This window comes from Actinopolyspora alba, assembly GCF_900112765.1.
Taxonomy (GTDB): domain Bacteria; phylum Actinomycetota; class Actinomycetes; order Mycobacteriales; family Pseudonocardiaceae; genus Actinopolyspora; species Actinopolyspora alba.
In genome coordinates this window covers 229,798-287,468 of record NZ_FOMZ01000007.1, presented here as the reverse complement: position 1 = coordinate 287,468, position 57,671 = coordinate 229,798, and the positions used below count along the sequence as shown (strand labels likewise).

Sequence of the window (57,671 nt, the reverse complement as noted above, 5' to 3'; positions counted from 1 at the left end):
CTTGCTGATGCATCCCTGGGAGTTCCCCTCCCCGGTGCAGGTGGCCGCGGCCAGCCGGGTGAGGATGCCCTTCTTGACCTTCCCGCCAGGAAGGTTGTGATCGGCGAGCTGCATGCCCCCGCGGATCTCCACCATGCCCGCTCTGGCCTCGTCGGAGACGATGCGTTCGACGGCCGCCTGACCGGACATCCGGGAACGCATCAGGTAGAAGCCCGGCTGAATGCCCTTGATCTCACTGTTTCCCTCGGCGGCCTGGACGAAAGCAGCGGCCGAGGCCACCACGTCCCGTTCCGAGAGGGTGCCCGCGATGGCACTGGTTGTCTCACCGGGCCGGACCTCGATGACGACCTGGCCATTACCGGTCCCCTCGTAGTCCTCGTAGCTGCCGAGCCGCAGCAACTGCAGCACACCGTACCCGGCACCGCCGACGACGATCAGCAGTACCAGTATTCCGGAGACCGCCGTGACGATGCGTCGACGTCGTCGACGGTGCAGCCGCTCACGCTCCTCGGCACGGCCGCCACGTGGTGCGTCTCCAGCGTCATCGGTGAACAGACCGAGATCATCGTTCACGCCGGGGTCCTCTCATTCGCTCCGGCCGCGTGCGTCGAGCCAGGACTGCAGGATCTCGACCGCGGCGGCTTGATCCACCACGTCCCGTTGACGCCTACCACGAATCCCGCGATCGGACAGCACCTTGGTGGCCGTCACTGTGGTGAGTCGTTCGTCACTGAGCCGCACCGGGACATCGCCGGTCCTGGCATTGAGCGCGTCGGAATAGGAACGTGCCATGTCGGCCGCGGGACCGTGCCTGCCCGCCAGGGTGACCGGCAGGCCGACCACTATCTCGACGACCTCGTACTCGCGCACCAGCTCGGCCAGCTCGTCGAGATCGGACTTGCGGGACTTGTCCCGCTTGAGCGTGGTGAGCGGGCTGGCGAGGATGGGCGCCGGATCGCTGACCGCGACGCCCACCCGTGCCTGCCCCACGTCCACGCAGATGCGCCTGCCTGGGCCCGGGTCCTTCCGGTCTCGACCGGAACCGCCCCGGTTCGGCTCGGTTTCGGAGCGTTCGGGGTTCACGCCCGTGCCACCACCTGCTCCAGCTCCTTGCGCAACGCTTCGATCGCGGTGTCGATGCCCGAGGGATCGGATCCCCCGCCCTGGGCCATCTCGGCCTTTCCGCCGCCCCGGCCGCCGATGTGCGCGGCGAAGGAAGGCACCAACTCGCCCGCTGCCACACCCCGGTCCTGGGCGCCCGGACTGACCGCGACGACGAAACCGACCTTGCCGGTCTCCGGGTCGGTCGAGAACAGCGCCACGACCGAGGGGCGGGAGCCCAGTTTACCGCGAACCTCGCCGGACAGGGCCCGCAACGAGTTGCCGTCCACGCCGTCGGCGACCCGGACCGCCACGAAGCTGACACCGTCGATGTCGACGGCACCGCCCGCGAGTTCGCCCGCCGACTGCAGCACCTTGGCCACTCGCAGCTGCTTGAGTTCCTTCTCGGCATCCCGGAGCCGGGTGACCATGCTGTCGATGCGCTCGGGCAGGTCCTCGGTCTTGACCTTGAACCTGTCGGCGAGTTCGTTGACGAGCATGTGCTCCTTGTTGATGTAGCGCATCGCGTCCATGCCCACCAGGGCCTCGACGCGGTGCACCCCGGAACCGACCGAGGAGTCGTTGACCAGTTTGACCACACCGAGCTGCCCGATGCTGCCCACGTGGGTACCGCCGCACAGCTCCCTGGAGTAGTCGCCCATGTCGATCACGCGGACCCGGTCGCCGTACTTCTCACCGAACAGGGCGACGGCCCCGAGCTCCATGGCCCGGTCCATCGAGGTGGTGTAGGAGTTCACCTCGACATCCTGCTGCAGGTACTCGTTGACCTCCTCCTCGACACCACCGAGCACACCGGAGGAGACGGCCGAGGGGGCGGTGAAGTCGAACCGCATCCGGCCCGGGGAGTTCAACGAACCGGCCTGCGCGGCGCGCTTGCCGTAGGCGTTTCGCACGGCCGCGTGCACCAGGTGGGTGGCGGAGTGGGAACGGGCGATGGCGTGCCTGCGTTCCTCGTCGACACTGGCCTCCAGGCGGGTGTCGACCGCGACCTCACCGCCCAGCACCCTGGCGCGGTGCACGGACAGGCCGGGCACCGCCTGCTGCACGTCGGTGATCTCCAGCTCCACACCGGGACCGACCAGCCTGCCGGTGTCGGCGATCTGGCCACCGCCCTCGGCGTAGAACGGGGTGCGGTCCAGAACCAGTTCGACCCGGCTCCCCTCGCCGGCGACCGGCACCGGAGCACCGTCCCGCAACAGCCCGAGCACCCGGCTGGTGGACCGCAGATCGGTGTAGCCGATGAACTCGGTGGCACCGTGCTCGTCGAGCAGGGTGCGGTAGGTGGAGAGGTCGCCGTGCGCGGTCTTGCGCGAGCGCGCGTCCTCCTTGGCGCGCTGCCGCTGCTGCTCCATGAGCTCGCGGAAACCCTGCTCGTCGACCGAGAGCCCGCGCTCGGCGGCCATCTCCAGCGTCAGGTCGATCGGGAAGCCGTAGGTGTCGTGCAGCTGGAACGCCTTCGAGCCCGGCAGCTGCGCGGCCCCCTTCTCCCTGGTCTGCTCCACCGCCGTGTCGAAGATCTTGGAACCGGCCGACAGGGTGCCGAGGAAGGCTTCCTCCTCGTTCCGGATCACCGAGTCGATGCGGTCGAAATCACTGGCGAGTTCTGGGTAACCGGGCGACATCGCGTCCCGCACCACCTTGGTGAACTCTCCCAGCACGGGCTCGTGCACACCCAACAGCCGGGTGGAGCGCACGACGCGACGCAGCAGCCGCCGCAGCACGTAACCCCGGGTCTCGTTGCTGGGGGTGACCCCGTCGGAGACCAGCATCATGCCGGAACGCATGTGGTCGGCGATCACCCTGAACCGCACGTCGTCGGTGTGCTCATCGCCGTAGCGCTTGCCCGAGAACTCCTCGGCCTTGGCGATCACGGGACGCACCAGGTCGGTCTCGTAGACGTTCTCCACGCCCTGCAGCAGGCAGGCGACCCGCTCGACGCCCATACCGGTGTCGATGTTCTTGGTGGGAAGCTCACCCAGGACCGGATAACCGTCCTTGGGACTCCCCTCCCCCCTGATGTCCTGCATGAACACCAGGTTCCATATCTCGATGTAGCGGTCCTCGTCGACGACGGGGCCGCCTTCCCTGCCGTACTCGGGGCCACGGTCGTAGTAGATCTCCGAGCATGGGCCACCGGGGCCGGGAACGCCCATGTCCCAGTAGTTGTCGTGCGCGTCCCTGCGCTGGATCCGTTCCGGGGGCAACCCACTGATCCGCTGCCAGAGCTGCTCGGCCTCCGGATCGTGCTCGTAGACGGTCACCCAGATGCGGTCGGGGTCGAAGCCGAAACCACCGGAGTCCCGCGAATTGGTCACCAGGCTCCAGGCGTGCTCGATGGCCCCTTCCTTGAAGTAGTCCCCGAAGGAGAAGTTGCCCGCCATCTGGAAGAAGGTGTTGTGCCTGGTGGTCTTGCCGACCTCGTCGATGTCGGCGGTCCGCACGCACTTCTGGATGCTCGTGGCACGCGGGTAGGGAGCGGGCGCGTCACCGAGGAAATAGGGCTTGAACTGCACCATCCCCGCGTTGACGAACAGCAGGTTGGGATCGTCCAGGATCAGCGAGGCGCTGGGAACGACGGTGTGCCCCCGGCCACGGAAATGCTCGGTGAAACGGTTGTTTATCTCGTGGGTCTGCACGATGAAGTCCTTCTACGCGGATGCGGGCTACCGGCACGGAGCAGGCGGGACACCGGTCGGCGTGAGCGGAGACTCGCGACGAACGTCAGCGCCCCGCCCTGCGAGCTCGCCGTCCCTGCGAACCGGTCTCCTCCAGCGTCCCCGCCATCCGTGTCACCTGCCGGTTCCCATTGTCCGGCAGCGTAATGGTCCGCTGCTCACGGCCTCCGGTGACGATACCGGTGCGCTCGGCCACGTCCTCGTGGAGCTCGAGTTCGCGTTCGGTCATGCCCGCGCGCACGTCCGCTCCGAACGAGCCGACCGCCTCCGCCAGCTCCCGGACGGCATCGCCCAGCTGATCGGCCACACCCGCCGGGGTGGCCTTTCGCGCGGTCCGATTGACCTTGCGGCTCAACGCCACGCCCGCGGCGACACCGGCGCCGAGCCAGAACAGACGGCTCACTTACGACCCCCTTTGCGCCTGCGGGAATGCTTGCCCGCGGCCTGTTCGTCGCGCTTTCGGCGGGCGCGCAGGGCTTTGCTCACGCCGTAGGTGAAGGCGGCTGACTTCACCAGCGGACTTCCCAGTGTAGCTGTGAACAGCGAAGACAGTGCCGACACATTGCTGGAGACCGACTGGGCGTTGGCCGTGATGCCGTCGACACGTTCCAACTGCGTGTTCACGTGGTCCAACGTCGTGTTCGCACCGGTGAACAGCGGGTCGGAGTTCTCCTGCGCCTTGCGGATCGCGTTGGTCGCCTCGTCCAGGGTGCGGCCGAGTTTGACCAACGGGATCGCCAGCAGCACGACCAGCAGCACGAAAGCACCTGCTGCGATCAGCGCGGCGATCTCGGTGGGCGTCACGTGTCCTCCCGATTTCCAGCCGATTCGTGCGGCCACCGTGACGATGCCCTCGAAACGGCGGCGATGATCGCGGCCAGGCTATCGCGTCGCGGTCACCGACTCGTGTGCGGCTTTGACAGACGTGGCCGCGGCGCGGCACGGGTGGTCGGTGTGAAAGCGCGCGACCCGCACGATAGATTGCTCTTCCGGCCGGGTTGGGCTCCGCCGGACGAGCACGAGGGGACGCGTCGAATGCGCAAGCGGGCCGTATCGGCCGCACTGAGGGCAGGGGTCACCAGCCGCACGCCGCTACTGGTGACGCTGGTGTTCACGTTTCTGGTCAGCACGCTGGCCGGAGTCAGCGGCGGAATACAGACCGCGACGGCACGCGACGTTCTTCGCGCCGGCGGCACACAACGCATCGTGATCTCCTCGCTGGACAGCAAGGGCACGTTCGGAATCCTCAACAGTAAACGGATGAAGTTGATCCGCTCCGTTCCCGGCGTCGAGTACGCGATCCCGGAGCATCCTTCGGCGATCCGGACTCCGGTGGGCAGCGGCATGCCGCGACTCTCGCTGGCCACGCACTCCTGGGGAAGTTACGTTCCTCCTCCGATCACGGGAGGCTCGGTGGCCGAGGGTGTGCTCCCCGGTCAGGTGGTGCTTCCCGCCCGGACCCAGGGAGTTGACTTCACCAGTTACCTCGGGCGCACGCTGAGTTTCGGCTACAGCGACAAAACCCCGGCTCCCCCGGGTTCGGAGGCCGAGGTCGAAGAGGCCGCGGACGACTCGCGCCCAGCCCGTGCGGACTCGGCGGTCATCGAGCTCGAAGTGATCGCCACCTACGACCCCCGCTGGCACGCGGACGGACCGCAGACCGCCTACCTCGCGCCGGTGACCGCCGCACGGTTGGCCGCGGCGAACGAGGGCAAGACCGTTTCCCAGTTGCGACGCGGCAGCGACGCCGAACGGGTCGGCGTGGTGGTCGACGAGTCGCACGAGCCGAGGGCGGTGGCCTCCCGGCTACGCGAGATGGGGCTCGGCGCCTTCCGGCTGCCGCTGCGGGAGCGGAAAATGATCGCCACAGTGGACACTTGGCGCTACATCGCGCTCGGCGGGCTGCTGGGTGGTGCGGCGTTGTTCGGAGTGTTCACCGCCAGGCGGAACGGCTCCCGAGAACGGTTCGAGCGGACGACGACAGCAGCGGCCGTCGCGCTCGCCGGGGCCGTCCCCGCGACCGCGCTGGGAATCCCGGGGGCGCTGGTGTTGCGTGCTCCGATGGAGGAGTTCCTGGGCCTGCGGATCGACCACTGGATGCTGCTGCCGAGCCCGGTGTGGATGCTGCTCGGGATACTGCTTCCCGCGCTCGCCGCGGCCGCGGGGGTGGTGGGTGAACGAGCGAGCGGACGGTTCCGCCGCGGTTGACGCGGCGGGGGCGGAACCGTACCCGGCAGGCCCCGCGCTTCCGGTTTCCCGTCCGGTTTCCCGCCGCGACGACGCCGGAAGCGACCGGTCAACCGTTGACCGGTGAAACCGGGCCACTGCCGTCGAGCACACCGACCACGTTGCGGGCGGCCAACTCGGCCATCGCCGTACGCGTCTCGGCAGTGGCCGAGCCGAGGTGCGGCACCATCACCACGTTGTCCAGTTCGAGCAGTTCGGGCTCCACCGCCGGCTCGTTCTCGAACACGTCCAGTCCGGCTCCGCCGATGGTGCCGTCCCGGAGAGCGCGTGCCAGGGCACGTTCGTCGACCACGGCACCACGACTGGTGTTGAGCAGTACCGCCGAGGACTTCATGTCGGACAGGGCCGCACCGTCGATCAGGTGTCTGGTCGATTCGGTCAGCGGGCAGTGCAGCGACACCACGTCCGAGTCCCGCAGCAGGCGCGACAGCGGCAGAAAACTCGCGTCCAGCTCGCGCTCGACCTCGGACTCCACGCGATTCCGAGCGGTGTAGACGACCTCCATGCCGAAGGCACGTGCTCTGCGTGCCACGGCACGGCCGATCTGGCCCATCCCGACTATTCCCAGCGTCTTGCCCTGCAAACCGCTGCCCAGCATGAACGAGAAGTTCCACGCCCAGGGGATGCCAGAACGGATCAACCGCTCCCCCTCGGCGAGCCTGCGGGTGGCCATCAGCAACAGCCCGAACGTCAGATCCGCCGTGGCATCGGTGAGCACCCCGGGCGTGTTGGTCAGCAGCACCCCACGTCGGTCCAGTGCGGGCACATCGACGTTGTCGTAGCCCACCGCGACATTGGCGACCACGCGCAACGACGGCCCCGCCGCGTCGATGACCTCGCCGTCGATCCGGTCGTGCAGCATGGTGACCACCGCTTCGGCACCGTGCACGGCCTCGTGCAGCTCCGCCGGGGTCATCGCTCGGCTCTGGCTGCAGAGCCGCACATCACCCACCGACTCCAGCAGTCGCAGCGCCGACTCGGGAATCGAGCGGGTGACCAGGATCCGAGAACTCACTCATCCGTCCCTTCCGAACCCGGCCGTGACGAGGGCCGGGTCGTCGATTCGTGGCTTGTCCGGCCGAATCGGCACATTACCCGAGAACAGCTCCGAAACCGACGTTCCGGGACGATCGCGAACCGCGCCGGGACGGACCGGTGACTTCGCCCGGTACTACTGGCGATCCCCGCGAACGATGTTGCGCAGTTTCGGCAGCCGTTCCGCCAGTGTTCGTTCCTCACCGCGCCCGTTGGGCTCGTAGTAGTTCCTGCCGACCAATGAATCGGGCGGGTACTGCTGTTCGAGTACCCCTTCCGGGCGATCGTGCGGATAGCGGTACCCGATGGCGTTCCCCTGTCGCTCGGCACCCGCGTAGTGCCCGTCCCGCAGATGCGCGGGCACGGTTCCGGCCCCGCCCGCACGGACATCGGCCAGCGCGGCGTCGATGGCCGTGATCACGGCATTGGACTTGGGAGCGGTGGCCAGATGCACCGTGGTCTGTGCCAGCGCCAGCCTGCCCTCCGGCATTCCGATGAACTGCACCGCTTGGGCGGTCGCCACGGCGCTCTGCATCGCGGTGGGGTCGGCCATGCCGACATCCTCGCTGGCGTGCACCACGAGCCTGCGTGCGATGAAACGTGGGTCCTCGCCCGCCTCGATCATTCTGGCCAGGTAGTGCAGCGCGGCGTCCACGTCCGAACCACGGATGGATTTGATGAACGCGCTGGCGACATCGTAGTGCTGGTCACCGTCGCGGTCGTAGCGCACGGCCGCCTTGTCCACCGTCGCCTCGACGGTGGCGAGGTCGATGGCGCTGGAGCCGGTGGCAGCCGCCGCTTCGGAAGCGGCCTCCAGCGCCGTCAGCGCGCGGCGCGCGTCTCCCCCTGCCAGCGCCACCAGATGCCGCTCGGCCTCCTCCTCCAGACGGAATTCGCCGTCCAGCCCGCGCTGTTCGGTCACGGCGCGCAGCACCAGCTGCCGGACCTCCTGTTCACCGAGCGGTCGCAGTTGCAGCACCAGCGAACGCGAAAGCAACGGTGAGACCACGGAGAACGAGGGGTTCTCGGTGGTGGCGGCCACCAGCAGCACAGTCCGGTCCTCGACCGCGGACAGCAGCGCATCCTGTTGCGTCTTGGAGAAACGGTGCACCTCGTCGATGAACAGCACGGTGGCCTCACCCGAGTGCCCGAGCCTGCGCCGTGCCTCCTCGATCACCCCGCGCACCTCTTTGACACCCGCCGAGAGCGCGGACAGCGCCACGAAACGACGTCCGGTGGCCTGTGAGACCAGCCCGGCCAGTGTGGTCTTGCCGGTACCGGGTGGCCCGTGCAGCAGCACCGAGGCGGGGGCCGCCCCCTCCACGAGACGGCGCAGCGGCGCTCCGGAACCGAGGAGGTGATCCTGCCCGATGACTTCCTCGAGCGTCCGGGGACGCATCCGCACCGCCAGCGGCGCGTTCTCGGCGAGTCGCTGTTCGGCGCGGTCCTCGGCATCAGCACCGAACAGGCCGCCGTCCAGCAGACCGCTGTGGAACGAACCGTTGTCGAACAGGCCATCAGTCACGTTCCCGACGCTACCCGCGCCGGACGACACCGGTCGTGCGGGACGGCGCGGGATCTCGCCGCCTTCCAGCGGATCTCGCTGTGACCGGTTCCGCTGGTGGCTGGCCCGAGTCGTAGCTTGTCCGACTCGTGGCTGGTCCTCGCCGTGACAACACGGGCGAGGACCAGTGCGCATCGAGCTGTCAGCGCGCGCCCGGCATGGCCAGCTCCACGGCGCAGGAGTTCTTGCGCCGCTGCTCCGCCCAGTGCTCGATGCTCTGATGACAGGCTCGGTCCAGATGCCGCAGCGGCGTCATGTCGACATGAGCGCTACTGGTGTGCGGCAGTTGTTCCAGCCTGTCCTGCAGCTGCGGCAACCGCAGGAACGTGGCGTTGCCGTGCAACCGCACCCGGGCATGGTTCTCGTCGTGTTCGATCTCCACGGAAAGCCCGGAAACCTCCCAAGCAGTCTTGATCACCGCGGCCACGATACCGGTGAGCACACCGATCAGCAGGTCGGTGGCCAGGATCGTCCCAGCGGTCAGCAGCAGGATGAACGCCTCCGAACGCTGTTCCCGGATCAAGGTGGCGACCTGGCGTACCCCGAGCAGTTTCCATCCCGCGTGCACCAACAGCGCTCCGAGGGTGGCCAGCGGAATGAAGGAGAGCAGCTGGGGAAGCAGCATCACGAACAGCAGGAGCCAGCACCCGTGCAGCACACGGGAGAGTTTGGTCCGCGCTCCCGCGTGCACGTTGGCGGTACTGCGCACGATCACCGCGGTCATCGGCAGCGCGCCGAGCACTCCGCAAACCGCGTTCCCGGTACCCTGCGCCACCAGCTCAGCGTTGTAGCGGGTCTTGGGACCGTCGTGCATCCGGTCCACCGCCGCCGCGCTGAACAGGCTCTCCGCGGAAGCGATCAGCGCGAAGGTCAGAATCGATCCGAGCACCGCGAAGCTGGTAACCGCGCCGAAGTCACCGGGAGTGGTGACATTGATGGTTTCCAGCAGCGAACCGACCCCGATCGTCTCCAGCGGAAACCCGAGCGCGTAGGTGAGCGCCGACGCGACGGTGACTCCCACCAACGGTGCGGGAACGGTCCGGAAGCGTTGGGGCAACCGACCCCACAGCACCATGGTGAGCAGCGTCACCACCGCGATGGCGACCCCGGCCCGTCCCGTGGGGGTGGTGAACACGGCCCGGAGCAGTTCGGGCAGCCCGGCGAACTTGGCACCGGTGTGCGAGGGCTGGTCCAACCCTCCGATGGGATAGATCTGGCCGAGGATCAGTACGAGCCCGATCCCGGCCAGCAGTCCCTGCACCACTGAGGGCGAGATCGCGCGGAACCAGGTACCGATTCCGGTCATCCCCATCGCAATCTGCAGCAGACCCGCCCCGAGCACGACCACGCCCAGCACGGCGAGACCGTGATCGGCGATCGTGGACGCGACCAGCACGGTCAGGCCTGCCGCGGGTCCGCTGACCTGCATGGTGCTGCCCGGCATGCAGCCGACGACGATGCCGCCGACGATGCCGGTGACGATGCCCAGTTCGGCTGGCACGCCGGAGGCGACGGCGATGCCCACGCACAGTGGTAACGCCACCAGGAAGACCACGAGCGAAGCACCCAGGTCGAAGCCGAACACCGACTTGTTCCGGCGGATGTGTTCGCGTAGAGAGCCCGGCCGGGTGGGCCGGGGCGATTCGAGTTGTGTGGTCACGATTTACTCCGTGAGGGTCGACAGGCCCGTGTCCGCGATCGGACACACGTGGGCCCGCAGGGGTCGTCGGTCGAAATGTGTCGCTGGTACGAGTGGGAATCCGTTCCGGAAGTCCCGATCGGGTGTTCGGACCACTCGATCGGCTCGCCGTCCGTACCGCTGCTGGTTCCTCCGAACCACGCTCTCCCGGAGTGGAGAACGCTCGAAAGAACCGTGTCACGGACGGCTTCCCGGAATGGATTTCCAACGGACTCGCGTCGATGCGAGAAGAATTCGGCGAGGGTGCCCGCGAGCGTTGTGCCCTGTGGACTGGAAGGTTCTACAGCTCGGCCTGGTAGTCGAACCGAACGTGAACCCGACTCCAACCGTCGCTGCCGCGAAGACGAGGCGAGGGACCTCGCGAGCAGCGCAGGTCCCCGTCGAACCGAATCGGCTGACGAATCACCTGCGGTACACCTGAAGTCTCGCCTGGGAATGGGCTGATCTGCACTTCACAGTCGAGTCGACCGCATTGCGAATGTTTCTCGCGTCTTCTGCGGCGTCGAAGCGCTGTCTGACGGGGAGAGCCGTGCGGTTCCGTCTGCTGCACGACCGCTCGGTGCGCCGTCCGATCCTCCTGCCGAGTTCGGCCACGCTGGGGCGCTTGCGGAGTTTCTCGCTCTCGCAGGGAGCACTCTGCTCGGTTTTGTACTCCCCCGAGACGACCCTGCCGACGTGTGCCACGGCACCGGCGGCGTGCAGCGGGGAGAGCACGACGAGGACCACAGCGAACAGCAGGAACAACGCCGCCCGCAGCGCCGAATTCATCCCGGCTTTCACTGTCACCCCCGACACTGCTACCTCCGACTACCGACCGGACGTATCGGTCCGCCACCCGAAGCGGACATTTCCGATACTACCCGAGAAATGTGTACTCGGAGTAAACCGAAAGTAGCCCGAAAAGGTGGAAAAACGCGACAGGAGACAGCGGTCGCGACAAACACGAAAATTTGCTCAGGTCAGCGCGATGACAGAAAAATCAATACCACCTTCGGGTGTAAGTTATCACACAGCGCACAAGTAAGCGCGTCTCAGGGAATAGGAACATCCGAAAAGACCACATCTCCGGTGGCTTCCCGCTCGATGTGGACAACAGCACCCGGGAACGATTCTCCGGGGACGATTCCCCGAGAACGACGGCCGCACGAGGATCTCGTTACAGTCTTCCCGGAGCGGCGTGGTGACACGGGAAGTCGGGGACGAATTCCCCCGCCGGAAACGGACGAGGGGGAGAGCACGAGGTCATCGGTACGGCCGGCTCCCGTTCGGAACCGGCCCCGGACAAGAGTCCTCTCCCACCCGTGACGGACGAAAACGCGGCCGCTGGCCGCGTGAGTGGTCGCGCTCAGCGAAAGGCCGGGTACGGTCGCAGCTCCAGCGCTCCGGAACCGAATCGTTCCACCAGCGCCTGGACCATTCGTTCCGCGTAGGAGGCGACCTCCGGCATATCGTTGGCCTCGGCGTCCTTGCCCAAGCGCTGCCAGCGATCAGCGAGAGCGGTGCTTCGACGCGGCGAGGGCATGTGGGCGTCGATGGGACCGTCCAACTGCCCGTCCCGCGGTAGGAACCACCAGGTCGACACCCAGACCCAGAGCAGCTGCGCGTCCAGCAGGCGGGGCATCAGCACGGCGTCGTCGTCCAGGTCCGACCACACCTCGACGATCTCCGAACGCCAGGTGGCGAGCATGTTGTCCACCAACCCCGCGGGCATGGCGTAGGAACACCACGAGGACGGGAACGGGAATTGCAGGTAGGCGGCATCCAGCGCGATGTCACGGACACACGCCCACTCGAAGTCCAGAAACCGCACCCCGTTGCCCGTCACCAGACTGTTGTCCGGGCAGATGTCGGAGGGGCTGAAGGAGCGGTACTTCGTCGAGCCCAACAGCCCGGCGGCGGAATCGAGCCGTGCTCGCACCTGCTCGGGCAACGAGAGATCCAGCGTGTTGGCCAGCAGTTCGGGAAGCTCCCGCAACGAGCGCTGGATGTCATCGGCGACCGGATCGGTCCACGACTCGAGCCCGAGCCTGCGCATCAGAGCGTCGAAGTCGGCCTCCCTGCCCGCCATCGAGGTGTGCAGTCTGCCCAGCGCACGTGCCCAGGCCAACAACGAGCGCTCGGCGGCGCGCGGATCGTCGGCGAACAACACATCGGCCAGGTTCGCGCCACGGCCGAGGTCCTCCAGAACCAACAGCCGCTTCTCGGTGTCCTGGGCGATCAGTTCCGGCCCGACGCGCAGTTCCGGTGGAAGCGCGGTGGCCAGCTGACAGCTCGCCGCCTCATGGGCGAACGGATCCGAATGGCCCTTGCCGGGAACCGTTCCGTAATGCTTGATCACGAGTGTGCGCGGCAACTCGAACGGTGTCTCGGCGACACGAACTCGCATCACGACCGACCGGCCACTACCGCCCAGGTCCTCCGGGTCGGCGAGCCGGACGGGTGCCCCCATTCTCCGGGTGAGCACGGTCTCGGCAGTACCGAGCGTATCGGTAACCTCCGCACTCGCGGGCACACGAACCTCCGGCGGACCGGTGGTGATTTCCACGCTCATCGTCTCCAGACCCTACCGCCACCGCCCGCTGCTCCACGGGCCTGACCGGTTAAGTTACACCCGACTCGGGTAACGGCCTTGCGTACCGACGGTACCCACAAGAACACCACCCTCAACGGTTACGCGGCCACCGAGCGCTCGGCAACCCTTGCCACCGAGGTGAACTACCCGTTCCGACGACGAATCAATCACCACGGTGGTTGCACGATGTTCTTCACTCGTCACTGCCCGGCGCGCCACCTGCCGTCCACCCGTGGACAACAGGAGGGAGACCGACAACAGGCTGATCCGTGAGATGAATACGCCTCGAAAGACGAAAGCACTCCGAACGGTGAACGGGCGGAAGTCCGCCACCGACCGTAGACGGGTGCCACGGGAGACGTAACGGGTTTTCACGCGATCGGAGCATCGGCTGACGCTGTGAAACCGCCCGGGCCGGGGAGTTCTTCCCCGACGTCCCGATGTCGGGGAGAACGTCTTCCGCTGCCGGACAACCTGATGAGACCGTGCTCACCCCGAGCTCGACTGATCGTGTTCCAAGCCGGGTGACACGAAACGACTCACCGCTACGACCATGCACTCAGGGTAGCAACACGCGGCCACACAGATCAACACTCCACGATCGCGTGGGAGGACTCACCGGAGTCAGGAGCTTCGCGAGCCCGCCGCCTGGTCGGCTTCCCCGGCGCCACGACGGGTGGGCTTGGCGTCCACCCCGGCCTCCTTGCGCTGCGCCGCGGTGATCGGCGCGGGCGCACCGGTGAGCGGGTCGAACCCGCCACCGCTCTTCGGGAAGGCGATGACGTCACGCAGCGATTCCGCGCCGCTCAGCAGCATGCAGATGCGGTCCCAACCGAAGGCCACCCCACCGTGCGGCGGCGGGCCGTACCGGAACGCCTCCAGCAGGAAGCCGAACTTCTCGTCGGCCTCCTCCTTGGAGATGCCGAGCACGTCGAACACCCGCTGTTGCGTCTCCCAGCGATGGATACGGACGGAACCACCGCCGATCTCGTTACCGTTGCACACGAGATCGTAGGCGCTGGCCAGAGCCTTCTCCGGGTTCTGTTCGAAGCTGTCGGACCACTCCGGCACCGGCGCGGTGAAAGGGTGGTGCACAGCGGTGTAGCGGCCAGCACCGACGGCGACGTCGTCGCTGTCGGCGACGGACTCGAACATGGGGGCGTCGACGATCCACACGAACGACCAGGCGTCGTGATCGACGAGTCCGCAGTTCTCGGCGATCTCCAGCCGGACCGCGCCGAGCAGCGCACGCGACGGGGCGGGCTGCCCGGCCGCGAAGAACACGCAGTCACCGGGAGAAGCGCCGACTGCCTTGGCCAGCCCGTCACGCTCCTGCTCGGAGAGGTTCTTGGCCACCGGACCGGACAGCGTGCCGTCGGCACCGATCAGCACGTAGGCCAGCCCCTTCGCGCCGCGCTGCTTGGCCCACTCCTGCCAGGCATCCAGCTGCCTGCGGGGCTGATCGGCCCCACCCGGCATGACCACGGCGCCGACGTAGGGAGCCTGGAACACCCGGAAGGGAGTGTCGCGGAAGTAGTCGGTCAGCTCGGTGAGCTCGACACCGAACCGCAGGTCCGGTTTGTCCGTCCCGTAGCGCGCCATCGCCTCGGCGTAGGGCAACCGGGGGATCGGAGCGGGAATCTCGTGGTCGGCCAGTTCGCGCCACAGCGCACGGATCACCCGCTCGCTGATGTCGATGACGTCCTCGGCGTCGACGAAGCTCATCTCGATGTCGAGCTGGGTGAACTCCGGCTGGCGGTCGGCGCGGAAGTCCTCGTCGCGGTAGCAGCGGGCGATCTGGAAGTAACGCTCCAGACCACCGACCATCAGCAGCTGCTTGAACAGCTGCGGTGACTGTGGCAGCGCGTACCAGCTGCCGGGCTGCAGCCGCGCCGGGATGAGGAAGTCACGGGCGCCCTCCGGAGTGGAGCGCGTCATCGTGGGGGTCTCCACCTCGACGAACTCGCGACCGTGCAGCACCTCACGCGCGATGCGGTTGGCCTCGCTGCGCATCCTGATCGCCTTCGCGGGCCCGGAACGGCGCAGATCCAGATAGCGGTGCCGCAGCCGAACATCCTCGCCCACGTCGAGATGTTCGTCCACCGGGAAAGGCAGCGGAGCCGATTCGGAGAGGACTTCGAGGTCGGTGGCGGTCACCTCGATGGCGCCCGTCGCGATCTCCGGGTTCTCGTTGCCCTCAGGCCGGAGCGAGATCTCCCCGGTGACGCGGACGCAGAACTCGGCGCGCAACCGGTGGGCGCGCTCTGCCATCTCGCCCTCGCGGAAGACCACCTGAGCAACTCCCGAGGCATCACGCAGATCGATGAAGATCACTCCACCGTGATCACGGCGACGCGCCACCCATCCGGCGAGGGTGACGGACTGCCCGGCTTGGTCGGCACGGAGCGAGCCGGCCTCGTGCGTGCGCATCACGGCTGCTGATCTCCTTAGGGTGTGAAACGGGTGGTCGTCCGGAGCGGGACCACTCCAGGTTAGCCAACGCCGGCCGTCGACCGTGCACCAGGTTTCGGGTCACCCCCCGACCACGCGGTCCGGCGAGGAGCACCCGAATGTCGCCACGAGCGAGAAGGGACGAAGCATTCGGCGATCATTTCCCGCACGGCGCGAACCGCGCCCGCGACAACACCGCGGAAAAACGTCACCGCCGCGACCGAATCGGTAACGTTCATCCCCCGGGGACGTCGAATTCCCGCAATCTCGTTGCACGAACGTGATCAGTGCAATTAGCGTTCCGCGGGAGGTCAGCAAGCACGAGGAGTGGTAATGGTCGTCCCCCGCACCCGAACACCCTCCACAGCATCCCCGTTAACCGGACACGAGCACCGACAGCTGTCCCCTGAGCTGTCCAAGCTGCTGCGGACCGGCCCGTTCGACGTCGCGCTGCGAGCCGCGATCCGTTCGAGCAGACTCAGCCTGGAGCGCATTCAGCATCGACTGCGTGCCAGAGGCACGCCGGTGAGCATCACCGCGCTGAGTTACTGGCAATCCGGACGTCGCAGGCCGGAGCGGCCGGACTCGCTGGTGGCGCTGCGCGAGCTGGAGGACGTGCTCGGGGTACCGGACGGCGCGCTGTCGGCGCTGTTGGGACCACCGAAGCCGAGGGGCCGCAACCGGGAGGAACCCTCGGCGCCGACGCTGGCCACGCTCTGGTCCGACAACGCCTCGGCCGCCGGTCTGCTCAGCAGACTGGACACCAGCGCGGACGGTCACCTGACCCGGCTGAGCCAGCACGACGTGCTCGAGATCGACTCAGCCGGCAAGCAACGGAGCCTGCGGGTACGACAGCTGGTCCAGGCGGAGCGCAACGGGGTGGATCGCTGGGTGACCGTCTTCGACAACGCGGGCAGCGGCGTGGCGCCGCCCAACATCAACGCCTCGCACGGCTGCACCCTCGGCCAGACGCTCTCGGACCACCGCAACGGGGTGGTCGCGGCGGAACTGCTGTTCGACCACTGCCTCGAAAAGGGCGAGACCGCGCTACTGGAGTACGAGATCACCCACGGCCCGAACGGTCTGGTGGGGACCGAACAGGACCACACCTATTCGCGCAGGTTCCGGCTCCCCGTGCGGGAGTATCTGGTGGAGCTGTGGTTCGACCCGGACAATCCACCCGCACACTGCGAGAGCTTCACCGCCCGGCCGGACGGTTCGGAGCTGGGGACCGCCAAGCCGATGTCGATCGATCCGCGCGGACGCACCCACGCCGTGGCACTGGACTTCGGTCTCGGCGCGTTCTGCGTGAGATGGCAACCCGTTCAGCCGACGCCGAGGCCCAGCGGAGTTCCCGCTCTCGCAAGCCGACCCCCCGCGGCACTGGCACAACGACTCAGATGAGGCGCGTAACGCGCTCGCGCGGCGGAGGTCCGAGTTCGTGCAAGGCGATACCCGGGCCTCCCCGGCCAGAACCGGCGGGAGGCAGAGCCGAGCGGCTCACCCCGGCAAGAAGTCGACGAAGTCCAGCCGCCGGGTTCGATTACCGAGCTCCGCGTTCCGAACTACGACCGGACTCGTCCGCACCGTCGTCCAGCACGAACTGGACGGCACGATTGAGTTCGGCCGAGGGTTCGAGCCCGAACTCGTTGACCATCTCCGAACGGGTCCTCCGGAACAGCGCGGCCGCCTCGGCACGACGTCCGGTCCTGCCGAGCGCGATGATCAACTGTTCGAACAGTCGCTCCCGGTAGGGATACTGCGCCGTCAGCGCCTTCAACCGACCGATCACCCAGTCGTAGTGACCACGTTCCAGGTTGAGTTCGACGAACTCCTCCAGAGCCAGTACGTAGTGCTCCTCGGCCTGCACGGCGGCGGCGTAGAGACGTTCGCCGCGTTGTCTGACCTCGGCCAGGGCAGGGCCCCGCCAGAGCTCGATCGCCTGCTGCAGCATGTCCGTGGCTGCCGACGGGTCGGCCTCGGCGATCTGGCGCGCGGTGAGTCGTAACGTCTCGAACACCTCCAGGTCGAGTTCGCCCTGCTCGAGGCGCAGTGCGTAGCCGAGGTCGCTGGTGGACAACCGGCAGGCTCCGTTTCCGGCACCGAAGCAGCGGTCCATGTCGCGGCGCAGCCGCGCGATGTGTGCTTGCAGCGCGTTCGTCGCTCCCCGCGGCGGACCGTCGGGCCAGAGCTGTTCGACGAGTTGCTCGCGAGGAACCACCTGTCCGGAGCTGAGCAGCAACACCGCCAGCACGGTTCTTCGCTGCAGCCCGGGAACCTCCATCGGTCGATTTTCGTCGTCATACATCCGTACCTGCCCGAGGACTCGGAATCGGATCATCAGCTAACTCCGATCGAAGGTGATCAACGGGCCGCGAACACACCGTTGACCGCGGATTTTTGCCGAAGTGACGACACGACGGCACCTGAACTCCGAGGTGGGGTTGGCGACTACGCCCTGCATAGCGGTGGGTATCGGGTGCCTCTTCACCGCGGGAATCCGTTTTGGACTATCCACACCGATAGTACTGTAATGCAGTTATTTTACTCTAAACGGACATCGAGCGAAATGAATACTACGAACGGAACGATCAAAGGGCCATCCCCCAAATGCGTGAGGCAAACCCCTACGGAATATTCCACCATGACCGGAATATTCCACCAAGCGGATAGCATTACGCCGAAAAAGTCCACACCGGAATCGACTCGACGACGTGGACAGCCCCTTCCCGCGATCAATTCCCGACGGGACCACGGGATCTTCACCGAAGCGGACCACCACAAGCGACACGTCAGCGCTCTCCGAGGAAATCAACACCGAAAACACCGACAAAAAACCGCAAGTGCTGTTTTCTCGTGGGAGAGCTCAACCCAAGCCGAGACAGTGAGCGACGGAGTCGATCGCCTACCCGCGGTGCGACGAAACCGCCGAGGAACGGGGCCGGGGCACCGCTCCACCCTCGTGTCGAAACGGCTTTCCACCACATCCTCCCGCGAACCGAGCCGACATCGGGATGACGCCGCGCTGCCAACCGACACTGTCGAGGATCCGTTTCCGCGCCGGCAAAACGACCACCATGACGCCGGTATTCGCGGATCGGAAACTCAAAGCAACGAAAGCTGCTCGTTCGCGGTTTCGGAAGCGGCGCGTTTCGGGGTATCGCGCGCCCCGCTGGAGGATTCGCGGTGCATCCCGTGCGCGCGACAGGCCTGTTCCACCAGCTCCACCACTTCTCGCCGGTAGGACTCCGGGGCGTAGGCGCTGTCGCGGTACAGCCGCGCGTAGAGCGGAACCAACGACGGGTACGCGCGTTGCAACCAGGCGCGGTACCACTCGCGGGCACCGGGGCGTAGATGGAGCGGCAACGGAGTGATGCTTTTCGCACCGGCCTCGACCAGTGCACCCACCGTACGGTCGATGTGCTCCCAGGAGTCGCTGAGTCCGGGAAGGATCGGGGCCAGCAACACCGAACAACCGATCCCGGACTCGGCGAACCGCCGGACCACTTCCAACCGCCGGGCGGGGGCGGGAGTACCCGGCTCGACCGTTCGCCAGAGTCCTTCGTCCAGCGAACCGATGGATACCGCGATCGAAACGTCGGTGACAGCCGCCGCCGACTCGATGAGATCGAGGTCGCGCAGAATCAGCGTCGATTTCGTGAGGATCGAGAACGGGTTGGCACGCTCGGTCAGCGCGGTGAGGATGTCCCGCATCAATGCGTAACGCCCTTCGGCACGCTGATAGGGATCGGTGTTGGTTCCCATCGCCACGGGATCACCGCGCCACTTCGGGCTCGCCAGCTCACGACGCAGCAGTTGCCCCGCGTTGACCTTGACCACGATCTTGCTGTCGAAGTCGTGTCCGCTGTCCAGATCGAGATAGGTGTGAGTGTTGCGCGCGAAGCAGTAACGACACGCGTGCCCACACCCCCGGTAGGGATTCAGGGTCCACTCGAACGGAACACCGGACTCACCCGGCACCCGGTTGATGATCGACTTCGCCCGGATCTCGATGGCGTAGGCGTCCTCCGTACCCGCCTCGATCGGCACCGGCTCGGGCAGTCGCAGGCCCGCACCGACCCGGCGGTCACCGCTCCACGACGCCTCCGGTGACAGCCCCAGGTCCAACTCGGCCGTCTCACCTGCGATATCGGCGGCGGAACCCGCTTCCCCCGAAGGACTGTTCGGCGGAGTGATCCGCTGTTTCTCCCAACGCACAGCCCCATTCGAACACTTATTCGAACAGCTGTCCAGCCGACGGGCAACCAGCCCGGCGCACCGGAACGAGTTCCGACACCATCGGAATCAGGAGCACGCCCCGCAGGACGACATATGTGATCAGGTCGGAGACCGCTGAGCACCCGACGGTCACAGTTCGACGGAGCGGAAGTCCCCTTCGACGACGAGATCATCCTCCAGCATGCGTTGAACGGCCCTGCTGAGCCTGGTCGAAGGATCCACCCCGAACTGCTCCACCATTTCTGACCGCATTCTGCGGAACAGGGAAGCGGCCTCGACCTTGCGCCCGGTTCGACCAAGAGCGACGATCAGTTGTTCGAAGAATTTCTCACGGTAGGGATACCGCTCGGTCAGCGCTTTCAACCAGCCGATCAGCTGTTCATGTTTTCCCTGCCCGAGGTCGAGTTCCACCAACTCCTCAAGCGTCAGAGCATAGTGCTCCTCCTCCTGCAGCGCGGCGGCGTAAAGGCAGGAGGTACGGTCGCGAACGTCGTACAGAGCCGGACCACGCCACAGGGCCAGAGCCCGTCGCAGCATGTCGGCCGCTTCGGCCGGATCGCTTTCGGAGATCTCCCGCGCCCTGGAACGCAGCGTATTGAAAACTTCCAGATCGAGCTCACCCGGATCGACGTGAACCGAATATCCGGAACGACTTCCGGGAAGTCGAAGCGCGGCCTCCTCGGCACCGAAACAACGCTCCAGGTCACGACGCAACCGCGTCATGTGCGCCTGCAAGGCGTTGCCACCGCACGAAGGTACCCCCGAAGGCCACAACTCACTTATGAGTTGCTCACAGCTTACCGTTTTTCCGGCGTTGAGAAGCAGCAGAGCGAAGAGCGCCCGACGCTGCAACCCAGAGATATCCACGGAATTTCCTTCTTGATCACACATCTCGACGGACCCGAGAATCCTGAATTTGATCAATTATTTCACCGACCCCGAAAAATAAACCGGAAAACCACACAACGGAACCCGCGCAAACATCCCGGCGATCCGCACGCCAAATGATTGACTGCCCCTACCCTCGACACGAAAACATTCCAACAGCAACACCGAAAACTCGAGAATTAGTATCTTGACATCGATACTACACGCCCCGAGTGGCAGCCTTATCCTCCGAACGGGTGAACCTCTCCGATCAAATAAGAAGTTTGATATATCCATCGAGAAAAACGTGAAAGCCGCCAGAACACAGCCTCGCGTTGTTCTGACCGATACAAGGAGAAACATCCACCACTCGCGGACAAACCCCCGAAAACGACGAAGACACCGGTCCTCGGGGGAACGAGCACTCTCGTTGACTCCCATGACGTGTCCTTCACTCGACTTCCGTTGATCCTCCTCCATGAGGACACGGCTAGCTGACCGGCGGCTGACACACCACTTACAACGACCGGCACGGAAGCGGCGGAAGTCGGGGAGACGGACGGTCGTACCATGATTCGGTGCCGTCACCCGAAGATTCCGCCAGCGGCATCACGAACGCTCCCCCCGCCGGACACGGCCACGGTCACGGCCACGGCCATCCCGCTCCGACCGCCTCCCGACGCACCCGGCGGCTGCTCGCCGCGGTGCTGACGCCTTTCGCGCTGGCGGCCGTGATCGGTGCGGTACTGCTGTATCCCTTCGGACAGCACTCCGCCCCGGAGGCGAAACCGGGCTTCACCCGCAACCCGGTGGACGGTGTCGTGGTAGCGGCACACGCCGCCTCCTGCACCACGGGCGGGACGTCCGGACAGGGCACCGGAGGCGCGGGAAACTGCGTGCTGCTTCGCGTCGAACTGCACGATGGCCCCGCCTCAGGGCGCACGATCGAACAACGAGTACCCGACGAGCCGACCACCCCCGAGTTCGGCGTGGGCGACGAGATCGTGCTCTCCTACTCCGGCGACTCACCACGCGAGTCCACCTCGTACCGGATAGTGGACTACCAGCGGGGTGGCTGGCTGCTGGTGCTGGTCGGCCTGTTCGCCGCGTCGGTGATCGCACTGGGACGTCGCAAGGGAGCCGCCTCCCTGCTGGCGCTGACGTTGACGCTGACCGTACTGCTCGGGTTCGTGCTTCCCGCCATCCTCTCCGGGGCCGACCCACTGCTGGTCGCCGTGGTGGCCGCCGGACTGATCATGTTCTGCGTGCTCTACGCGACGCACGGCGTCTCGGCACGAACATCGACCGCCGTGCTGGGCACCCTGGCGAGTCTGAGCCTGATCGGCCTGCTCAGCGCGGGGTTCGCCGCGCTGACCCGACTGACCGGACTGGACGAGTCCACCTCGTCCCTGATAAGCGCCCTGGGCCACGACATCGACGCGCGGGGACTGCTGCTGGCCGGAGTCGTGATCGGGGCGCTGGGAGTGCTCGACGACGTCACCGTCACGCAGACCAGCGCGGTGTGGGAACTGCACCACGCCAATCCCCGGATGCGTTGGCGGGAGCTGTACTCGGCCGCGCTGCGAATCGGTCGGGACCACGTGGCGTCCTCGGTCAACACGCTCGTGCTGGCCTACGCGGGAACGGCACTCCCGCTGCTGTTGACCTACAAGCTGTCCGGCCAGTCGTTGGGGGACATCACCACCACACAGGACGTGGCCCAGGAAATCGTGCGAACCCTGGTGGGCAGCCTGGGCCTGATCGCCGCCGTCCCGCTGACCACCGCCATCGCCGCGACGGTGGTGCTGAGCGAGAGCGGCGGACGGCGGGAGGACGACTCCGCGGCGCACTCCCAGGAGCGGCGAGCGGACACCTCCGGAGTGCTCGACGTGGTGCACCGAGCCGCCGCGGCGGGATCCACCCGTGCCGTGCTCGGGGCGGCGAGATCCCGCCGCGGGTCCCGCTCGCGCCACTGAGAGCCCGCCACCGGTTCCCCGCCAGTTCGGGGCGAGCGGCACGTCCCGCCCGCTCAGTCCAGCATGGCGACGAACTTCGCCACGTCGGTGTTGGCCACTCGCCGGGCAACCCCGCCTCCGGGGACAGCGGAGGCCAACTTGTAGAGCGGCCGGTCCGCCGCCGCGTCACCGCGTGCCTCGGCCTTGAGCTGTGCCACGATCAGTTCCGAGAGCACCAGCGCACGGGTGTCTCCGGTACCGGCCAACGTGTCGGCCAGCCGCCGCAGCGCGTAGACACCGAGTTCCTTCCCGCCGGTACCCGCGTACATCGCCAGCGCCACGTTCAACGTGCGATGCCGGGGCGGCCCGGTTACGACCAGACTGATCGTGCGGGTGCCGCGGATATCGGTGATCAGCACGTCCAGCGCGGTGGCCGTCGACAGGTCGACCCGGCGCGTGCCGAAGGCGCGTGCCGCCACTTCGGTGCCACGCAGCCAGTAAGTCTTGCGCGCCTCGCTGTAGGCCATCAGCAGCAGCGGCAGCGCCAGCACGACCAACGGGACGAAGAAACCGGCCGCCCCCGCGAACAGCCCCGCGATGCCACCGATGGCCGCGCCGATCACGACAGCGGCGACGGCGACACTGATCGCCCGCCTGCGGACGACGCGACGATCGAGCAGATCCAGCGTCACGCTTTCCTGGGACTGTTCCTCGCTCATCCGGAGAGCACCGTCCGCGCCTTCTCGACCACCGAGGAAAGCGGTACGCTCTCCTGCTGCCCGCCGGAAAGGTCCTTCAGCTGCGCCGAGTCCTCGGCCAGATCCCGTTCTCCCAGGACCAGCGCGTAGCGGGCACCGGAACGGTCGGCCGCCTTCATCGCCCCCTTCAGCCCCTTGCCGCCGTAGGCGATCTCCACCCTGATGCCCGCGTGCCGCAGCTGACCGGCCAGCGCCACCAGCCGACGCTTGGCCTGTTCGCCGAGCGGTACGCAGTAGATGTCGCAACGGGACTGGTCACCGGGCTGCACTCCCTCCACCTCGCAGGCGAGCATGGTGCGGTCCAGGCCGAGTCCGAATCCCACGCCGGAGAGCTCCGCGCCGCCGAGATCGGCCATCAACCCGTCGTACCGACCGCCGCCGCCGATGCCGGACTGCGCACCGAGCCCGTCGTGCACGAACTCGAAGGTGGTCTTGGTGTAGTAGTCCAACCCCCTGACCAGCCTGGGATTCTCGGTGAAGGGGACATCGAGGTCACGCAGGTGCGCCTTGACCCGCTCGTAGTGCTCGGCGGCCTGATCGGAGAGGTTGTCGGCCATCAGCGGGGCGTCGGCGACCATCTCGCGGACTTCCGGGCGTTTGTCGTCGAGCACCCGCAGCGGGTTGAGCTCCACCCGACGACGCGTCTCCTCGTCCAGCGGCAACCCGCGCAGGAACTCCTGCAACTTGGCCCGGTACTCCGGCCGGCACGTGCTGTCGCCCAGCGAGGTGAGCTCGATGCGGTGCCCGGTCAGTCCCAACCTGCGGTAGCCCTCATCGGCCACGGCGATCACCTCGGCGTCCAGCGCCGGATCGTCCACGCCGATGGCCTCCACGCCCACCTGCTGCAGTTGTCGGTAGCGGCCGGCCTGCGGCCGCTCGTACCGGAAGAACGCCCCGCTGTAGTACAGCTTGAGCGGCAGCTGGCCCCGGTCGAGGCCGTGTTCGATGACCGACCTGATCACACCCGCGGTGCCCTCGGGGCGCAGCGTGATCGAACGTCCGCCCTGGTCGGGGAAGGTGTACATTTCCTTGCTGACCACGTCGGTGGACTCACCCACACCGCGTGCGAACAGCGCGGTGTCCTCGAACACCGGCAGCTCGATGTAGCCGTACCCGGCGCGGCGAGCGGCTTCGCCCAGGGTGTCGCGCACCGCGAGGAATCGTGCCGATTCCGGGGGGTAGTACTCGGGGATGCCCTTGGGGGCGGCAAACGTGCTCATCGTTGGCTTCTTCTGGTCTCGTCGGTCCTGGTGCTGGTTGTCGAGGACGGTCAGTCGGCCGCTTCGCCGGATGCGGCGAGCCCCCGCAGGAAGGGGTTGCTCTCGCGCTCACGGCCGATGGTCGTGGTGGAGCCGTGTCCCGGGAGCACGGCCGTGTCGTCGGGACGCGGCAGGATCTCGTTCCGAAGTGTGCGCAGCATCCGTTCGTGGTCACCGCCGGGCAGGTCGGTGCGACCGATGGCTCCGGCGAACAGCGTGTCGCCGGTCAGCAGCAGTCGACCGCCTTCCGCCGTGCCGGTCCCGAACAGCACCGAACCACCCGTGTGGCCGGGAGCGGGCCGCACGTCGAACTCCATGCCCGCCAGGTTCAGCACGGTCTCGCCGGAGAGTTCGCGCACGTCCTCCGGCACGTTCACCGGGACACCCTCGAACAGCTGGCTTCCCTCCGGACCGAGCGCGGCACCGGGGTCGGCGAGCATGTAGCGGTCCTCGGGATGCACCCAGGCTGGTATCCCGTAGGCCTCGCAAAGTTCCCCGGCGGAGAACACGTGGTCGAAATGGCCGTGCGTCAACAACACGCCCACGGGGGTGAGCCCGTGTTCGTCCAGCTGCTTGCGCACCGGCTCGACGGCATCCTGGCCCGGGTCCACCACTACGCAGTCGCCGCCCTCGTGCGGTGCGAGCACGTAGCAGTTCGCCTGGAGCTGTCCGACGGGGAAACCAACAACAAGCACGGAGTGCTACCTCTTCAGCGTTCGGGGACGTGCGACCGGGGGCCCGCGGCGTGTAAGAACCTGCCGCACCACTGGCCGACGGGCCACCCGGATCACTGCAGTGCTCCCAGCCTAGTCGTGCGGTCTCACAGTTTTCGCACACCGGGCCGTTCTACACTCCCCGAAAACGTGATCCCGTGTTGTTTCCTCGGGACGAAGCCGACCGACCCCGACCGCGGAGTGGGAACAGGTGTCCAGCAACGAACAACGTCGCCAGGCGGCCAAGAGCAAGCTCGAGCGTCAGCTCGCCCGCAGGGAGGAGCAAGCCCGCAAACGCAGGACCGTGGCGGTGACCACCACGATCGTCGTGGTGATCGCGGCCGTGGTGGGGGTTTACTTCCTCACCCGTACGGCCGAAGGAGGCGACAACGCCGCGAGTGCTCCACCGAGCTCCACGACGACCTCCGAACAGTCGAACTCGGAACAGATATCCATACCGACCGAACTCGCACCCGCTCCGAGCCGCCCCGAACCGCTGCCGAACCAGGTCTCCTGCACCTACCGTTCGAAGGGGGAGCCCGCCAAGCCGGTGGAGCCCCCCGAGGACGGCGAGGTCTCCTCGCAGGGAACCGTGCAGGCCACGATCGAGGCGAACGTGGGCACCATCCCGATCACGTTGGACCGCTCGCTGGCCCCCTGCACGGTCAACAGCTTCGTTCACCTGGCCGAGTCCGGGTTCTACAACGACACCCCCTGTCACCGCATCTCCACCTCGGGGCTGCAGATGCTGCAGTGCGGTGACCCGACGGGCAAGGGCACCGGCGGTCCCGGATACCAGTTCGACGACGAGACCTACTCCGACATCCAGTACGGACGCGGGTACCTGGCGATGGCCAACTCGGGTGCCGACACCAACGGCAGCCAGTTCTTCATCGTGTACGGCGAGGCACCGCTGCAGTCCAACTACACGGTGTTCGGCACCGTGTCGAAGGAGGGCCTGCAGGTGGTCGACGAGGTCGCGCGGGCGGGCCACGACGGTGCCTTCTCGAGCGCGGGTGGCGGCCACCCGAACAAGAAGGTGACCTTCGAGAAGGTGACCGTGAAGTCCTGATCCGGGAAACCCCGATCCGGGTACTCCGGCCCCGGAACCCCTGGGCCGGAGTACCGGGGAACACCCGTGCGGGCGTGGCGCGGCGGCGATTTCTCGCGAAATTGACACCGCCCGGGCCGCACCGCCGAACTGGGCGTCAATTTCTCGCGAAATCGCCACGCCGCTGAGCGAGGACTACCTACTCGATGTCTCCGGACCCGCGGCGAGAGCCCGCGAGAGGTTCCGCTACCCGCACCGCCACGCAGCCGGATCGAACAACGGTCACGCCGCGGAGGTCATGCGGTACACGTCGTACACTCCCTCGATGTTGCGCACGGCCTTGAGGACGTGTCCCAGGTGCTTGGGATCGCCCATCTCGAAGGAGAACCGGCTCACCGCGACGCGGTCCTTGGAGGTGGTCACCGAGGCGGACAGGATGTTGACCTTCTCGTCGGCCAGCACCTTCGTCACGTCCGAGAGCAACCGGTGCCGATCCAACGCCTCGACCTGGATGGCCACCAGGAACACCGAGGAGTTCGACGGGGCCCAGTAGACCTCCACCAACCGTTCGGGCTTGGAGCGCAGGTCGTCCGCGTTGTTGCAGTCGGTGCGGTGCACGCTGACGCCACCGCCGCGCGTGACGAAGCCGAGGATCTCGTCACCGGGCACCGGGGTGCAGCAACGCGCGAGCTTCGCCCAGACCTCACCCGCGTTGGCGCCCTCCACCCGCACACCGGAATCGCCGGAGCTGCGGCGCTGCTGCTGCACCGTGGAGGGGGTGGAGCGTTCCGCGATCTCGTCCTCGGCCTGTTCCACCCCGCCGAACGAGGCGACCAGCCGCTGCACCACGTGGTGCGCCGAGACCTGTCGTTCCCCCACCGCCGCGTACAACGCGGTCACATCGGTGTAGTGCAGTTCCTTGGCCACGGATCCGATGGAGTCGGCCGAGACCAGCCGCTGCACCGGCAGCCCCAGCCTGCGCAGCTCCTTGGCGATGGCCTGCTTGCCGGACTCGATCGCCTCCTCGCGCCGCTCCTTGGCGAACCACTGCTTGATCTTGGTCTTGGCACGCGGCGAGGCGACGAAGGAAAGCCAGTCCCTGCTCGGACCGGATCCCTCGGCCTTGGAGGTGAAGATCTCGACGACCTCGCCGTTCTCCAGCTTGCGTTCGAGCGCGACGAGTCTGCCGTTGACCCTGGATCCGATGCAGCGGTGCCCCACCTCGGTATGCACCGCGTAGGCGAAGTCGACCGGCGTCGATCCCGCCGGAAGTGTGATCACGTCACCCTTGGGGGTGAATACGAAGATCTCTCTGGTGTTGAGATCGTAACGCAGCGACTCCAGGAACTCCCCTGGGTCCGCGGCCTCCCGCTGCCAGTCGAGCAGCTGGCGCATCCAGGCCATCTCGTCGATCTCGACACCGGCGCCGCCTCGACCGCGCGCCTTGGTCTCCTTGTAGCGCCAGTGGGCCGCGATGCCGTACTCGGCGGTACGGTGCATCTCCTCGGTACGGATCTGCACTTCCAGCGGCTTGCCCTCGGGGCCGATCACCGTGGTGTGCAGCGACTGGTACACCCCGAACTTGGGCTGGGCGATGTAGTCCTTGAACCGGCCGGGCATCGGCTGCCACAGCGCGTGCACCACACCCATCGCGGCGTAGCAGTCCCGCACCTGGTCGACGAGGATGCGCACTCCGACCAGATCGTGGATGTCGTCGAAGTCGCGGCCCCGCACGATCATCTTCTGGTGGATCGAGTAGTAGTGCTTGGGACGTCCCTCCACCTTCGCGGAGAGCCGCGCCGCGTCCAGGTTCGACGACAACTCGTCGACCACGGTGCGCAGGTAGGTGTCCCTGGAGGGCGCGCGGTTGGCCACCAGCCGCACGATCTCGTCGTACTTCTTGGGCTGCAGGATCGCGAAGGCCAGGTCCTCGAGCTCCCACTTGATGGTGGCCATGCCCAGCCGATGGGCCAGCGGGGCGAGCACCTCCAGGGTCTCGCGCGCCTTGCGCACCTGCTTCTCCGGCGGCAGGAACCGCATGGTGCGCATGTTGTGCAACCGATCGGCGAGTTTGATCACCACGACGCGGGGGTCGCGGGCCATCGCGATGACCATCTTGCGGATGGTCTCGGCCTCGGCGGCGTTTCCCAGCTTGACCTTGTCGAGCTTGGTGACGCCGTCGACGAGGTGGGAGACCTCCTCACCGAAGTCGGACCGCAGCCGGTCCAGCGGGTAGTCGGTGTCCTCGACGGTGTCGTGCAGCAACGCGGCCACCAGCGTGGTGGTGTCCATGCCCAGCTCGGCGAGGATGGTCGCCACCGCGAGCGGGTGCGTGATGTAGGGATCGCCGGACTTGCGCTGCTGGTCGCTGTGCTGTTCCTCGGCGATGTCGTAGGCGTACTGCAGCAACGCCAGATCGGCCTGCGGGTGCATCTCGCGGTGCACCGAGGCCAACGGCTCGAGGACCTGCTTGACCTGGGTAGGACGCTGCGCGGTGATGCGCCGGGCCAACCGCGCGCGAACCCGCCGAGTGGCCGAGGCGGGCCGCTGCGCGGCAGAGTCCGCCCCGCTCGCGGGAGACTCGACTTCTTGGCTCACAGCACGCTCCCGGGTGTTCGAGGATCCGCTCGGCCCGGGTCGGTTCTCCGCACGCGAGAACGCCCGTGGCGCTCGGTGCGGCGACCCGGACATCGAGCATAACGCTACGAACCCCGTGCGCCTTCCCGGGAGGGGCGACGCCGCGCCGAGCGGTCCCGACGCGGCTGTGAGCCGAAACCACGGATGATCGGCCGCGCCGATCACCGGGCGGCACGATCACAGGGCGGCACGATCAGCAGTACACCGATCACCGCGGACACGGATCACATCAGGAGCCGGCCCGCGATGATCGACGCTCGGTCACCGCCGCTTGCGTCCGGCGGAACGCCGTCCCGCTTTCCCCGAAGGCTGTGCCCCGCCGGAACCGGCGGCACCCGCACCGGCCAGTTTCGCACCACCCGTCCCGTTGGTCCCGGCACGAGCGGGACGCGTCTTCCCGGTCGTGCTCACCTCGGACTCGGAGTCGGACTGGTCATCGGTGGTGGTCCCGTTGACCGTGGCGGTCCCGTCACTGCCCCGGTTGCGCCTGCGCTGGGCGACCTTGTCGGCGTGTACGCGGTACTTGGACTCGCGCATCTTCAGGTCGACCAGCAGCGGAGTGGCCAGCAGCAGCGAGGAGAGCACACCCGCCAGCATGCCGACGCCCTGCACCAGCGCGAGGTCCCGCAGCACGCCCACACCCAGCAGGCCGGCGCCGACGACCAGCAGGCCGAGTACCGGCAGCAGCGCGATCACCGAAGTGTTGATCGAACGCATCAGGGACTGGTTGACGGCCAGGTTGGCCGCCTCGGGATAGGTGCGCCTGGTAGTGCTCAGCAGCCCGGTGGTGTTCTCCTTGACCTTGTCGAAGACCACGACCGTGTCGTACAGCGAGAAACCGAGGATGGTGAGCAGACCGATCACCGTGCTGGGACTGACCTGGAACCCGGTCATCGAGTAGATGCCCGCGGTGACGAGCACGTCGTGCAGCAACGCCACCAGGGCGCCGACCGCCATCCACCGCTCGAAGTAGAACGCCAGGAACGCGGTCACCAGCACGAGGAACACGGCCAGGGCGATCAACGCCTGCTGGGTGATCTCGCTGCCCCAGGTGCCGCTGACGGCGCTGTCGCTGATCGCGTCCGCGCTGGGCTGACCGTCGGTTCCCAGCGGTTGCAGATCCTGGAACAGGGCCGACTTGACCTTGACCAGGTCGGCCTGCGACAGCTTCTCGGTGTTGATCTGCAGCGTCTGGCTGTCACCGCTGCCCACCAGCTGCACCGAGGACGGCTCGGAGCCGAGCGCCTGCTGGAAGGAGTCCTCGGCCTCCTCGGTGCTGATCTCGCCGGAGGCGCCCTGCGCGGGCATCGAGATGTTGGTCCCGCCCTCGAACTCGATGCTGAGGTTGAAGCCCTTGACACCGACGAAAAGGGCGGAGACCAGCATCAGCAGCCCGAGGACGACGTACCAGTACTTGCGCTTGCCGACGATGTCGAAAGCACCGGTACCGGTGTAGAGCCGTTGCAGCACCCCACGCTTGGCCTCGGTGCCGCTCGCGTCGGTCGCGGCGGGATCGCTCCCGTTGCTGCCGGTCGTGTCCACGACTCACGCCTCCTTCGGAGTGCCGTTGGAGGCACTCTGCTGCCGGTTGACGCCCTTACGCTGTGCCCTGGCGCGTTCGCCCATCCGCTGGACCGCGCCGAGACCGGTCAGCCCCGGGCGGGAGAGGAACTTGCTGCGCGAGGCCAGCGCCACCAGTGGGTGGGTGACCAGGAAGACGACGATCAGGTCCAGCACCGTCGACATCCCGAGCGTGAAGGCGAAGCCCTTCACCTGGCCGACCGCGAGCAGGTACAGCACGCCCGCCGCGAGGAAGCTGACCGCGTCGGCCGAGAGAATCGTCCGTCGGGCACGGGCCCAGGAACGCGGCACCGCGGACCGGAACGTTCTGCCCTCACGTATCTCGTCCTTGAGTCGTTCGAAGAAGACGATGAACGAGTCGGCGGTGATACCGATCGCGATGATGAAACCGGCCATGCCCGGCAGGTCGAGCGTGAACCCGATCCAGCGGCCGAACAGCACCAGCACGCCGTAGACGACCGCACCGGACAGCACCAGCGAGAGGATCGTCAGCAATCCCAGCAGCCGGTAGTAGAGCAGGCAGTAGACCGCCACGAGGATCAGTCCGATGCCGCCCGCCAGCAACGCGGCCTGCAACGAGGCGATTCCCAGCGTCGGCGAGACGGTCTCGGCTGTGGACTGGTCGAACGCGAGTGGCAGCGCACCGTACTTGAGCGTGTTGGCGAGGTTGTTGGCCGTCTCCTGGTTGAAGTTGCCGGAGATCGAGGTGGTTCCGCCGACGATCGCGTCGTTGATGGACGGGGCGGAGACCACCCGGTTGTCGAGCACGAAGGCCACCTGCTCACCCACGTTCTGCGAGGTGAAGTCGGCCCAGGTGTTCTTGCCCTGGTTCTTGAACTCCAGGTTTACGGTCCACTCCGCCTTGCGCTGCCCCGGTGGGGAGGAGTTGGCGTCGCTGATCTGGGTGCCGGGAATCAGTACCGGGTCGAGGATGTACTTGCGCTGACCGTCGTCACCGCAGGTCACCAGCGGGCGTTCGGGGTCGGCGTTGCCGCGCAGCGGGTCGGGCGCGTTGCAGTCCAGCGTCAGCAGCGCCTGCCGCTGCATGGTCGGGTTCTTGCTCTGCCGCAGCTGCTTGGCCTGCTCGATCCGTTCGGCCCTGGTCAGCTGGTCCCCGCTCTGCTGGTTACCGTTCTGCTGGCCGTCGGACTGCTGCTCACCATCGCCGGACTGGGAGTTCTCGTCCGGTTGGTCCTGCGCCGGAGCCTGCCGCGAGCCCACCGCCTGTGGCGTGGTGTCGGAGGACTGCTCCCCGGATCCGCTCGACCCGTTGTTCTGGCCGGACTGATCGCCCTGGCCGGAGTCCCCGTTCTGCCCCGACTGGTCGCCCTGCCCCGACTGGTTACCCTGGCCGGGTTGATCGCCCTGCCCGGGCTGGTTGCCCTGCAACGCGCTGACCGGAACGACCTGGTTGACCTTGCGCAGATTCAGTTCCGCGGTCTGCCCGAGCCGCTTGGCTTGCTCACCGTCCTTGCCGGGCACCGTGATCACCAGGTTGGTGCCGTCGACGGTCACCTCGGAGCCGCTGACACCGAGCCCGTTCACGCGCTGCTCGATGATCTCGCGAGCCTGCTGCAACGACTCGTCGGTGGGGGGTTTACCGTTGGGGGTCCGCGCCGTGAGCGTCACCCGGGTACCGCCCTGCAGGTCGATGCCCAGCTCCGGAACTGGTTTGCGGTCACCGGTGAAGAACACAAGGCTGTATATGCCCAGCAGAATCGCCACGAAGGCCAGCAGATAACGCGCCGGCCGGATCTGCCCGCGTGGAGGTGCCACGTTAGGTCCGTCTCCTCGTCCGGGGTCGGTGCCGAAGGTCCGGCAGTCGTCCAAAGCCGCCGTCGCGCCCGGCCTTCACGGTGCCGACACCGCACGTGGCTGACGCGACAACGGCGTCCAGTTTGACAGGTCACATCCCGACGGCGTCGCGCAGGTACTGAATCGTGATCCACTCGCCGGACACGGCACGGGTGATCGGCACCGCACGTCCCGGTGGTGCTCCCACGCACGGCGGGGGCATCTCCGGAATGAGCGAATGATCGACACTACCGTGCGGCGGGCGGCACGCTCGGCGGCGACGCGGGAGTCGCCGCCGAAAGCACGCGCCGGACCTCACCGCACGACCTCGAACGGACCGTCGAACGCGACCCTCATTGAGTTTTCGCCTCATTGAGTTTTCGCTGTCCGCCCCGGCGGTACCCGCGGCGCGGAACCCGCCGTCCGCCGTCACTCGCGGTGACCACGACGCGGCGATCCACTTCGCCACGTGTGCGGCTTCCTCGTGGGAGCGCGACGCGGCAGACCGCACGACCACGCGGGCCGAGCGAGTGGTCAGCCCGACGCCTTCCGCGCCGAGAGACACTCCCCCGGTTGCCGCCGGGCGGAAAATCCCGGTCAGCCCGTCTTCTGGGTCTCCGCGTTCTGGGTCTCGGTCTTCTGGGTATCCGCGTTCTCGGTGACGTCGGAGTCCTCGTCCGAGGAAGTCCGCTCCGAGGAGTCGACAACGTCCTCGTCGTTGTCATCCTCGTCGAGCTCGTCCTCGTCGACCTCGGTGTCGACCCGCTCACGGATCGCCTGACGCAGCCAGGTCGTGACCACACCGTCGGCGATCTCGAGTTCGATCGAATCGTCCTCGGTCTCGACCACGGTGCCGAACAATCCGGAGGTGGTCATCACTCGGTCACCGACCGTCAGCGAGTTCTGCAGCTTCTGCTGCTCACTCATCGCCTTGCGCTGCTTGCGCATCTGGAAGAACAGCAGCGCCGCGAAGGCGACGAACAGAATCGGGATCAAATACTCTGTCGACAATCTTGCTCCATCCACGGACGTCACCCGGACAGCGCGGCGACCGCGACAACGGAGCCGTGCCCCACCGGCGCCCGGACTATTCGGATGTACCGCCCCCCAGTGTGCCAGGTTCACCAGCACATAACCGCCCCTGCCCTGCCGGTGGGCACACCGACCCGGACGGATCGACCAGTGATGCAGCGCACAACGTCGCGTCCGGTTCGAGAGCCCACCGGCAGGGTTCCAGGACCGAACCGCTCAGCGCAGCACTCCCGAAAAGCCCGGGATCACTCGTCGAACAACCCGGGTTCCACGGGCTCGGGTTCGGCCACGGGCGCCGCACCGAAGGCGTTCGCCGGTGCCACCATGCCGAGATGCTGCCAGGCCGCGGCGGTGGCGACCCGCCCACGCGGTGTCCGGGCCAACATGCCGGCACGGACCAGGTACGGCTCGCACACCTCCTCGATGGTGCTCTGCTCCTCGCCCACGGCCACCGACAGCGTCGAGGCACCCACCGGTCCGCCCCCGAACGAGCGGGCCAGTGAACCGAGCACCGCCCGGTCGAGGCGGTCGAGTCCGAGCTCGTCCACGTCGTAGACCTCCAGCGCGGCGCGGGCCACCTCGACGGTGACCACTCCGTCGGAGCGCACCTCGGCGTAGTCGCGGACCCGCCGCAGCAGCCGGTTGGCGATACGCGGCGTCCCCCGGCACCTCCGGGCTATCTCGGTGGCACCGTCCGGGCGCAGGTCCACACCGAGAATCCCGGCCGAACGGTTGATGACCTCCTCCAACTCGGCGGGTTCGTAGAACTCCATGTGCGCGGTGAACCCGAACCGGTCCCGCAACGGGCCGGTCAGCGACCCCGATCGCGTGGTCGCCCCCACCAGGGTGAACGGGGCGATGTCCAGCGGGATGCTGGTGGCACCCGGCCCCTTGCCGACGACGACGTCTACCCGGTAGTCCTCCATCGCCAGGTAGAGCATCTCCTCGGCGGGGCGCGCCATGCGGTGTATCTCGTCGATGAACAGCACGTCCCCGGCGGTGAGGTTGGACAGCATCGCTGCCAGGTCCCCCGGACGTTCCAGCGCCGGGCCCGAGGTCACCCTGATGGCAGAGCCCAGTTCGGTCGCCAGGATCATGGCCAGGCTGGTCTTGCCGAGCCCCGGTGGCCCCGCGAACAGGATGTGGTCGGGCTGCTCCCCCCTTCCGAGGGCACCTTGCAGCACCAGGCGCAGCTGCTCGCGGACGCGCTGCTGGCCCACGAAGTCGTCGAGCTTGCGCGGGCGCAGGCTCGCGTCGATCTCCTGTTCACCGTTGGCGCGGTGCGGCGAGAGGGTTCCCTCGGAGGCATCCGTCGCGTCCGGGGTCTCGGCTTCCGGCTCCACCGGCCCGTCCTCGTGCATCGTTTCCTCAGAACTTCGCTCGTGCCACTTTCGATTGTCGCGCCGCGGTGTTCCCGGCCCGCACTACTTGGGACCGAGAGCGGCCAGGGCCTTGCGCAGCACGGTGGAGGTGTCGGTCTCGCCGCCGTTCTCGGCCAGCACCGCGTTGACGCTCTGCTCCGCCTGTTTCGCGGAGAACCCGAGTCCGACCAGGGCCTCGCTGACCTCGGAGCGGATACCGGCGGTGTCCACGACGGCGCCCCCGGGAGCGGCACCCGCCTCCGCGGTCGCCCACGCGGGGTCGGTACCGGGCTGGACGGACAGCGCCGCCACCTTGTCCCGCAGCTCCAGGGTGAGCCGTTCGGCGTTCTTCTTGCCGATTCCGGGAACACGGGTCAGCGCCCCGATGTCGCCCTGGCTCAGCGCGTCGCGCAGTTGGGCGGGGTCGAGCACCGCCAGCGCGGCCAGCGCCAGCCTCGGTCCCACACCCGACGCGGTCTGCAGCAGCGTGAACAGGTCGCGGGCCTGCGCGTCGGCGAACCCGTAGAGCGTCAGCGAGTCCTCCCGCACTATCAGCGAGGTGGCCAGGTTCGCCTCGGAGCCGCGTCGCAGCCCACCCAGCGTCGCCGGTGTCGCGTACACGGCCATTCCCACGCCGCCGACCTCGATCACCGCGTGATCCAGTCCGACCGAAAGCACCTCACCCCGCACCGAAGCGATCATCGGTGGTTCCCCCTTGTACCGGACGAGTCTCGTGCTGCCTGCCGCAGCCGCTGTTGATGATTGCGCGCGAGTTCGGCCGCGCGCTGCTCCGCCTCGGCGAGCCTGCCGACCATGGGAGCCCGCCAGAGATGACAGAGTGCCAGTGCCAGCGCGTCGGCCGCGTCGGCGGGTTTCGGTGGGCTCGACATGCCCAGTACCTTGCTCACCATCGCGGTGACCTGTCGCTTGTCGGCCTTCCCGGAACCGCTGATGGCGGCCTTGACCGAACTCGGGGTGTGGAAGGCCACCTGGATGTCCCGCCGAGCGGCGGCCAGCGCCACGATGCCGGACACCTGCGCGGTTCCCATGACCGAGCGCACGTTCTGCTGACTGAAGACCCGTTCGATCGCCACGACTTCCGGTTCGTGCCGGTCGATCCACTCCTCCACCCCGTCGGCGATGGCCACGAGGCGCCGGGGAAGCTCGTCGTCCACGGGGCTGCGCACCACACCGACACCGAGACAGCTCACCCCGCGCCGCTGCCCGCCCTCGACGACACCGACTCCGCAGCGTGTCAGTCCCGGATCGACTCCCAGTATGCGCACACCCTCATCCTCTCGCGCGAGCCCGCTTTGAACACGCGTTCGAATGATAACGGCAGGCCGGACGCTCCCGACCACGGCGACACGCACGCCTCATCTCCCGGGCGAGGACGGAACGGCCGGACGAGGCGGCGCGGCCGGGGAATCAGCCGGGCAGGCTCGCACGCAACGTGAACAGCAGGGGGATGCGCGGGGCGCCACGCGACAGGCGGTACCAGTGAGCGTCCCGGGTGCCGCTCGGCCAGGGGATCCAGGGAGTGCTGTCGTGCTCGTGCAGCGCCTCGATGCGCATCCCCGCGCCGGTCACGGCACGGCTTCACGCAGCGGCCGCACGGTCGTGTCCAACGATTTCTCGGAGCACCCGGCGGATTCGGCAGTGGGATCCTCAGGCGCCGTCGTGGCCGGGTTTCCAGCTCTCCGGAGCACCACTTCGGGTCAGTACCGGCTGGTAGGCGGCGAAGCCCTCGGGAGCGCGCTCCGACCAGGGGAACAGCCCGGTGTCCGGTGTGGGTAACAGCAGCTGCAGCGCGGGGAAGTCGTCGTCGCCGTAAACCAGCATCGCGCTTCCCAGGTACTCCGGGTAGTACAGTCCGGCCACGCGCTCGAATGTGACGGGCTGTTCGGCCAGGAAGCCCTCGTAGAGCCTGCCGGTGATGAACCGCTCGCCACGGCCGACGCGCTCGACGTAGGTGTCCACCACGCTCCGCCCCACCTGCTCGGGCAGCCCGATCACCACGAGTTCCGGCTTGCCGAACCGCCGCCACGCGCCCACCGAGAAGGAGTAAGGCGCGTGGTCCTCCTCCTCTGGAACGTGCAGTACGGCGGCCCCGTAACGCTCCGAGGTCTCGACCAACCAGCGCCGCAGTCCCTCCGTCGAGTTCGCAGTTCCGGTCATCACGTGTCACCTCTTCGTCGACGGGTTCGTTCCCGGCGCGACCGCGCGTACCCGGCGAGCGCCGCGTCGGGGCGAAGCCTAGTTCACCGGTGGGCGCCGGGGACACGCCGTCGTCGGTCGCGGAACGGGAAGTCCGACGGAAGCCCCGAGTGATCTTGACTTCGAGTTCACTCGAACTCGCATGCTCGGTGGTGCCACGCGAAAGCGCGACAACGGCAAGAACGAGACACCGGGCAGGAACGACACCGCACCCGCACCAATCGGGCACACCCGAGCCGGGGACGAACGGACGACTGGGAGAACATCATGGACACTTCGATCTCGCGGGATCACTTCGAGCAGGCCTACCGGGAGGGCAACCCGCCGTGGGTGATCGGCGCCCCACAGCCCGCGATCGTCGAACTGGAACGGCAGGGGTGGATCGGTGGTTCGGTGCTGGACCCCGGTTGCGGCGAGGGCGAGCACACCATCCTGCTGACCGAGCTCGGTTACGACGTGCTCGGCGTGGACGGCGCCCGGACCGCCGTGGCGCGGGCACGGGACAACGCGGCCGAACGCGGGGTGGCCGCGCGCTTCGAAGTGGCCGACGCGTTCGATCTCGGCACCGAACCGCGGTTCGACACCGTCGTGGACAGCGCACTGCTGCACGTGTTCGGCGAAGCGGAGCGGCGCCGCTACACCAGGAGCCTGCACGCGGTGTGCGGCCCGGGGGCCGTGGTACACGTGCTCGCACTGTCGGACATCGAGGACGCCGGCGGGCCGCGCCTGAGCGCCGAGCAGGTGCGGAACTCGTTCGGTGACGGTTGGATCATCGATTCCCTGGAGCAGCACGTCTACCGCGGGGTCGCCGGCGAGGAGTACGCCGCACGATTCGACGTCTCGCCCGAGGAGCAGGTCGACACGGCGGCCTGGCTGGCACGGGTCCGCAGGCTCTGAGCGTCCGCGGGCACCGGGCGGGGACCAACCGATCGACCGCTCCCGCCGCACGGGCCGCCGTCGAGCACGCACGGGAACTTCCGGACCGTTGTCCGGAAGTTCCATCCGGCTCACGCCGAGACCTGGGCCATGACCTCGTCGCTGACGTCGAAGTTCGAGTAGACGTTCTGCACGTCGTCGCAGTCCTCCAGCACGTCGATGAGCTTGAAGACCTTGCGTGCGCCCTCGCTGTCCAGCGGCACGTTGACCGACGGCAGGAAGCTGGGCTCAGCGGAGTCGTACTCGATGCCCTCGGCCTGCAGGGCCTTGCGGACGGGCACGAGGTCGCTCGGCTCGCAGAGGATCTCGTAGTTCTCGCCGAGGTCCTCGATCTCCTCGGCGCCAGCCTCCAGCACGGCGCCGAGGACGTCCTCCTCGCTGAGACCGTTCTTGGGCAGGATCACCACGCCACGCCGGTTGAACAGGTAGGCCACCGACCCCGCGTCGGCCATCGAACCGCCGTGCTTGTTCATGGCGGTGCGCACCTCGCCCGCGGCGCGGTTGCGATTGTCGGTCAGGCACTCGATCAGCACGGCCACCCCGTTGGGGGCGTAGCCCTCGTACATGACCGTCTCCCAGTCGGCGCCGCCGGCTTCCTCACCGGCGCCGCGCTTGCGGGCGCGCTCGATGTTGTCCTGCGGTACCGAGGACTTGCGCGCCTTCTGCATGGCGTCGAACAGCGTGGGGTTGGCCTCCGGGTCGCCCCCACCCGTACGCGCGGCGACCTCGATGTTCTTGGTCAGCTTCGCGAAGAGCTTGCCGCGCTTGGCGTCGAGGGCGGCCTTCTTGTGCTTGGTCGTGGCCCACTTGGAGTGGCCGCTCATTTGTCCTCCGTGGTATCAGGTCGTACCGGGCCGGTATGCCCGCTGTTCTCGTTGATCATCCGCACGAACAGTCGGTGCACGCGGTCGTCACCGTTGACCAGCTCGGGATGGAAAGCCGTGGCGAGCACCGGTCCCTGCCGAACCGCGACGATGGTACCCGCACCCGTCTCCGCCGGTCGTCCGTCCGGCGGCCCGGCGGGAGACGGCACGCTGGCCAGCACGGTCACATCGGCGCCCGCTTTCTCTACGAGGGGGGCCCGAATGAACACGGCGCGCAACGCCGGGCCTTCGATCCCGGCGAAGTCGAGATCCGCCTCGAAGGAATCCACCTGCCGCCCGAAGGCGTTGCGGCGGACGACCACGTCCAGCGCCCCCATCGAGCGGACGCCGGGACTGCCCCGAACCTCGGAGCGGTCGTCGAGCACGCTGTCCGCGAGCAGCACCATGCCCGCGCAGGACCCGTAGGCGGGCATACCTTCCCGCAGCCGCGCACGCAGCGGCTCGAAGAGTTCGAAGGTGTCCAACAACCGCGTCATGGTGGTCGATTCCCCGCCCGGCAGCACGAGGGCGTCGACCCGGGCGAGTTCCTCGGGACGACGCACCGGGCACGCGGTCACCCCGATGCGCCGCAGCGCGGCGAGATGCTCGGCGACGCCGCCCTGCAGGGCGAGCACGCCGACGACCGGTTGAGCTGGGTTCACACCACGATTGTCCGGCAGTCGCGCGAACGGGCAACGTCCGGGTCAGCTCCGTCCCGCCCCGTGCCCGCTCGGTGTCGGTTCCCGCACGGGAAGAATCGCCGGGCGGTCGCACCGAACGAGCGGCGGGCGGCCACCCAGCGATCACGAGAAACCGCGGCGGACCCACCCGCGAACCGTCGCGACGTTCACAGGGCGCGCAGCCCGGCCGTGACACCGGCCGCGACGAGCACCACGACCACGAAGGGCGCCCGGCGCCATGCCAGCACACCACCCACGAGCACCCCGATCACGCGGGGCCAGCCCGCGAACGAACCCGACTCGTAGCACGCGCTGACGGCCACGAACGCGGCGAGCAGCGTCACCGCGGCCACGGAGAGCAGCCACCTGCCGCGTTCGGAGACGCGCAGTCTGCCGCGCAGCAGCGGCCCCGCCGCACGCATCGCGTAGGTCCCGGCGGCCAGTGCCAGTACCAGGCCGAGTGTCATACCGCTTCCCCTTCCGAGACGTAGGCTCCCCGCCTCGCGCCCGGTACGGGCAGCAGTGCGGCGGCGGTGCCGAGCAGTGCGACCAGCACCGCGAGCCCCTCGTCCAGCAGTGGGACGGTGAGCACGGCGAGCAGACAGCCGAGCAGCACGGCACGCGCGGTCGGACGGTCCCGCACGGCGGGCAGCACGAGGGTGAGCAGCCCGGCGGGCAGCGCGGCGTCGAGCCCGAACAGCTGGGGATCGCCGAGACCGCGTCCCAGCAGCCCGCCCAGCAGTACCGAGGGCGCCCACACGGCGTAGAGCGTCGTCCCCGCCACCCAGTAGGCACGCCGCCTGCGGCGCGGCTCGGATTCGGCCAGTGCGAAGGCCACGGCCTCGTCGACCAGCAGGTGACTCCCGAGCAGTCTGCGTCCGAGACCGCCGTCGAGGACGTCGCCCATCGCCAGCCCGTAAGGCAGATGCCGGGCGTTGAGCAGCCAGCCGCCCAGCAGCACGGTCAGCGGTGCTGCTCCGGCGGTGGCCAGGCCCACGACCAGGAACTCGGAACCGCCCGCGAAGACGAGGGCGGCCATTACCGTGACCAGCCACAGCGGGGCTCCGCTCGATACCGCGATGGCGCCCAGCGAGGCCCCCACCACGACGAGCGCGAGGGCCATGGAGGCCACGGCGGGCAGTAATCGAGCGGTGTCGGAAGCGCGGTCCGTTCTTTTGGGCGAACGCATCGTTTCCTAGAATGAACAAAACGAACTTCGTTCGTCAAGACGAACGGTCGGTAGTCCAGAAGGAACGGCTATGCGGGGATCCGAGACCGAGGCGATCGAGACGATCTCGATCGCGCTGCGCCACCACCGCGAACGCGCGGGAATCTCGCTGTCCGAGCTGGCGAAGCGAGCCGGAGTGGCCAAATCGACGCTGTCGCAGCTGGAATCCGGGGAGGGAAACCCGGGAGTGGAAACGCTGTGGGCGCTGGCCGTCGCGTTGGACGTGCCGTTCAGCAGGCTCGTGGAGCTGCCGACTCCCCACACGAGGGTGATCCGAGCGGGACAGGCTCCCAAGATCCGGGCGGAACACGCCGGCTTCGCGGCGGGGCTGCTGTCCGCCTGCCCCGCCGGGGCGAGCCGGGACATCTACGAGATCGCCCTGGAGGCCGGGGAGATCCGACGGGCGGAACCGCACCAGCCGGGCACGGTCGAGCACCTGATCGTGGTGTCGGGAAGCATGCGCGGCGGCCCCGCCGACGAGCCCGCCGAACTCGAACCGGGCGATTACACCACGTTCTCCGGAGCGGTGCCGCACCTCTACCAGGCCGTGGGCGGTCCGACCACGGCGGTGCTGCTGATGGAGCACTCCTGAGCCGGTGCTCGTGGGTCCGTACGGGGAACCGCCACGGGAACGCCCGGAAAGCGGACCGGAACCGGCGCGACGGTTCCCCGAGACTATCGAGGTGCGGTGTCACCAGCCGCGCTGGGCGTAGTGCTGCTCCTCCGGAAGGTCGTCGACGTTGATGCCGACCATCGCCTCACCGAGCCCGCGGGAGACCTTCGCGACCAGCTCGGGATCGTCGTAGAGGGTGGTGGCCTTGACGATGGCCTCGGCGCGCGCCGCCGGATCCCCCGACTTGAAGATGCCCGAGCCGACGAAGACTCCCTCGGCACCCAATCTGCGCATCATCACCGCGTCGGCAGGGGTGGCGATCCCGCCCGCGGTGAACAGCACCACCGGCAGCTCGCCGGTGCGCGCGACCTCGCGCACGAGCTCCACCGGCACCCGCAGTTCCTTGGCGGCGGCGTAGAGCTCGGTGCCGTCCAGCACCGACAGCCTGCGGATGTCCGCGCGGATCCGCCGCATGTGCCGGGTCGCCTCGACGACGTTGCCGGTGCCGGCCTCTCCCTTGGACCGGATCATCGCCGCGCCCTCCGAGATCCGGCGCAACGCCTCGCCGAGGTTGGTCGCACCGCACACGAACGGCACCGTGAAGGGCCACTTGTCGATGTGGTTGTCCTCGTCGGCGGGGGTGAGCACCTCGGACTCGTCGACGTAGTCCACCCCGATCGACTGCAGCACCTCGGCCTCGACGAAGTGGCCGATACGTGCCTTGGCCATGACCGGGATGGACACGGAACGCACGATGCTGTCGATCATCTCGGGGTCGGACATCCGGGCGACACCCCCCTGGGAGCGGATGTCGGCGGGCACGCGTTCCAGCGCCATGACCGCGACCGCCCCGGCCTCCTCGGCGATCCTCGCCTGTTCCGGCGTGACGACATCCATGATCACGCCGCCCTTGAGCATTTCCGCCATGCCTCGCTTGACACCGTCGGTTCCGGTCGCCTGGGTGCCGGCGGACGGGCTGGTCGTGTCGCCGTTGGTCACGTTCGATCCTTTCGCGCGGTTGACTCCCGGCACGTGGTTTCCGGGAAGAGCTCGCCCCGAGCCCCGGTGACGTGCCGGGCACGGCGTGCCGACCGTCGTCCGAAGGGCTCGGCGGTGCTGCCCGAACCCAGCAGGGCTGCCCGAACACGACGGTGTGCCGACACACGCCGGGTGGGGTCGACAGGACCGAGCCTAGGAGCGATCGCGGCACGGCGAACGGGCCACTGAGTCGCTTTCTCATCAGTCCACTTTCGGCGCGCGAGCGACTCACGAGCCGCCGTGCGCACGGGTTCGACCTTGCGGAGTCCTCCCAGCGGGTGTGTGCTCGGCACCACATCCGAGTCCGGTGTGCGACGCGGCAGGGGGCAGTGATGGGGAACAAGCGCACGGGCAACGGGCAGGCTCAGTCGGTACCGGCGGCGACCGATCCCGCCGCCGTCCGCAACGTGGTGCTGGTGGGTCCGTCCGGTTCCGGCAAGACCACGCTGGTGGAACGGTTGCTGGCGACCACATCGACCATCAGCAGACGCGGCTCGGTCACCGAGGGAAGCACGGTCTGCGACCACGAGACGGCGGCGGTGGAACAGCAGCGTTCCGTCGGCATGGCGGTGGCTCCGCTGTGGCATCGCGAAACCAAGATCAACCTTGTGGACACACCGGGATACGCCGACTTCATCGGCGAGCTGCGCGCGGGACTGCGCGCGGCCGACGCGGCGCTGTTCGTCGTGGCCGCCACCGAGGAGGTGGACTCCGCGACTCGGACGATATGGCAGGAGTGCGACAGGGTCGGCATGCCCAGAGCGGTACTGATCTCACGCATGGACCAGCCGCGCGCGGACGCCACGGCGGCGATCGACTCCTGCGTGGCCGCTTTCGGCAGCGGGGTGGTTCCGCTGTACCTGCCGCGCCACCACGGTGGATCGCCGACCGAGCTGTTCGGGCTGCTCACCGGTAGCAGCTACGACTACTCGCAGGGCAGCACACCGATAGTGCGAGCCAGCGCCGAACCGCCGGACGAGTCGACCAGGGCGGGCCGGGACCGACTGCTGGAGGGAATCATCGCAGGTAGCGAGGACGAGACCCTGCTGGAGCGTTACCTGGGCGGCGAGAGCATCGAGGAGGCGACGCTGGTCAGTGACCTGGAGACGGCGGTGGCCCGCGGCGGGCTGCACCCGGTGATCCCGGTCTCGGCCGAGACCGGGATCGGGATGACCGAACTGCTGGACGGCATCGTTCGGGCCTTCCCCTCCCCGCTGGAGCACGTGCTCCCGGAGTTCACCGATCCGCACGGGGACAATCCCCGCCGGTTGGAGTGCGATCCGAACGGACCGCTGGCGGCGGAGGTGGTGCACACCTCGGTGGACGCCTACGTGGGGCGGATCTCGGTGCTGCGCGTGTTCTCCGGAACGCTGTCGCCGGACCGTCCGGCACACGTGTCCGGTCACGGCCTGGCGGAACGGGGACACCCCGATCACGACTCCGCCGAACGCATCGGCCACATCCACAGCCCGCTGGGCGCCGGCCTGCGCGAGGTGCCGTACTGCGTGGCGGGTGACCTGTGCGCGCTGACCAAGCTGACGTCGGCCGAGACCGGCGACACCGTCTCCGACCCCAGGGACCCGCTGCTGCTGCAGCCGTGGGACATGCCCGACCCGCTGCTGCCGATGGCCGTCACCGGGCACGGCGACGACGACGCGCTCGCCCGCAACCTCAACCGGCTGCTGGCCGCCGACCCCACGCTGCGGCTGGACCGCTCCACCGAGACGCACCAGATGGTGCTGTGGTGCATGGGCGAGGCACACGCCGAGGTGATCCTGCAGCGGTTGCGGGAGAACGGTGTGGACGTGGACACCGAACCGGTGCGGGTGGCCTTCCGGCAGACCTTCCGCGGCCCCGCGAAGGGACACGGCAGGCACGTCAAGCAGTCGGGCGGGCACGGGCAGTACGCGGTCTGCGACATCGAGGTGGAGCCGTTGGAGCGCGGGGCGGGGTTCGAGTTCGCCGACCGGATCGTCGGTGGTGCCGTCCCGAAGCAGTTCATCGCCAGTGTCGAGAAAGGGGTCCGGGCCCAGCTGGAGCGCGGGATCGAGCCGGAGTGCCCGATAGTGGACCTGCGGGTGACGCTGGTGGACGGCAAGACGCACAGCGTGGACTCCTCCGACGCGGCCTTCCAGGCGGCCGGGGCGCTCGCCCTGAAGTCCGCCGCGGAGCGGGCGGGGCTGCTCACGCTGGAACCGGTGGACGAGGTGGAGGTGCACATCCCGGACGATCACCTGGGCGCGGTGCTCGGTGACCTGTCCAGCCGCAGGGGCAGGGTGATCGGCACCGAACCCGAGGACACCGGCTGGACCGTGGTCCGGGCGCACGTGCCAACCACGGAACTGACGCGCTACGCGGTCAACGTGCGCTCGCTGAGCTCGGGCAGCGCCAGCTTCAGCCGCAGCTTCGCGGGCTACGAACCGCTGCCGCGATGAACCGGCCGGGAGGGAGCGTGGACTACCCCCTGTCCCGGAAGGTGTGGCGGTACTCGGTGGGGGTCACGGACAACCTGCGCAGGAAGTGATGCCGGAGCGCGGCGGCGTTGCCGAATCCGCAGCTGTCGGCGACGACTTCGAGGGTGCTGTCGGTGTCCTCCAGCAACCGCTGGGCACGCGCGACCCGTTGCGTGGTGAGCCAGTGATGCGGTGTGGTTCCGGTCTCCGTTCTGAACCGGCGGGCGAAAGTGCGCGGTGACATCCGCGCTCTGCGGGCGAGCTCGGTGACGGTGAGTTCGCGGCGGAGGTTGCGCTGCATCCAATCGAGTACCGGACCCATCGTGTCGGCCGAGGTCGGCACCGGCAGCTCGATGTACTGCGCCTGGCCACCCTCCCGGTGTGGTGGCACGACCATCCTCCGGGCGATGGCGTTCGCGGTACGAGCACCGGACCGCACCCGGACCAGGTGCAGGCACAGATCGATCGCGGCCGCGGTTCCCGCACTGGTGAAGATCGGCGGATTCGCCGTGTAGAGCACCGACTCGTCCACTTCGATCCCGGGGAACCGACTGCGGAAATCGGCCGCCTTGTACCAGTGAACCGCCGCCTTGCCGCCGCCGAGCAGCCCCGCCTCCCCCAGCACGAACACGCCGGAACACAGCGCGGCCGCCCAGGAACCCGCTTCGACCGCCTCCGACAGTGCGTTGCTGACGGAGCGGGAGACCTCCGGCGGAGCGGGTTCGTCGATGGGAGGCACGATCACCAGATCGGCTTCCCGCAGCCGCTCCAAGCCGTGCGTGGCGATCAGCCGGAAACCGCTCTTGGTCCGGACCGGGCTGGTGCTCTCGGAGCACAACGCGAACTCGTACGTCGGAAGCCCCTGCTCGCCGCGGTCCGTGCCGAAGACCTCGCAGGCCACCCCGAGCTCGAACGGAGCCACGCCGTTCTCCACCAGTACCGCCACGTTCCACGAATGAGGCACGAGGCGATTGTGGCAGTAAATCATCGATGAACGACAGATCTGCCACTCGTAGACGTCGCCGGGGCGGCGCATGCTGTCAGGTGTGATCACCCGCTACCAGCGGCCGGCCGGAGCACTCGAAGAGCACGACGGAGGAGAGCGACATGCGACGGTTGAGGGCTTTCTGGCGCGTAATCCGCGAGTTCAACGCCGACAACGTGTGGTTGTGGCAGCGCTACCTGAGCTCGCTGCGGCCGTGGGAAACAACGCGGGACGGCGCGGCGGACGTTCGGATGGAGGTTCGGAAGGACGTTCGGACGGCAGCACCGGACGACGCCGCACGAGGATCGGAACGTCCCGCGAACGCCGAGACACCGACACCTGTCGGCTGAGCCACCGGCCGCCCGGGGCGCTGGAAGCACGACAGGAAATCACGGAGAGCCGCACGGTACCGCGCGACGACCGGCGGGGCGGGCACCGACGTGCCACCGCCTCGCCGGTGCGCGGTACGGGTCGCGCGAAACCAACCGGCCCGGCCGCGTTCCGGACCTTTCGCACGGCGCTCGCCGCGGCAGGACCGACATCGAGGCCACGGAACGACGATACGACTTTGACGGCATTCGAAAATCCGCCGAATGCCCTATTGAAATCACCATAATGTGTAGTTGTGCGGATCGATTTCGGTGCTACCGAGCAGCACTCTCACCACTCGCCGTTATTCGCTATCCGATGCCATGTGGGTGAATTTGATTCGAGTGGCTCCAAATTGCCGCTTGTCACCCTTATGATGTCACTTCGAGACCGGCTGGGAGATCGCTTCGATTGCGAGCGTGGAGGAGCCTATGCCGCCACGTATGGCGGGTAGTGGCGACCGGGACGAGACCGTTGCTCCAGCTGTTCTGGGGGCTGACTACCTGGATCCGGAAGAGAACCGAGAGGGTTCACGAGAAACGTGGGAACGAACTGAGGGGCAACCCTCGTTCCCACCAGTGGTTTACGTGCCGTGCGAAGCGGCTTCGCCGAACAACGGTGAGTTGTCCGTCGATCTAAGGCGAACACGCGACGGGCGCACCGCGTTGTTGGTCTACTCCAGCAACGAGCGTTCGGTGCGGTGCTGTGGCGAGCAACAGCCCTGGGTGGCCGTCCACACCGAGAAGCTGGACGAGCTCGACCGGAGCATCCACTTCGATCTGATCCTGCTCGACGTGGAAATACCCCAGGAGTTCCGACGCTGAGGGAGGTGCGCTTGGATGAGATACGAGGTCGACCCCGAAGAGCTCGACAACCTAGCGGGTTCACTGCACGACGGAAGCGATTTCATCGAGGATCTGGGCAGTGCGCCCGGCATTCCCGACGCGGGCGAGCTCAGTTCCGACATGGGTAAGCTGATGAGCTTGTTCACCGGAGCCGCCGGAGAACTGTCGACCGGAGTGGCCGCTGCCGCTGGTGCTGTCGCGGAAGGCGGCCGCGTCTACGTCGATAACGAGGAATTCGCCGAACAAAATTTGCCACGCGTGGAAGGTTGAGGATACGGCGTGCCGATCGATACCAGAATCGAGGGAAATCCGGAGAGCATTCGGAGCGCCGCCCGTTGGTTGCGTTCGGACCTCTCCGCCGCTGTGCACGACTGCGCTTCGCGGAACAACCGGGTCCGGTCGCGTTCGGAACGAGTCTGGGGCGGTGCTGCCGGGGAGTCGTTCCGAAGCACGTTGGGACGTATCGCCCCCGGAATCGACGAACTGGCCGGCGACATCGACGGCGTGGGCCGTTCCTTCGAACGCTACGCGGACGACCTCCACACCGCTCAGCAGGGGATGCGGCGAGCGAGAGACATCGCAGTCGGAGCGGGGGCTGCGAGTGACCGACACCAAGATCTTCGATCCGGGAGCCGCGCCCGCCGCTCCACGAGAACTGCCCGCCGATGCCACTCCGCAACAGGCACGGGCGCACGATGCCGCTGTCTCGGCACAACAAGCTCACGAGCAGAGAACCGCTGCCTATGCCGAAGCCAGGCAGGAAGCGGACAAGTCCCATTCGCTGTTGCGGGACGCGAAAAAATACGTGGAGAAGTACTGGAGTGATCTCTGGAACAAGAGGTACATCCACGCCACGGATTTCACCAACGGCGTGGTGGGCGGTTTGGTCGCGAGGAACACGAGCATCATGCGGGCGGAAGCGAACCGACTCGATGCCGAAGCCAGGACCGCCGAGTCGCGCTACCTCAAATCACCCGGTGGTAGCACCGAAGCGGAGTTCCAGACTCGACAACAGATGGCCAAGGCGAGCCAAGCCGAGGACACGCGTATTCGTGCGAGCAGGTTCGCACGCCGGGTCGGGGGAAAACTTCCCGTGATCGGACTCGGGATAACCGCCGCCGGAATCGGCTACGACATTCACACCGGTAAACCACCGGGCAAAGCTGTGTTCTCGGGGCTCGCCGGAGCCGGCGCCGCCGCGTTGGTGGCCGCCACACCGGTCGGTTGGGGGGCGTTGGCCGCTGTCGGAGTGGGGATCGGTGTCGGTGTGGCGGCCGACTTCGTCTACGACGCCCTTCCGGACAACGTGCGGGACAAGATCAACGAAGGAGTCGAGGCGGTAGGTGATGCGGCATCGGATGCGGCTGGAGCGGTCGGTGACGCCGTCTCGGGAGCCTGGAACGCGGTGTTCTGACCGAATCCCGTACCTCTGGGACGGTTCGCCGTCCATGTTGGGAGTTGAGCGGCTGTGTCCGAACTCGATAAGCGGCTGACTCGACATCTGCCCTGGCCGGAAGAGTGGCCCGCCCCGGGTGGGCTGAAGGACCGGGCCACGGCAGCGGCGTTCGTGGTGCTGGGAGTGGGCTCGGTGGTCGCGGCCACGAGCGCGTTGTCGGCGAGCCCGCCTGATGCCCGTGGGCTGATCATGGTGGCATGCGCTCCGCTGCTCCTCGGATTCGCCGGTCTCGCGGCGCTCACCCGGCTGCGGGTCCGTGATCGCGGTATCGCGTCGGTGCGTCTCGAACGTGTCGAGCACTCGAACTCCGAAGCGGTCGTGATCCCGTACTCACGGGGGCTCGCGTCCACTTATGTGGTCATGACCGTGTCCATGCTGGCGCTGTTCGGATTCTTCGCCGTGATTTCCCTGCTCGTGATCGCGGACGGTGGCCCCGGTGACACGGGTATCGTCCTGTTGTTCATCGCCAGCGGGACAGCCACGCTCTACTTGCTCCTGCTGATTGTCGAAGCACTACGAGGGGCGTTGAGCCACGGTGTCCTGGCTCTGGCACCCACGGGCGTCTACCACCGTTCTTGGGCCTTCACGAGCTTCTTTCCCTGGGAAAGCATCGTATCGATATCAGCGGGGACAACGGGGAGACAGCTGATCACCGCTGCTGTGTACGACAACAGTACTCCGTACTTTCACCGCCGTTCCCGAATGTGGCGGCAGCCGGAACTGTCATTGGCGCCGCACATGGGCGTGCAGGGGGTGAATCTGTCCGTCGACCCCGCCCTCGCCTACCACGCACTGCACTACTACCAGCGGCATTCGGAAATGCGAACCGAGCTGGGCAACCAAGCTGGAGTGGACCGCATCCGCGGCGCGGACCTTCTCGACCACTGAGAATCAAGGGTGGGAGCAGTGGACAACGCCCACTCGGATCTCCCGCGTGGTACCGCGACCGCACGATCGCGGGTATCGGTCCCGCGAGAGCACGCGGTCGCAGTCGGGGTCGCTGTTCGCGGGCCGCCCCGGACGCTCGTTCGACCAGGGTGACCACCGGATTCAGCGCAGCGAACCGAGGAAAGCAGCCCAGGCTCGACGGTCGAACAGCAGCGCCGGGCCGTGCGGACGCTTGGAATCCCGCACAGCGGTGACCTCAGCACCCGGCAGGGAAGCAGCCTCGACACATTGCCCACCGTTGGGACCACTACGGCTGCTGCGGCACCAGCTAACGGATAACTCGGCCGCACTCAGCACACACTCGTGTTGCATCACGCGATCTCCTTAGCGAGTTCGGAGAGGGACTCGGCTGACTCCGCCGGGGACAACGCCTGCTCGGCCAATGACTCCATCACTAAACGATGCGAAGTCGGACCCGCTACGAGCGTCCGAGTGAAACATCGGCAACAGCCGCGATGGTGAATATCGGGCCAGCGTAACCGCATGTTCGGCTAGAGTGATCGTGAGCGAGCGAGATCATGCACGGTGAGCGTGCTTGGGACGTGAAGGGAGCCGCGGTGTCGGATCCGAACGTTGAACAGGCCGGGTTTGTAGGGGCGAGCTCTGCGTTGCAGTCGATCCGGGACGAGAACTCCTGGATCCAGCAGCAGATCTCGGGCGGCGGGCTGAGCATGGAACCCCAAGCCGCCGACGAGGCGGCTAAAGTGTACAGGCGTGAGGCCGAAGAAGCTGACAACCTTGCTAGGAAGGCTGGGAACTTGCAGCAGGTTCCAGGTCTGGGGGCCTACACCTCTGGGCAGCAGTTGGCGGCCAAGTTCGGGAACAAAGCTCAAAACGGCTCGAGCGGTGCGGCGGACCTGCTAGGTCAGTTTGCCGAAGAGCTGCGGCGCAAGGCGAGTCTGTTCGAGCAGGCCAAGGAGAACTATCAGGCTACCGATGAGCAGATTTCCGGGGATCTGCGGAGGGGCGCACAGTGAGCATGTGGAAGCGTTCATTGATGACTATTGTTGCCGGCGTAGCGCTGGTCAGCGCTTCCGCGTGTTCGCCGAGCGAAGGCGCTGGTGACGGCTCGTCAGAGACCACTGGAGCCTCACCCTCGGGTGAAGCATTGGCGAGTGTGAAGCCGTGTGAGCTCCTCTCGTCGGAGACCTTGAAGTCCTTCGGATTAGAGATTCCTGGCGAAGCTATGAATTCGTTGCCGTGGCGACCGGGTTGTGGCTATCAAGGTGAACCTGTTTCCGTCACGTTGTACAAAGACAAGCGGAATACGGTCGCCTCGAATGAACAGAAGTCTACTTGGGCAGAGTTTGAGCACCTTGAGGTGAATGGTCGTTCTGGTGCGCGGGCGATCACCCAGGGTACTACGAAGGCGCGTCTGTGCAATGTGATGTTCGATGCTGGACAAGGATTAATCCAAGTGCAGGCTCGAGAAGACCGCCTTCCCGACGATGTGGACGAGTGTGCGAAAGCGTTGGAGATCGCAAAGAAAATTGAGCCGAACGTTCCTGAGCCCGCGTGAGTGAGTGTCGCGGCACGCTGCGCTGATAGGCGTGCTTCGGTCTTGGCAGGCGTGGGGACGCGGGTAGCGCCTCCGGTGTTGTCGGAGGCGCTGTGTCGCCGGGGCTGTCTCAGCTGAATCGGTCGGTCTTGACCGCGTCCAGGAACGTCTGCCACTGCGCGCTCGTAGTGGTGAAGTAGCCGAGCGAGCGGTCCTTGGTGTCGCGTACCGCCGCACCGTCGCCGAGCCGACCGACCTCGACGCAGCTCGTACGTTGCTGGGATCGGCTCGACTTGCGCCAGCCTTGCGGGGGCATCGTCATAGTTGCCCTTCCATCTCATCTTTGATTTTGGCGATGAGCCCGATCGAGCCCGGACTCACCCCCGCAGCCTGATTCAGCGCAGCGAACCGAGGAACACCGCCCAGGCTCGACGGTCGAACAACAGCGCCGGACCGTGCGGACACTTGGAATCCCGCACAGCGGTGACCTCACCACTAGACAGGGAAGCGGCTTCCACACACGAGCCTCCATTAGGACCACTGCGGCTGCTCCGACGCCAGGACACACCGGTCAGCTCTGCCGCGTTCGGCACACTGTCGTAACGCATCATGCCAGCTCCTTCACGAGTTCGGCGAGGAAATCGGCTGACTCCGCCGGGGACAACGCCTGCTCGGCCAACGACTCGAAGACCCCGTTGAACATGGCCACCTCGTCGACCTCCTCCAGATAGATCCCACCCCGCTGGTTCTCCAGATACACCACACCGGGATCACCAACGCGTGGAAAACCCAGCCACTGGAAAGAGCCGAGATGACCGCGATGTGGCCCCACGGCGAACGGCATTACCTGGACGGTGACATTCTCCCATTGGCCCACCCGCACCAGATAATGCAGTTGTTCACACATCACCTCGGCATCGCCCACCTGTCGTCGCAACGCCGCCTCGTCGATCACCGCGTGCATCCACAGTGGTTCCTCGGAGCGCCACAGCGCCTCCTGCCGCCGCAGCCGTGCCTCGACCAGCTCGCGAATCCCGACATCGGAGGGGCCGTCCTCACCACGCACCAGGGCTTCGATGTAGGAGCGGGTCTGCAGGATGCCGGGCGGATATCCCAGCTCCCACTCCCGGATCCGATCGGCGCCCCACTCCAGGCCGACGTAGATCGAGAACCAGTCCGGCACCGCGCGATTGGCGTCCCACCAGCCCTTCTCCTTGGCGAGCTCGGCCAGCCGCAGGTACCACGCGACGCGTTCGTCGGGCACCTCGAAGAGCGAGAGCATCACCTCCAGGTCGGGGCCGCTGATCGTGTTGCGCATGCTCTCCATGTGGGCGATCTTCGCCGCGTTGCAGCGAAGTCGTTTTGCCACATCGGACTGTTTCAGCCCAGCTTCCTCACGAAGTCTGCGGACCTCCTGCGACAACCACCGCCTTCCGACAGTGGGGCTGATCGGCTCCGGGATCGCCGGTCCCGAACTGTTCATACTCACCTCTTCGACTGACAGTAAAACCGCTTACCCGATCGGGCGATTGTGCAGTCAAATTAACTAAGTCAATCTGACTCTACTGACTCGATAGGCAAGTCAGTGCCACTTGTCACGAACACTGCCGAAGAGGTAACCATGCGTAACGTCATGACGCTGTACCGGGTGGTCAACCCCGACTCACTCGGCTCCTACACCGAACTGCTGCACCACCAACCCACCGAGCACCCAGTCGACGACGCCGCGGCCTTGCCCCGGCTGCGCGAGTGGGCGCTGGCCGTGCTCTACCGCACCGAAGAACGGTTCGGGATGTACCAGATCGCGATCATGCCGCTGGACCAGCACGACAGACCCGACGAGAACGCCTTCCACGACCTCATCGCCGACGACACCGAGGTCATCGAGGACTACCTCTGCTGGTCCGGGTGCTCCGAACTCGTCCCCGCTGGGGAGGGGTGAACTCGCTGGATTGCTTAGATGGTTGCTTGGCGGAACCTCGCGCACGGCTCTCGCTTCGGGTGCCCCGACATCGGGTTTACTACACAACGTCTCCGACCGTCCTCGCGAGAGCCGCACCCGAGAACCCGCAGCGGTGCCGATTGCGGGGGCGGTGGGGGCTCGGCCTGCGAGGGTGGTCGGAGTGCGGCCAGCGAGGGTGGCTGGGATTCGGCACCGGGCGAGGTTCTCGCCCAGCGGCCCGGCGATTTCGCGAGAAATCGACGCCCACCTATCCCCGTACCGCCCCAACGGAGCGGAAATTTCACGAGAAATCGACGCCGCTCCGAGGCCGTAGCTATCCCGCCCGCGACCGGTAAGCGCCGACCAGCCGCTGACCGACGGTGAACACCGAAGCCGCGGCCAGCACCCACAGCGCGACGTCGAGCACGTACGGCACCCCCATCCCGTGCAGGCCCGTCGCCACCAACAGCACCACCAACCGTTCGGCCCGCTCGGCCACCCCGGCCGTGGCGGAGAGCCCCTGGGCCTCCGCCCTGGCCTTGACGTAGGAGATGACCTGGGCCGCCACCAACGAGAGCAGCAGCGCGAGGCCGCGCGTCTCGTTCCCGGTAGTTACCAGCGCCCACCACAGCAGTGAACCGAACACGGCGCCGTCGGCGATGCGGTCGCAGCCGGCGTCCAGCACGGCCCCGAAGTCACCGCCGTGTCCCGAGGCACGGGCGACCGCGCCGTCGAGCAGGTCGAACAGCAGGAAAACCGCGACGACCAGGGTTCCGGTCAGCAGCCAGCCGCGCGGGAACAGCGTCACGGCGGCGGCGACGCTGCACACGGTCCCCACCACCGTCACTACATTGGGTGACACACGATGTCGTACCAACCATGCACCGACCGGGTCGGTGATCTTGGAAACCGAGGGTCGCGCGAAAACGTTCAACATCGCTTCGTTTCATCCGCCGCCGTACGGGCAGTCACCCGCACAGCGCAGCTTAACCGGCCTCGATCAGCGGGCCGAAGCGCACCACGCAGCAGCGGCTCGCACCGGATGATTTCCGTCACACCGGGGATTGCGTCGAGCGGGGAAGGCGTTGTCTCGCTCGGAAACATTTTCCTCGACTCCCCGGAGGTCCGAACATGACCGAAACCGCTGCCATTCCCGGCTACACCGTGGGCACCTGGGACATCGACGCGGTGCACTCCGACATCGAGTTCACCCTGCGACACATGGGGGTGGGGCGCTCGCGCGGGCGTTTCGACAAGTTCGAGGGGCAGATCATCACCGCGGCGAACCCGCTGGAGTCGAGCGTGACCGCCACGATCGACGCCACCTCGATCAACACCGGTAACGCCGACCGGGACGCCCACGTCCGCAACGAGGACTTCCTGGACACGGAGAACTACCCGACCGCGACCTTCCGGTCCACCGGTATCCGCCAGGACGGTGAGGACTGGATCATCGACGGTGACTTCACCCTCCACGGGGTCACCGTTCCGGTGTCGCTGGAAACCGAGCCGGGCGGCTTCACCGACACCCCCGACGGCGGCAAGCTGCTGGGGCTTTCGGCGAGCACCACGCTGAACCGCACCGACTTCAAGGTCGGCCCCGACGGCGGAGCCATGCTCGGTGAGAAGGTCAAGATCACGCTGGAGATCGAGGCCACCCTGCGGAACTGAGCCCGCGGAGCCGAGAGACCAACGGGGCCGCGGCGAAACACGCGGCCCCGTGAACTCACTCCACCCGCTGCCAGGCCTCGGACAGCAACTCCCGGGTGTCGCCCAACAACTGGGGCAGCACCCGGGTGTGGCCGATCACGGGCATGAAGTTGGAGTCGCCGCCCCAGCGCGGGACGACGTGCTGATGCAGGTGCGCGGCGATACCGGCCCCGGCCACCGGCCCCTGGTTCAGTCCGATGTTGAACCCGTGCGGCGCGGAAACGCTGCGAATCACCCGCATGGCGCGTTGGGTGAACTCCGCGACGGCCACGGTCTCCCCCGGCGTGAGCTCGGTGTAGTCGGCGACGTGCCGGTACGGCAGCACCATCAGGTGCCCCGGGTTGTACGGGTACAGGTTCAGCACCGCGAACACGAGCTCGTCCCGGGCCACGATCAGCGACTCCTCGTCGGAACGATCATCGCCGAGCAGGTGGCAGAACGGACATCCGTCGCTGTTCTCCCCGGTGGGCTTGTTCTCGCCCTGGATGTAGGTCAACCGGTGCGGGGTCCACAACCGCTGCAACGCGTCGGGGACACCGATGCCGTGCTGCGTGCTCGTCTCCGGGCCCGATTCGCCCGCGGTGGCCGATTCCCCGAGGTCGGAGGTTCCCGCACCGCTCGCGGGCTCCTCTGTCCCGTCGTCGGTGCCGTTGTGGGGCAGTCGTGTCACGCCAGCTCCGCTCCGAAGTTCTCCGCGCTCGGCGAAGCGTTCTCGCGACGCTCCACCCAGTTGGTCAGGGCCGCCACGGCCTGCTCGACCGGTACCTCGTTGAGCTGACTCCCGTCACGGAAGCGGAACGAGACCGCGTCGGCCTCGACGTCCTTACCGCCCGCCAGCACCATGAACGGCACCTTCTGAGTGGTGTGGTTGCGGATCTTCTTCTGCATCCGGTCGTCGCCGCTGTCGATCTCGACCCGCAGCCCCTTGGACCGCAGCACGTCGAAGACGCGCTCCAGGTGCGGCAGGTGCTCGTCGGCGATGGGGATCCCCACTGCCTGCACCGGCGAGAGCCAGGCGGGGAAGGCCCCGGCGTAGTGCTCGGTGAGCACACCGAAGAAGCGCTCGATGGAACCGAACAGCGCACGGTGGATCTTGATCGGGCGCTGCTTGGAACCGTCGGCGGCGGTGTACTCCAGATCGAACCGTTCCGGCAGGTCGTAGTCGACCTGGATCGTCGACATCTGCCAGCTCCTGCCGAGGGCGTCCTTGGCCTGCACGGAGATCTTCGGGCCGTAGAAGGCGGCACCGCCCGGGTCCGGAACCAGTTCCAGCCCCGAGCTCTCGGCGGCCTCCCGCAACGAGTCGGTGGCACGCTGCCACTGCTCGTCGGTGCCCGAGTACTTCTCCTCGTTGCGGGTGGACAACTCCAGGTAGAAATCCTCCAGACCGTAGTCGCGCAGCAGGTTCAGCACGAAGCCGAGCAGCGACTTCAGCTCGTCCTGCAGCTGGTCCGGGCTGCAGTAGATGTGCGCGTCGTCCTGGGTCATGCCGCGCACCCGGGTGAGGCCGTGCACCACCCCGGACTTCTCGTAGCGGTACACCGACCCGAACTCGAACAACCGCAGCGGCAGCTCACGGTAGGAGCGCCCGCGCGAGCGGTAGATGAGGTTGTGGAACGGGCAGTTCATCGGCTTGAGGTAGTAGTCCTGCCCGGGTTTGCGCAGCTCCCCGTTCTCGTCGTACTCCTCGTCGAGGTGCATCGGGGGGAACATGCCGTCGGCGTACCAGCCGAGGTGCCCGGAGGTCTCGAACAGCGCGCTCTTGGTGATGTGCGGCGAGTTGACGAACTGGTATCCGGCCTGCTCGTGCCTGCGCCGGGAGTAGTCCTCCAGCTCGCGACGGATGATGCCGCCCTTGGGGTGGAACACCGGCAGGCCGGAGCCGACCTCCTCGGGGAAGGAGAACAGGTCCAGTTCCGCCCCGATCCTGCGGTGGTCCCGGCGTTCCGCCTCGGCCAACCACTCCAGGTGCGCGTCGAGCGCTTCCTTGGACTCCCAGGCGGTCCCGTAGATCCGCTGCAGCTGCCGGTTGCTCTGGTCGCCGCGCCAGTAGGCGGCCGCGACCCGGGTCAGTTTGAAGGCGGGTAGGAAACGGGTGTGCGGCACGTGCGGCCCCCTGCAGAGGTCGCCCCACACGGTCTCCCCGTGGCGGTCGATGTTGTCGTAGACGGTCAACTCACCGTCGCCGACCTCCATGACCTCGCTGGTGTCGACATCGTCGGAACCGGACTTGAGATCGACGAGTTCGAGCTTGTAGGGCTCCGAGGCCAGTTCGGCACGCGCGTCGTCCAGCGAGGCGTACTCGCGGCGCTGGAACTTCTGCCCCGACTTGACGAGCTGCTTCATGCGCTTCTCCAGCGCCCGCAGGTCCTCCGGGGTGAACGGCCGATCGACGTCGAAGTCGTAGTAGAAACCGTCCTTGACCGGCGGTCCGACGCCCAGCTTCGCTTCCGGGAACAGCTGCTGCACGGCCTGCGCCAGCACGTGGGCGGTGGAGTGGCGGATGACGCCGCGCCCCTCCTCGGTGTCGGCCGCCACGGCCGCCACCTCGGTGTCGGTTTCGGGCACCCAGGCCAGGTCACGCAGCCGTCCCTCGTCGTCGCGCACGACGACGACCGCCTCGGGGCCCTTGGAAGGCAACCCCGCCTGCTGGACGGCGTCGCCGGCCGTAGTGCCCGCCGGTACCTTCACCCGGGATTCCTGCTGGGCTTGGGGCGGCGAGACTGACACGGTTACTCCTACGGTTTGCTGCTCGAACGAACGTTTGTCGGGAACCCGGTCCGGCGGAACTCGCGGGGAAACCCCACCGCCGGGCCGAGGAAACCCTCCTGTCGATGCTATCGGCCACCGCCACGGCCACCGCCATCCGGCTCGTGGGCCGGCCCCGCACCGGACCGGCGACCAACCGCTGGTGACGCTCTCACCCCGACCCCTCCAACGAGTCGGCGAGCACCTGTTCCACCTCACCGGCGGAGAACGGTTCACCCGCGTGGCGCCCCCGCACGGCGTGGACACCCTTCTCGCGCAGTCGTTCGGCCTGACGGCGGGTGTCCACTCCACCCGCCACCACCGACATCCCCAACAACCGGGCCGCGTTGATCACGCTGTCGGCCAGGTGCTCGTCCAACGGGTCGGACTCCGGCCACTCGGCGATCCGGGCGAGGTAATCGCCGGCGATGTGCACCGAGGTCACCGGTAGTTCCCGCAATCTGCGCGTGTCGGTGTAGTGGCTACCGAAATCGCGGACCGCCAGACCCGCGCCGAACTCGCGAACGATG

Annotated in this window: 57 protein-coding genes (2 of these 57 only partly in view); 17 read left to right on the top strand and 40 right to left on the bottom strand. The window is 67.3% G+C overall.

Features of this window, described 5'->3' with window-relative positions; translation table 11 throughout:
* The 5 genes from BM150_RS12780 to BM150_RS12760 form a co-directional block, all read right to left on the bottom strand.
* A protein-coding gene (locus BM150_RS12780) for an endolytic transglycosylase MltG (protein ID WP_092927396.1) crosses the window boundary here: on the bottom strand, positions 1–573 show its 5' end (the start). Its footprint begins 639 nt before the window's first position; only the first 573 of its 1,212 coding nucleotides appear in the window; it begins with the start codon at positions 571–573; the stop codon falls past the left edge of the window.
* A gap of 12 nt (positions 574–585) precedes the next feature.
* Entirely contained in the window at positions 586–1,083 is a 498-nt protein-coding gene (ruvX, locus tag BM150_RS12775) for a Holliday junction resolvase RuvX (RefSeq protein WP_092628463.1), read from the bottom strand.
* On the bottom strand, positions 1,080–3,758 hold the full coding sequence (gene alaS, locus BM150_RS12770) for an alanine--tRNA ligase (RefSeq protein ID WP_092927394.1): 2,679 nt from the start codon (positions 3,756–3,758) through the stop codon (positions 1,080–1,082). The genes ruvX and alaS overlap by 4 nt, the downstream gene beginning before the upstream one ends.
* Before the next feature lie 85 nt (positions 3,759–3,843).
* The gene (locus BM150_RS12765) at positions 3,844–4,200 is read right to left on the bottom strand and encodes a hypothetical protein (protein ID WP_092628465.1); all 357 of its coding nucleotides are present in this window, start codon (positions 4,198–4,200) and stop codon (positions 3,844–3,846) included.
* Entirely contained in the window at positions 4,197–4,601 is a 405-nt protein-coding gene (locus BM150_RS12760) for a DUF948 domain-containing protein (protein WP_092927392.1), read from the bottom strand. Before BM150_RS12760 ends, BM150_RS12765 begins: the two co-directional genes overlap by 4 nt.
* 150 nt (positions 4,602–4,751) lie before the next feature.
* Here BM150_RS12760 and BM150_RS12755 point away from each other — a divergent pair, with 150 nt between their 5' ends.
* Positions 4,752–6,005 (top strand): hypothetical protein, encoded by a 1,254-nt coding sequence (locus BM150_RS12755; protein WP_245755465.1) that lies wholly within the window; start codon positions 4,752–4,754, stop codon positions 6,003–6,005.
* Between the two features lie 88 nt (positions 6,006–6,093).
* On the opposite strand, the gene BM150_RS12750 is transcribed toward BM150_RS12755, so the two are convergent.
* From BM150_RS12750 to BM150_RS12725, 5 genes are all read right to left on the bottom strand, one after another.
* On the bottom strand, positions 6,094–7,059 hold the full coding sequence (locus BM150_RS12750) for a 2-hydroxyacid dehydrogenase (RefSeq protein ID WP_092927388.1): 966 nt from the start codon (positions 7,057–7,059) through the stop codon (positions 6,094–6,096).
* A gap of 156 nt (positions 7,060–7,215) precedes the next feature.
* The gene (locus tag BM150_RS12745; protein ID WP_092927543.1) at positions 7,216–8,604 is read right to left on the bottom strand and encodes a replication-associated recombination protein A; all 1,389 of its coding nucleotides are present in this window, start codon (positions 8,602–8,604) and stop codon (positions 7,216–7,218) included.
* A gap of 181 nt (positions 8,605–8,785) precedes the next feature.
* On the bottom strand, positions 8,786–10,303 hold the full coding sequence (locus BM150_RS12740; RefSeq protein WP_092927386.1) for a SulP family inorganic anion transporter: 1,518 nt from the start codon (positions 10,301–10,303) through the stop codon (positions 8,786–8,788).
* Positions 10,304–10,744: 441 nt separating this feature from the next.
* Positions 10,745–11,128 (bottom strand): hypothetical protein, encoded by a 384-nt coding sequence (locus BM150_RS12730; RefSeq protein WP_139219521.1) that lies wholly within the window; start codon positions 11,126–11,128, stop codon positions 10,745–10,747.
* Between the two features lie 559 nt (positions 11,129–11,687).
* On the bottom strand, positions 11,688–12,893 hold the full coding sequence (locus BM150_RS12725; protein WP_092927379.1) for a phosphotransferase family protein: 1,206 nt from the start codon (positions 12,891–12,893) through the stop codon (positions 11,688–11,690).
* Between the two features lie 78 nt (positions 12,894–12,971).
* On the opposite strand from BM150_RS12725, the gene BM150_RS12720 reads away from it, so the two are divergent.
* Positions 12,972–13,187 carry a hypothetical protein gene (locus tag BM150_RS12720; RefSeq protein ID WP_092927377.1) on the top strand — a complete coding sequence of 72 codons (216 nt, stop codon included), beginning with the start codon at positions 12,972–12,974 and terminating at the stop codon, positions 13,185–13,187.
* A gap of 351 nt (positions 13,188–13,538) precedes the next feature.
* On the opposite strand, the gene aspS is transcribed toward BM150_RS12720, so the two are convergent.
* A complete protein-coding gene (gene aspS, locus BM150_RS12715) occupies positions 13,539–15,347 on the bottom strand; it encodes an aspartate--tRNA ligase (protein ID WP_092927375.1) in 1,809 nt (602 codons plus the stop codon).
* Between the two features lie 351 nt (positions 15,348–15,698).
* Here aspS and BM150_RS12710 point away from each other — a divergent pair, with 351 nt between their 5' ends.
* Positions 15,699–16,769 carry a hypothetical protein gene (locus tag BM150_RS12710; RefSeq protein ID WP_092927373.1) on the top strand — a complete coding sequence of 357 codons (1,071 nt, stop codon included), beginning with the start codon at positions 15,699–15,701 and terminating at the stop codon, positions 16,767–16,769.
* Between the two features lie 139 nt (positions 16,770–16,908).
* Here the strand turns inward: BM150_RS12710 and BM150_RS12705 are convergent, their stop codons facing one another.
* The 3 genes from BM150_RS12705 to BM150_RS12695 all read right to left on the bottom strand — a co-directional run bounded on the left by BM150_RS12705 (position 16,909) and on the right by BM150_RS12695 (position 20,528).
* Complete coding sequence (locus BM150_RS12705; RefSeq protein WP_245755464.1) at positions 16,909–17,649, bottom strand: AfsR/SARP family transcriptional regulator; 741 nt, start codon at positions 17,647–17,649, stop codon at positions 16,909–16,911.
* Positions 17,650–18,470: 821 nt separating this feature from the next.
* A complete protein-coding gene (locus BM150_RS12700; protein WP_217641605.1) occupies positions 18,471–19,583 on the bottom strand; it encodes an Rv2578c family radical SAM protein in 1,113 nt (370 codons plus the stop codon).
* Between the two features lie 150 nt (positions 19,584–19,733).
* Positions 19,734–20,528 carry an AfsR/SARP family transcriptional regulator gene (locus BM150_RS12695; protein WP_245755463.1) on the bottom strand — a complete coding sequence of 265 codons (795 nt, stop codon included), beginning with the start codon at positions 20,526–20,528 and terminating at the stop codon, positions 19,734–19,736.
* A gap of 521 nt (positions 20,529–21,049) precedes the next feature.
* Between BM150_RS12695 and BM150_RS12690 the strand changes: the two genes are divergently transcribed.
* Complete coding sequence (locus BM150_RS12690) at positions 21,050–22,447, top strand: YibE/F family protein (protein ID WP_175496799.1); 1,398 nt, start codon at positions 21,050–21,052, stop codon at positions 22,445–22,447.
* A gap of 53 nt (positions 22,448–22,500) precedes the next feature.
* Here BM150_RS12690 and BM150_RS12685 read toward each other — a convergent pair whose 3' ends face one another.
* From BM150_RS12685 to BM150_RS12675, 3 genes are read right to left on the bottom strand one after another with little or no spacing between them, the layout of a single operon-like run.
* Positions 22,501–23,145, bottom strand: a complete 645-nt coding sequence (locus BM150_RS12685) for a hypothetical protein (protein WP_092927371.1) — start codon at positions 23,143–23,145, stop codon at positions 22,501–22,503.
* Entirely contained in the window at positions 23,142–24,404 is a 1,263-nt protein-coding gene (gene hisS / locus BM150_RS12680) for a histidine--tRNA ligase (protein WP_092927369.1), read from the bottom strand. Before hisS ends, BM150_RS12685 begins: the two co-directional genes overlap by 4 nt.
* Positions 24,405–24,454: 50 nt before the next feature.
* Complete coding sequence (locus BM150_RS12675) at positions 24,455–25,138, bottom strand: MBL fold metallo-hydrolase (protein ID WP_092927367.1); 684 nt, start codon at positions 25,136–25,138, stop codon at positions 24,455–24,457.
* A gap of 229 nt (positions 25,139–25,367) precedes the next feature.
* Here BM150_RS12675 and BM150_RS12670 point away from each other — a divergent pair, with 229 nt between their 5' ends.
* Positions 25,368–26,228: a peptidylprolyl isomerase gene (locus BM150_RS12670; protein WP_092927365.1), complete on the top strand. Its 861-nt coding sequence runs from the start codon at positions 25,368–25,370 to the stop codon at positions 26,226–26,228.
* 261 nt (positions 26,229–26,489) lie between these two features.
* Here BM150_RS12670 and BM150_RS12665 read toward each other — a convergent pair whose 3' ends face one another.
* From BM150_RS12665 to BM150_RS12630, 9 genes are all read right to left on the bottom strand, one after another.
* Positions 26,490–28,805, bottom strand: a complete 2,316-nt coding sequence (locus tag BM150_RS12665) for a RelA/SpoT family protein (RefSeq protein WP_092927363.1) — start codon at positions 28,803–28,805, stop codon at positions 26,490–26,492.
* 300 nt (positions 28,806–29,105) lie between these two features.
* Positions 29,106–30,386 carry a protein translocase subunit SecF gene (gene secF, locus BM150_RS12660; protein WP_092927361.1) on the bottom strand — a complete coding sequence of 427 codons (1,281 nt, stop codon included), beginning with the start codon at positions 30,384–30,386 and terminating at the stop codon, positions 29,106–29,108.
* A gap of 3 nt (positions 30,387–30,389) precedes the next feature.
* A complete protein-coding gene (secD, locus tag BM150_RS12655; protein WP_092927359.1) occupies positions 30,390–32,201 on the bottom strand; it encodes a protein translocase subunit SecD in 1,812 nt (603 codons plus the stop codon).
* 615 nt (positions 32,202–32,816) lie between these two features.
* Entirely contained in the window at positions 32,817–33,230 is a 414-nt protein-coding gene (gene yajC / locus BM150_RS12650; RefSeq protein WP_092927357.1) for a preprotein translocase subunit YajC, read from the bottom strand.
* A gap of 266 nt (positions 33,231–33,496) precedes the next feature.
* Positions 33,497–34,612: a Holliday junction branch migration DNA helicase RuvB gene (ruvB, locus tag BM150_RS12645; RefSeq protein WP_092927355.1), complete on the bottom strand. Its 1,116-nt coding sequence runs from the start codon at positions 34,610–34,612 to the stop codon at positions 33,497–33,499.
* A gap of 63 nt (positions 34,613–34,675) precedes the next feature.
* Positions 34,676–35,314, bottom strand: a complete 639-nt coding sequence (gene ruvA, locus BM150_RS12640) for a Holliday junction branch migration protein RuvA (RefSeq protein ID WP_092927353.1) — start codon at positions 35,312–35,314, stop codon at positions 34,676–34,678.
* Positions 35,311–35,898, bottom strand: a complete 588-nt coding sequence (gene ruvC, locus BM150_RS12635; protein WP_092927351.1) for a crossover junction endodeoxyribonuclease RuvC — start codon at positions 35,896–35,898, stop codon at positions 35,311–35,313. The genes ruvA and ruvC overlap by 4 nt, the downstream gene beginning before the upstream one ends.
* 142 nt (positions 35,899–36,040) lie before the next feature.
* A complete protein-coding gene (locus tag BM150_RS24135; protein WP_175496798.1) occupies positions 36,041–36,202 on the bottom strand; it encodes a hypothetical protein in 162 nt (53 codons plus the stop codon).
* 78 nt (positions 36,203–36,280) lie between these two features.
* On the bottom strand, positions 36,281–36,790 hold the full coding sequence (locus BM150_RS12630; protein WP_092927349.1) for a DUF4262 domain-containing protein: 510 nt from the start codon (positions 36,788–36,790) through the stop codon (positions 36,281–36,283).
* A 306-nt stretch (positions 36,791–37,096) separates the two neighbouring features.
* On the opposite strand from BM150_RS12630, the gene BM150_RS12625 reads away from it, so the two are divergent.
* Entirely contained in the window at positions 37,097–37,726 is a 630-nt protein-coding gene (locus tag BM150_RS12625) for an SAM-dependent methyltransferase (protein WP_092927347.1), read from the top strand.
* Between the two features lie 110 nt (positions 37,727–37,836).
* Here the strand turns inward: BM150_RS12625 and BM150_RS12620 are convergent, their stop codons facing one another.
* The 4 genes from BM150_RS12620 to BM150_RS12605 all read right to left on the bottom strand — a co-directional run bounded on the left by BM150_RS12620 (position 37,837) and on the right by BM150_RS12605 (position 40,497).
* Positions 37,837–38,589, bottom strand: a complete 753-nt coding sequence (locus tag BM150_RS12620) for a YebC/PmpR family DNA-binding transcriptional regulator (RefSeq protein WP_092927345.1) — start codon at positions 38,587–38,589, stop codon at positions 37,837–37,839.
* Entirely contained in the window at positions 38,586–39,290 is a 705-nt protein-coding gene (gene pdxT / locus BM150_RS12615) for a pyridoxal 5'-phosphate synthase glutaminase subunit PdxT (protein WP_092927343.1), read from the bottom strand. Before pdxT ends, BM150_RS12620 begins: the two co-directional genes overlap by 4 nt.
* Before the next feature lie 185 nt (positions 39,291–39,475).
* A complete protein-coding gene (locus BM150_RS12610; protein WP_092927341.1) occupies positions 39,476–39,775 on the bottom strand; it encodes an AzlD domain-containing protein in 300 nt (99 codons plus the stop codon).
* Positions 39,772–40,497 (bottom strand): AzlC family ABC transporter permease, encoded by a 726-nt coding sequence (locus tag BM150_RS12605; RefSeq protein ID WP_139219520.1) that lies wholly within the window; start codon positions 40,495–40,497, stop codon positions 39,772–39,774. The genes BM150_RS12610 and BM150_RS12605 overlap by 4 nt, the downstream gene beginning before the upstream one ends.
* A gap of 70 nt (positions 40,498–40,567) precedes the next feature.
* Here BM150_RS12605 and BM150_RS12600 point away from each other — a divergent pair, with 70 nt between their 5' ends.
* Positions 40,568–41,128: a helix-turn-helix domain-containing protein gene (locus BM150_RS12600; RefSeq protein ID WP_092927339.1), complete on the top strand. Its 561-nt coding sequence runs from the start codon at positions 40,568–40,570 to the stop codon at positions 41,126–41,128.
* A gap of 99 nt (positions 41,129–41,227) precedes the next feature.
* Here the strand turns inward: BM150_RS12600 and pdxS are convergent, their stop codons facing one another.
* On the bottom strand, positions 41,228–42,148 hold the full coding sequence (pdxS, locus tag BM150_RS12595) for a pyridoxal 5'-phosphate synthase lyase subunit PdxS (RefSeq protein ID WP_092927538.1): 921 nt from the start codon (positions 42,146–42,148) through the stop codon (positions 41,228–41,230).
* A 371-nt stretch (positions 42,149–42,519) separates the two neighbouring features.
* Here pdxS and BM150_RS12590 point away from each other — a divergent pair, with 371 nt between their 5' ends.
* Positions 42,520–44,622, top strand: a complete 2,103-nt coding sequence (locus tag BM150_RS12590; RefSeq protein WP_092927337.1) for an elongation factor G-like protein EF-G2 — start codon at positions 42,520–42,522, stop codon at positions 44,620–44,622.
* A gap of 22 nt (positions 44,623–44,644) precedes the next feature.
* Here BM150_RS12590 and BM150_RS12585 read toward each other — a convergent pair whose 3' ends face one another.
* Complete coding sequence (locus BM150_RS12585) at positions 44,645–45,604, bottom strand: GlxA family transcriptional regulator (RefSeq protein ID WP_217641604.1); 960 nt, start codon at positions 45,602–45,604, stop codon at positions 44,645–44,647.
* A 143-nt stretch (positions 45,605–45,747) separates the two neighbouring features.
* Here BM150_RS12585 and BM150_RS12580 point away from each other — a divergent pair, with 143 nt between their 5' ends.
* The 5 genes from BM150_RS12580 to BM150_RS12560 all read left to right on the top strand — a co-directional run bounded on the left by BM150_RS12580 (position 45,748) and on the right by BM150_RS12560 (position 49,183).
* Complete coding sequence (locus BM150_RS12580; protein WP_092927335.1) at positions 45,748–45,975, top strand: hypothetical protein; 228 nt, start codon at positions 45,748–45,750, stop codon at positions 45,973–45,975.
* A 642-nt stretch (positions 45,976–46,617) separates the two neighbouring features.
* Positions 46,618–46,818 carry an SAV_915 family protein gene (locus tag BM150_RS12575; protein WP_217641603.1) on the top strand — a complete coding sequence of 67 codons (201 nt, stop codon included), beginning with the start codon at positions 46,618–46,620 and terminating at the stop codon, positions 46,816–46,818.
* Between the two features lie 15 nt (positions 46,819–46,833).
* Positions 46,834–47,109, top strand: coding sequence for a hypothetical protein (locus BM150_RS12570; protein ID WP_092927331.1), 276 nt, complete (start codon positions 46,834–46,836; stop codon positions 47,107–47,109).
* Positions 47,110–47,440: 331 nt separating this feature from the next.
* Positions 47,441–48,253 carry a hypothetical protein gene (locus tag BM150_RS12565; RefSeq protein ID WP_092927329.1) on the top strand — a complete coding sequence of 271 codons (813 nt, stop codon included), beginning with the start codon at positions 47,441–47,443 and terminating at the stop codon, positions 48,251–48,253.
* 54 nt (positions 48,254–48,307) lie between these two features.
* A complete protein-coding gene (locus BM150_RS12560; protein WP_092927327.1) occupies positions 48,308–49,183 on the top strand; it encodes a hypothetical protein in 876 nt (291 codons plus the stop codon).
* 162 nt (positions 49,184–49,345) lie between these two features.
* Here the strand turns inward: BM150_RS12560 and BM150_RS12555 are convergent, their stop codons facing one another.
* Entirely contained in the window at positions 49,346–49,555 is a 210-nt protein-coding gene (locus BM150_RS12555) for a DUF397 domain-containing protein (protein ID WP_092927325.1), read from the bottom strand.
* Between the two features lie 245 nt (positions 49,556–49,800).
* On the opposite strand from BM150_RS12555, the gene BM150_RS12550 reads away from it, so the two are divergent.
* Both BM150_RS12550 and BM150_RS12545 read left to right on the top strand, forming a co-directional pair.
* Complete coding sequence (locus BM150_RS12550) at positions 49,801–50,220, top strand: hypothetical protein (protein WP_130467821.1); 420 nt, start codon at positions 49,801–49,803, stop codon at positions 50,218–50,220.
* Between the two features lie 20 nt (positions 50,221–50,240).
* Entirely contained in the window at positions 50,241–50,762 is a 522-nt protein-coding gene (locus tag BM150_RS12545) for a DUF3558 family protein (RefSeq protein ID WP_092927536.1), read from the top strand.
* A gap of 109 nt (positions 50,763–50,871) precedes the next feature.
* Here BM150_RS12545 and BM150_RS12540 read toward each other — a convergent pair whose 3' ends face one another.
* From BM150_RS12540 to BM150_RS12530, 3 genes are all read right to left on the bottom strand, one after another.
* Positions 50,872–51,063 carry a DUF397 domain-containing protein gene (locus tag BM150_RS12540; RefSeq protein ID WP_092927321.1) on the bottom strand — a complete coding sequence of 64 codons (192 nt, stop codon included), beginning with the start codon at positions 51,061–51,063 and terminating at the stop codon, positions 50,872–50,874.
* A 73-nt stretch (positions 51,064–51,136) separates the two neighbouring features.
* Positions 51,137–51,352 carry a DUF397 domain-containing protein gene (locus BM150_RS12535; RefSeq protein WP_425427419.1) on the bottom strand — a complete coding sequence of 72 codons (216 nt, stop codon included), beginning with the start codon at positions 51,350–51,352 and terminating at the stop codon, positions 51,137–51,139.
* Positions 51,349–52,224: a helix-turn-helix domain-containing protein gene (locus BM150_RS12530; RefSeq protein WP_092927317.1), complete on the bottom strand. Its 876-nt coding sequence runs from the start codon at positions 52,222–52,224 to the stop codon at positions 51,349–51,351. Before BM150_RS12530 ends, BM150_RS12535 begins: the two co-directional genes overlap by 4 nt.
* A 138-nt stretch (positions 52,225–52,362) precedes the next feature.
* Here BM150_RS12530 and BM150_RS12525 point away from each other — a divergent pair, with 138 nt between their 5' ends.
* Positions 52,363–52,683 (top strand): hypothetical protein, encoded by a 321-nt coding sequence (locus BM150_RS12525; RefSeq protein WP_092927315.1) that lies wholly within the window; start codon positions 52,363–52,365, stop codon positions 52,681–52,683.
* 334 nt (positions 52,684–53,017) lie between these two features.
* Here the strand turns inward: BM150_RS12525 and pgsA are convergent, their stop codons facing one another.
* Positions 53,018–53,620: a phosphatidylinositol phosphate synthase gene (gene pgsA / locus BM150_RS12520; protein ID WP_092927313.1), complete on the bottom strand. Its 603-nt coding sequence runs from the start codon at positions 53,618–53,620 to the stop codon at positions 53,018–53,020.
* 194 nt (positions 53,621–53,814) lie between these two features.
* Between pgsA and BM150_RS12515 the strand changes: the two genes are divergently transcribed.
* A complete protein-coding gene (locus tag BM150_RS12515; protein ID WP_092927311.1) occupies positions 53,815–54,354 on the top strand; it encodes a YceI family protein in 540 nt (179 codons plus the stop codon).
* A 55-nt stretch (positions 54,355–54,409) separates the two neighbouring features.
* Here BM150_RS12515 and BM150_RS12510 read toward each other — a convergent pair whose 3' ends face one another.
* From BM150_RS12510 to BM150_RS12500, 3 genes are all read right to left on the bottom strand, one after another.
* A complete protein-coding gene (locus BM150_RS12510) occupies positions 54,410–54,934 on the bottom strand; it encodes an HIT family protein (protein ID WP_245755470.1) in 525 nt (174 codons plus the stop codon).
* Between the two features lie 125 nt (positions 54,935–55,059).
* Complete coding sequence (thrS, locus tag BM150_RS12505; RefSeq protein ID WP_092927309.1) at positions 55,060–57,084, bottom strand: threonine--tRNA ligase; 2,025 nt, start codon at positions 57,082–57,084, stop codon at positions 55,060–55,062.
* A gap of 229 nt (positions 57,085–57,313) precedes the next feature.
* Positions 57,314–57,671 carry the 3' end of a putative bifunctional diguanylate cyclase/phosphodiesterase gene (locus tag BM150_RS12500; RefSeq protein WP_092927307.1) on the bottom strand. It continues 1,832 nt past the right edge of the window, so 358 of the gene's 2,190 nt are visible here — the last part of the coding sequence; the start codon falls outside the window, past its right edge; the stop codon is at positions 57,314–57,316.

Bases quoted from the DNA above. Each gene is read 5' to 3' on its own strand.
- BM150_RS12725 (WP_092927379.1), bottom strand. From the start codon at position 12,893: ATGAGCGTGGAAATCACCACCGGTCCGCCGGAGGTTCGTGTGCCCGCG.
- BM150_RS12710 (WP_092927373.1), top strand. From the start codon at position 15,699: ATGGTCGTCCCCCGCACCCGAACACCCTCCACAGCATCCCCGTTAACC.
- BM150_RS12705 (WP_245755464.1), bottom strand. From the start codon at position 17,649: ATGGAGGTTCCCGGGCTGCAGCGAAGAACCGTGCTGGCGGTGTTGCTG.
- BM150_RS12685 (WP_092927371.1), bottom strand. From the start codon at position 23,145: ATGAGCGAGGAACAGTCCCAGGAAAGCGTGACGCTGGATCTGCTCGAT.
- hisS (WP_092927369.1), bottom strand. From the start codon at position 24,404: ATGAGCACGTTTGCCGCCCCCAAGGGCATCCCCGAGTACTACCCCCCG.
- ruvB (WP_092927355.1), bottom strand. From the start codon at position 34,612: ATGCACGAGGACGGGCCGGTGGAGCCGGAAGCCGAGACCCCGGACGCG.
- ruvA (WP_092927353.1), bottom strand. From the start codon at position 35,314: ATGATCGCTTCGGTGCGGGGTGAGGTGCTTTCGGTCGGACTGGATCAC.
- BM150_RS12630 (WP_092927349.1), bottom strand. From the start codon at position 36,790: ATGACCGGAACTGCGAACTCGACGGAGGGACTGCGGCGCTGGTTGGTC.
- BM150_RS12625 (WP_092927347.1), top strand. From the start codon at position 37,097: ATGGACACTTCGATCTCGCGGGATCACTTCGAGCAGGCCTACCGGGAG.
- BM150_RS12620 (WP_092927345.1), bottom strand. From the start codon at position 38,589: ATGAGCGGCCACTCCAAGTGGGCCACGACCAAGCACAAGAAGGCCGCC.
- BM150_RS12610 (WP_092927341.1), bottom strand. From the start codon at position 39,775: ATGACACTCGGCCTGGTACTGGCACTGGCCGCCGGGACCTACGCGATG.
- BM150_RS12605 (WP_139219520.1), bottom strand. From the start codon at position 40,497: ATGCGTTCGCCCAAAAGAACGGACCGCGCTTCCGACACCGCTCGATTA.
- BM150_RS12600 (WP_092927339.1), top strand. From the start codon at position 40,568: ATGCGGGGATCCGAGACCGAGGCGATCGAGACGATCTCGATCGCGCTG.
- BM150_RS12590 (WP_092927337.1), top strand. From the start codon at position 42,520: ATGGGGAACAAGCGCACGGGCAACGGGCAGGCTCAGTCGGTACCGGCG.
- BM150_RS12580 (WP_092927335.1), top strand. From the start codon at position 45,748: ATGCGACGGTTGAGGGCTTTCTGGCGCGTAATCCGCGAGTTCAACGCC.
- BM150_RS12570 (WP_092927331.1), top strand. From the start codon at position 46,834: ATGAGATACGAGGTCGACCCCGAAGAGCTCGACAACCTAGCGGGTTCA.
- BM150_RS12555 (WP_092927325.1), bottom strand. From the start codon at position 49,555: ATGCAACACGAGTGTGTGCTGAGTGCGGCCGAGTTATCCGTTAGCTGG.
- BM150_RS12545 (WP_092927536.1), top strand. From the start codon at position 50,241: ATGACTATTGTTGCCGGCGTAGCGCTGGTCAGCGCTTCCGCGTGTTCG.
- BM150_RS12540 (WP_092927321.1), bottom strand. From the start codon at position 51,063: ATGACGATGCCCCCGCAAGGCTGGCGCAAGTCGAGCCGATCCCAGCAA.
- BM150_RS12535 (WP_425427419.1), bottom strand. From the start codon at position 51,352: ATGATGCGTTACGACAGTGTGCCGAACGCGGCAGAGCTGACCGGTGTG.
- BM150_RS12530 (WP_092927317.1), bottom strand. From the start codon at position 52,224: ATGAACAGTTCGGGACCGGCGATCCCGGAGCCGATCAGCCCCACTGTC.
- BM150_RS12525 (WP_092927315.1), top strand. From the start codon at position 52,363: ATGCGTAACGTCATGACGCTGTACCGGGTGGTCAACCCCGACTCACTC.
- pgsA (WP_092927313.1), bottom strand. From the start codon at position 53,620: ATGTTGAACGTTTTCGCGCGACCCTCGGTTTCCAAGATCACCGACCCG.
- BM150_RS12515 (WP_092927311.1), top strand. From the start codon at position 53,815: ATGACCGAAACCGCTGCCATTCCCGGCTACACCGTGGGCACCTGGGAC.